General features: G+C 59.4%; 47 protein-coding genes and 1 pseudogene (1 of these 48 running past the window's edge). 33 read left to right on the top strand and 15 right to left on the bottom strand.

Annotation, left to right across the window (positions count from 1 at the left end):
* Positions 1-266, bottom strand: the 5' portion of a protein-coding gene (tsaB, locus tag L888_RS0102645; protein ID WP_005845013.1) for a tRNA (adenosine(37)-N6)-threonylcarbamoyltransferase complex dimerization subunit type 1 TsaB. It extends 427 nt beyond the left edge of the window; only the first 266 of its 693 coding nucleotides appear in the window; its start codon is at positions 264-266; its stop codon lies beyond the left edge, outside the window.
* 136 nt (positions 267-402) lie between these two features.
* Here tsaB and L888_RS0102640 point away from each other — a divergent pair, with 136 nt between their 5' ends.
* The 10 genes from L888_RS0102640 to L888_RS0102595 all read left to right on the top strand — a co-directional run bounded on the left by L888_RS0102640 (position 403) and on the right by L888_RS0102595 (position 10,232).
* Entirely contained in the window at positions 403-1,278 is an 876-nt protein-coding gene (locus tag L888_RS0102640) for a YicC/YloC family endoribonuclease (protein ID WP_027951763.1), read from the top strand.
* A gap of 183 nt (positions 1,279-1,461) precedes the next feature.
* Entirely contained in the window at positions 1,462-2,058 is a 597-nt protein-coding gene (gmk, locus tag L888_RS0102635; RefSeq protein ID WP_027951762.1) for a guanylate kinase, read from the top strand.
* 10 nt (positions 2,059-2,068) lie between these two features.
* Positions 2,069-2,674 carry a nicotinate (nicotinamide) nucleotide adenylyltransferase gene (gene nadD, locus L888_RS0102630; protein ID WP_027951761.1) on the top strand — a complete coding sequence of 202 codons (606 nt, stop codon included), beginning with the start codon at positions 2,069-2,071 and terminating at the stop codon, positions 2,672-2,674.
* An 83-nt stretch (positions 2,675-2,757) separates the two neighbouring features.
* Positions 2,758-4,671: a phosphoethanolamine transferase gene (locus L888_RS0102625; RefSeq protein ID WP_027951760.1), complete on the top strand. Its 1,914-nt coding sequence runs from the start codon at positions 2,758-2,760 to the stop codon at positions 4,669-4,671.
* Between the two features lie 32 nt (positions 4,672-4,703).
* The gene (locus L888_RS0102620) at positions 4,704-5,798 is read left to right on the top strand and encodes an acyltransferase family protein (protein WP_027951759.1); all 1,095 of its coding nucleotides are present in this window, start codon (positions 4,704-4,706) and stop codon (positions 5,796-5,798) included.
* The gene (locus tag L888_RS0102615; RefSeq protein ID WP_027951758.1) at positions 5,795-6,805 is read left to right on the top strand and encodes an acyltransferase family protein; all 1,011 of its coding nucleotides are present in this window, start codon (positions 5,795-5,797) and stop codon (positions 6,803-6,805) included. Before L888_RS0102620 ends, L888_RS0102615 begins: the two co-directional genes overlap by 4 nt.
* Entirely contained in the window at positions 6,802-7,764 is a 963-nt protein-coding gene (locus tag L888_RS0102610; protein ID WP_027951757.1) for a UbiA prenyltransferase family protein, read from the top strand. The genes L888_RS0102615 and L888_RS0102610 overlap by 4 nt, the downstream gene beginning before the upstream one ends.
* 4 nt (positions 7,765-7,768) lie before the next feature.
* Positions 7,769-8,419, top strand: a complete 651-nt coding sequence (locus L888_RS0102605) for an HAD family hydrolase (RefSeq protein ID WP_044248494.1) — start codon at positions 7,769-7,771, stop codon at positions 8,417-8,419.
* A complete protein-coding gene (locus L888_RS0102600; protein WP_027951755.1) occupies positions 8,382-8,795 on the top strand; it encodes a GtrA family protein in 414 nt (137 codons plus the stop codon). The genes L888_RS0102605 and L888_RS0102600 overlap by 38 nt, the downstream gene beginning before the upstream one ends.
* Complete coding sequence (locus tag L888_RS0102595; RefSeq protein WP_027951754.1) at positions 8,796-10,232, top strand: DUF6080 domain-containing protein; 1,437 nt, start codon at positions 8,796-8,798, stop codon at positions 10,230-10,232. It begins immediately after the preceding gene.
* Between the two features lie 21 nt (positions 10,233-10,253).
* On the opposite strand, the gene L888_RS0102590 is transcribed toward L888_RS0102595, so the two are convergent.
* On the bottom strand, positions 10,254-11,282 hold the full coding sequence (locus L888_RS0102590; protein ID WP_027951753.1) for a hypothetical protein: 1,029 nt from the start codon (positions 11,280-11,282) through the stop codon (positions 10,254-10,256).
* 191 nt (positions 11,283-11,473) lie between these two features.
* Between L888_RS0102590 and L888_RS0102585 the strand changes: the two genes are divergently transcribed.
* On the top strand, positions 11,474-12,820 hold the full coding sequence (locus tag L888_RS0102585; RefSeq protein WP_027951752.1) for a DUF6080 domain-containing protein: 1,347 nt from the start codon (positions 11,474-11,476) through the stop codon (positions 12,818-12,820).
* A gap of 1,051 nt (positions 12,821-13,871) precedes the next feature.
* Here the strand turns inward: L888_RS0102585 and L888_RS0102580 are convergent.
* Entirely contained in the window at positions 13,872-15,485 is a 1,614-nt protein-coding gene (locus tag L888_RS0102580) for an RluA family pseudouridine synthase (protein WP_027951751.1), read from the bottom strand.
* Positions 15,486-15,489: 4 nt separating this feature from the next.
* Entirely contained in the window at positions 15,490-16,395 is a 906-nt protein-coding gene (locus tag L888_RS0102575; RefSeq protein ID WP_027951750.1) for an FAD-dependent thymidylate synthase, read from the bottom strand.
* A gap of 98 nt (positions 16,396-16,493) precedes the next feature.
* Between L888_RS0102575 and L888_RS0102570 the strand changes: the two genes are divergently transcribed.
* From L888_RS0102570 to metG, 3 genes are all read left to right on the top strand, one after another.
* Positions 16,494-16,928, top strand: a complete 435-nt coding sequence (locus tag L888_RS0102570) for a Fur family transcriptional regulator (protein WP_005845047.1) — start codon at positions 16,494-16,496, stop codon at positions 16,926-16,928.
* Complete coding sequence (gene mutY / locus L888_RS0102565; RefSeq protein WP_027951749.1) at positions 16,929-17,960, top strand: A/G-specific adenine glycosylase; 1,032 nt, start codon at positions 16,929-16,931, stop codon at positions 17,958-17,960.
* Between the two features lie 114 nt (positions 17,961-18,074).
* On the top strand, positions 18,075-20,150 hold the full coding sequence (gene metG / locus L888_RS0102560; protein ID WP_005845050.1) for a methionine--tRNA ligase: 2,076 nt from the start codon (positions 18,075-18,077) through the stop codon (positions 20,148-20,150).
* Between the two features lie 144 nt (positions 20,151-20,294).
* On the opposite strand, the gene L888_RS0102555 is transcribed toward metG, so the two are convergent.
* The 4 genes from L888_RS0102555 to L888_RS0102540 all read right to left on the bottom strand — a co-directional run bounded on the left by L888_RS0102555 (position 20,295) and on the right by L888_RS0102540 (position 25,768).
* Positions 20,295-20,864 (bottom strand): outer membrane beta-barrel protein, encoded by a 570-nt coding sequence (locus tag L888_RS0102555; RefSeq protein ID WP_027951748.1) that lies wholly within the window; start codon positions 20,862-20,864, stop codon positions 20,295-20,297.
* A 196-nt stretch (positions 20,865-21,060) separates the two neighbouring features.
* Positions 21,061-21,615: an outer membrane beta-barrel protein gene (locus tag L888_RS0102550; RefSeq protein ID WP_005845054.1), complete on the bottom strand. Its 555-nt coding sequence runs from the start codon at positions 21,613-21,615 to the stop codon at positions 21,061-21,063.
* A 79-nt stretch (positions 21,616-21,694) separates the two neighbouring features.
* On the bottom strand, positions 21,695-25,252 hold the full coding sequence (locus tag L888_RS0102545; RefSeq protein WP_027951747.1) for a DEAD/DEAH box helicase: 3,558 nt from the start codon (positions 25,250-25,252) through the stop codon (positions 21,695-21,697).
* Positions 25,253-25,261: 9 nt separating this feature from the next.
* Positions 25,262-25,768, bottom strand: a complete 507-nt coding sequence (locus L888_RS0102540) for a methylated-DNA--[protein]-cysteine S-methyltransferase (protein WP_027951746.1) — start codon at positions 25,766-25,768, stop codon at positions 25,262-25,264.
* A 150-nt stretch (positions 25,769-25,918) separates the two neighbouring features.
* Here L888_RS0102540 and L888_RS0102535 point away from each other — a divergent pair, with 150 nt between their 5' ends.
* Complete coding sequence (locus L888_RS0102535) at positions 25,919-26,386, top strand: nucleoside deaminase (RefSeq protein ID WP_005845060.1); 468 nt, start codon at positions 25,919-25,921, stop codon at positions 26,384-26,386.
* A 419-nt stretch (positions 26,387-26,805) separates the two neighbouring features.
* Here the strand turns inward: L888_RS0102535 and L888_RS0102530 are convergent, their stop codons facing one another.
* On the bottom strand, positions 26,806-27,828 hold the full coding sequence (locus tag L888_RS0102530) for a YqiA/YcfP family alpha/beta fold hydrolase (protein WP_027951745.1): 1,023 nt from the start codon (positions 27,826-27,828) through the stop codon (positions 26,806-26,808).
* A 154-nt stretch (positions 27,829-27,982) separates the two neighbouring features.
* Here L888_RS0102530 and L888_RS0102525 point away from each other — a divergent pair, with 154 nt between their 5' ends.
* Genes L888_RS0102525 through L888_RS0102515 form a run of 3 tightly spaced genes read left to right on the top strand, consistent with a single transcriptional unit; the run spans position 27,983 to position 30,624 of the window.
* Positions 27,983-28,711: an IspD/TarI family cytidylyltransferase gene (locus L888_RS0102525; RefSeq protein WP_005845063.1), complete on the top strand. Its 729-nt coding sequence runs from the start codon at positions 27,983-27,985 to the stop codon at positions 28,709-28,711.
* Between the two features lie 12 nt (positions 28,712-28,723).
* Positions 28,724-29,782 carry an NAD-dependent epimerase/dehydratase family protein gene (locus L888_RS0102520; protein WP_027951744.1) on the top strand — a complete coding sequence of 353 codons (1,059 nt, stop codon included), beginning with the start codon at positions 28,724-28,726 and terminating at the stop codon, positions 29,780-29,782.
* On the top strand, positions 29,779-30,624 hold the full coding sequence (locus tag L888_RS0102515; RefSeq protein ID WP_027951743.1) for a LicD family protein: 846 nt from the start codon (positions 29,779-29,781) through the stop codon (positions 30,622-30,624). The genes L888_RS0102520 and L888_RS0102515 overlap by 4 nt, the downstream gene beginning before the upstream one ends.
* Before the next feature lie 179 nt (positions 30,625-30,803).
* On the opposite strand, the gene L888_RS0102510 is transcribed toward L888_RS0102515, so the two are convergent.
* Complete coding sequence (locus L888_RS0102510) at positions 30,804-31,358, bottom strand: hypothetical protein (protein WP_027951742.1); 555 nt, start codon at positions 31,356-31,358, stop codon at positions 30,804-30,806.
* A gap of 185 nt (positions 31,359-31,543) precedes the next feature.
* Between L888_RS0102510 and L888_RS0102505 the strand changes: the two genes are divergently transcribed.
* The 3 genes from L888_RS0102505 to L888_RS0102495 all read left to right on the top strand — a co-directional run bounded on the left by L888_RS0102505 (position 31,544) and on the right by L888_RS0102495 (position 35,780).
* Positions 31,544-32,092, top strand: coding sequence for a protein-disulfide reductase DsbD domain-containing protein (locus L888_RS0102505; RefSeq protein WP_245594802.1), 549 nt, complete (start codon positions 31,544-31,546; stop codon positions 32,090-32,092).
* A gap of 221 nt (positions 32,093-32,313) precedes the next feature.
* Complete coding sequence (locus tag L888_RS0102500; protein WP_027951740.1) at positions 32,314-34,428, top strand: protein-disulfide reductase DsbD family protein; 2,115 nt, start codon at positions 32,314-32,316, stop codon at positions 34,426-34,428.
* A 56-nt stretch (positions 34,429-34,484) separates the two neighbouring features.
* Positions 34,485-35,780: an L-cysteine desulfidase family protein gene (locus tag L888_RS0102495; RefSeq protein ID WP_005845069.1), complete on the top strand. Its 1,296-nt coding sequence runs from the start codon at positions 34,485-34,487 to the stop codon at positions 35,778-35,780.
* A 159-nt stretch (positions 35,781-35,939) separates the two neighbouring features.
* Here the strand turns inward: L888_RS0102495 and ribD are convergent, their stop codons facing one another.
* On the bottom strand, positions 35,940-36,926 hold the full coding sequence (gene ribD, locus L888_RS0102490; protein WP_027951739.1) for a bifunctional diaminohydroxyphosphoribosylaminopyrimidine deaminase/5-amino-6-(5-phosphoribosylamino)uracil reductase RibD: 987 nt from the start codon (positions 36,924-36,926) through the stop codon (positions 35,940-35,942).
* A gap of 197 nt (positions 36,927-37,123) precedes the next feature.
* Between ribD and prmC the strand changes: the two genes are divergently transcribed.
* The 9 genes from prmC to L888_RS0102445 all read left to right on the top strand — a co-directional run bounded on the left by prmC (position 37,124) and on the right by L888_RS0102445 (position 44,321).
* Complete coding sequence (prmC, locus tag L888_RS0102485) at positions 37,124-38,017, top strand: peptide chain release factor N(5)-glutamine methyltransferase (RefSeq protein ID WP_044248467.1); 894 nt, start codon at positions 37,124-37,126, stop codon at positions 38,015-38,017.
* A 12-nt stretch (positions 38,018-38,029) separates the two neighbouring features.
* Positions 38,030-38,518: a regulatory protein RecX gene (locus L888_RS0102480; protein WP_027951737.1), complete on the top strand. Its 489-nt coding sequence runs from the start codon at positions 38,030-38,032 to the stop codon at positions 38,516-38,518.
* Positions 38,508-39,215 carry a ComF family protein gene (locus L888_RS0102475; RefSeq protein WP_027951736.1) on the top strand — a complete coding sequence of 236 codons (708 nt, stop codon included), beginning with the start codon at positions 38,508-38,510 and terminating at the stop codon, positions 39,213-39,215. Before L888_RS0102480 ends, L888_RS0102475 begins: the two co-directional genes overlap by 11 nt.
* Before the next feature lie 233 nt (positions 39,216-39,448).
* Entirely contained in the window at positions 39,449-40,081 is a 633-nt protein-coding gene (gene pyrE, locus L888_RS0102470; protein ID WP_005845075.1) for an orotate phosphoribosyltransferase, read from the top strand.
* A 194-nt stretch (positions 40,082-40,275) separates the two neighbouring features.
* Positions 40,276-40,686: a polyketide cyclase gene (locus tag L888_RS0102465; protein ID WP_027951735.1), complete on the top strand. Its 411-nt coding sequence runs from the start codon at positions 40,276-40,278 to the stop codon at positions 40,684-40,686.
* Positions 40,687-40,857: 171 nt separating this feature from the next.
* Positions 40,858-42,207, top strand: coding sequence for an argininosuccinate lyase (argH, locus tag L888_RS0102460; RefSeq protein ID WP_027951734.1), 1,350 nt, complete (start codon positions 40,858-40,860; stop codon positions 42,205-42,207).
* A complete protein-coding gene (locus L888_RS0102455) occupies positions 42,204-42,761 on the top strand; it encodes a hypothetical protein (RefSeq protein WP_027951733.1) in 558 nt (185 codons plus the stop codon). The genes argH and L888_RS0102455 overlap by 4 nt, the downstream gene beginning before the upstream one ends.
* Positions 42,762-43,444: 683 nt before the next feature.
* Positions 43,445-43,912, top strand: coding sequence for a transcription elongation factor GreA (greA, locus tag L888_RS0102450; RefSeq protein WP_005845081.1), 468 nt, complete (start codon positions 43,445-43,447; stop codon positions 43,910-43,912).
* A gap of 16 nt (positions 43,913-43,928) precedes the next feature.
* Positions 43,929-44,321, top strand: a complete 393-nt coding sequence (locus L888_RS0102445; protein ID WP_005845082.1) for an HIT family protein — start codon at positions 43,929-43,931, stop codon at positions 44,319-44,321.
* Here L888_RS0102445 and L888_RS0102440 read toward each other — a convergent pair.
* The gene (locus L888_RS0102440; RefSeq protein ID WP_027951732.1) at positions 44,314-45,402 is read right to left on the bottom strand and encodes a mannose-1-phosphate guanylyltransferase; all 1,089 of its coding nucleotides are present in this window, start codon (positions 45,400-45,402) and stop codon (positions 44,314-44,316) included. The two genes, L888_RS0102445 and L888_RS0102440, sit on opposite strands and share 8 nt — an antisense overlap.
* Positions 45,403-45,572: 170 nt before the next feature.
* Between L888_RS0102440 and L888_RS0102435 the strand changes: the two genes are divergently transcribed.
* Together L888_RS0102435 and L888_RS0102430 are read left to right on the top strand one after the other, a co-directional pair.
* Positions 45,573-46,391 (top strand): pyridoxamine kinase, encoded by an 819-nt coding sequence (locus L888_RS0102435; RefSeq protein ID WP_005845085.1) that lies wholly within the window; start codon positions 45,573-45,575, stop codon positions 46,389-46,391.
* Between the two features lie 33 nt (positions 46,392-46,424).
* On the top strand, positions 46,425-48,086 hold the full coding sequence (locus tag L888_RS0102430) for a putative transporter (RefSeq protein WP_027951731.1): 1,662 nt from the start codon (positions 46,425-46,427) through the stop codon (positions 48,084-48,086).
* A 695-nt stretch (positions 48,087-48,781) separates the two neighbouring features.
* On the opposite strand, the gene L888_RS15050 is transcribed toward L888_RS0102430, so the two are convergent.
* The 3 genes and pseudogenes from L888_RS15050 to L888_RS0102420 all read right to left on the bottom strand — a co-directional run.
* Entirely contained in the window at positions 48,782-52,984 is a 4,203-nt protein-coding gene (locus L888_RS15050; protein ID WP_245594801.1) for a hypothetical protein, read from the bottom strand.
* The gene (locus tag L888_RS15045) at positions 52,947-55,673 is read right to left on the bottom strand and encodes a hypothetical protein (protein ID WP_075261831.1); all 2,727 of its coding nucleotides are present in this window, start codon (positions 55,671-55,673) and stop codon (positions 52,947-52,949) included. Before L888_RS15045 ends, L888_RS15050 begins: the two co-directional genes overlap by 38 nt.
* A 23-nt stretch (positions 55,674-55,696) precedes the next feature.
* Positions 55,697-57,340 (bottom strand): annotated as a pseudogene (locus tag L888_RS0102420) (hypothetical protein); the annotation flags it as partial.
* 182 nt (positions 57,341-57,522) lie between these two features.
* Between L888_RS0102420 and L888_RS14385 the strand changes: the two are divergent.
* Positions 57,523-57,671: helix-turn-helix domain-containing protein (locus L888_RS14385; RefSeq protein WP_156924973.1), on the top strand; the 149-nt coding region annotated here is incomplete at its 3' end.

The following is a 57,671-nucleotide window of genomic DNA, read 5'->3' as shown; positions in this document are numbered from 1 at the left end:
ACGTCGCGGCCATAGCACACGCCCTTGGCCATCGACACGCCGATGCGCAGCCCCGTGTACGAACCCGGGCCGCAGCTCACAGCCACTGCGTCGAGCGGTATGGCGTGGTTGTCGGCAAACGAAAGGGCCTCGTCCACGAACGTGCCCAGCCGCTCGGCATGGTTGGGGCCGGTGTGGTCTTCTTGCTGAAAGATACATCCGCCATCCTCGCTGACGGCCACGGAGCACACGTCGGTGCTCGTCTCAATACTCAATATGCACGACATTGTCAATGAGTGGTTTTATGGATTCTACGGCGTGATGCTTCTGCGATTACCCCGTCAATCATCTTAATTAAGTGCAAATTTACTCTTTTTCCCGCCATTTTTTGTACTTTTGCAGAAATTTAACTTGAATCGGATCATGATACAATCGATGACGGGCTACGGCAAGGCCGTGGTGGCTTACAAGGACAAAAAAATCCATGTGGAAATCAAATCGCTGAACAGCAAGGCCCTCGACCTCTCGACACGCGTGGCTCCCCTCTACCGCGAAAAAGAGATGGAGATACGCCAGAAGCTGGCCGCCGTGCTGGTTCGGGGCAAGGTGGACTTCTCCATCTGGACGGAAAAGGAGTCCGTGGTCGACGCCACGCCCATCAATGCCTCCCTTGTCGAGAACTATTACGAGCAGATCAGGCAGCTCTCCGAGCGCACGGGCATCCCCGCGCCGACCGACTGGTATGCCACGCTGCTGCGCTTGCCCGACGTGCTGGCCCGCACCGAGACCGAGCAGCTCGACGACGAAGAGTGGCTGGCGGCCGGCCAGGCCATCGACCAGGCACTCGGCGAGCTCACGGCCTTCCGCCGCCAGGAGGGCGCCGCCCTGGAGCGCAAGTTCCACGAAAAGGTGGACAACATCGAGGCCCTGCTGCGCAGCATCGAGCCCTTCGAGCAGGGACGGGTGGCCAAAATACGCGAGAGCATCGTCAAAGGACTGGAACAGATACCCGAAGCCGACTACAACAAGAACCGCCTGGAGCAGGAACTCATCTACTATATCGAGAAACTCGACATCAACGAGGAGAAGCAACGGCTGGCCAACCACCTGAAATACTTCCGCCAGACCATGGCCGAAGACCAGCCCAACGGCAAGAAACTGGGCTTCATCGCCCAGGAGATGGGCCGCGAAATCAACACCACCGGCTCCAAAAGCAACCAAGCCGAGATGCAGAACATCGTGGTGAGGATGAAAGACGAGCTGGAGCAGATCAAGGAGCAAGTGCTCAACGCCCTCTAAGCCGCGCCGCCACCCGGCCGCCGTGCCGCCGTCATGGCCCCGCGAAAACGGTGCAGACGCCGTGCGATTACGCCGTTTTCGCCTCGCCTTTGCGCCGCAATCGCGCGGCGTTTGCGGCGTGGACGCGACGCCCTTTCCCCACAGCCGCCGCCACACGCCCCCACAAACCCTGAAAGCATACCCATGCAAGACAACACGCAAACCCCACAGACAGGCCGCCTCATCATCTTCAGCGCACCCAGCGGAAGCGGCAAAAGCACCATCGTGAACTATCTGATGAAGGAGCATCCCGAGCTGCGCCTCACCTTTTCCATATCGTGCACCAGCCGCACCCCACGCGGAACGGAACGCCATGGCGTGGAATACTTCTTCCTCTCGCCCGAAGAATTCAGGGCCAGGATAGCCGCCGGCGAGTTCCTGGAGTACGAGGAAGTGTACCCCGGCCGCTTCTACGGCACGCTGAAAAGCCAGGTGGAGAGCCAGGCGGCAGCCGGCCAGAACGTGGTGTTCGACGTGGACGTGAAAGGCGGCTGCACCATCAAGCAATACTATGGAGACCGCGCCCTGAGCGTGTTCATCCAGCCCCCGTCGGTCGAGGCCCTGCGCCAACGCCTCGTGGGACGGGCCACCGATGCGCCCGAAGTGATAGAGCAGCGGCTGGCCAAGGCCGAATATGAACTGACGTTTGCCCCGCGCTTCGACCGCGTCATCGTCAACGACAACCTGACCCAGGCCGAGGACGAGGCCTGGCGACTGGTTTCCGGATTCCTCAACCTCTAATCCCCTGCCCATGGCCGTGCCGCCATCCTCTCCCCGCCAACGCATCGGCATCTTCGGCGGCAGCTTCAATCCGCTGCACTGCGGCCACATCCGGCTGGCCCGCCAGCTGCTGCAGCTGGCCGCGCTCGACGAGATTTGGTTCGTGGTGTCGCCGCTCAACCCCCTCAAGGAGGCGGCCACCGACCTGCTGGCCGACGACCTGCGTCTGCTCATGACGCGCCAGGCGCTGGCCCGCGAGCCCCGGCTTCGGGCCTCCGACTACGAGTTCCGGCTGCCCAAGCCCTCGTACATGTGGAACACGCTGGCCCATCTTCAGGCCGAGTGGCCGGGGCGGGAGTTCGTGCTTGTCATCGGGGCCGACAATTGGCTGGCCTTTGACCGCTGGGCCCGCGCCGACTATATTCTGGCCCACCACGAGGTGGCCGTGTACCCACGCCCCGGCTACCCGGTGGACTGCACCGCGCTGCCGCCGGGCGTACACCTGCTCGACACCGACCTTTACCACGTGAGCAGCACCGACATCCGCCGCCGCGTGCAGGCCGGGCTGTCGGTGGAGGGACTGGTACCCGAGTCCATCCGCATGCTCGTGGAGCAATACTATCGCACGGACGAATAACTTTTTGCGCTGTTTTTGTCGCCCGAACCTTTGCCTTTTACCCTTTTTGTACTATATTTGCAGTTGTGATTAGCAATAGATTCATGCGGGTGCCGGGGCGCATCCCCCACCTCCTGCTCCGCCCCATAGCGGCCAACGGCGTGTTCTTCGTCACGATGTACGTGCTCGGTGTGGCGTGCGCGTTGCTCACGCTGCCCCGCCGGCAAGGCGCCGCGCTCTACGAAAACCTGTTCGTGGAGCTGTTCCTCGACGTCTATCTGGCCTGCACGGTGCTGGCCGTGCTGCCCCGGCGCGTGCGGCTGTGGGCCCGGCGGCTGGCCTATGTGGCGCTCTACGGCGTGGCCGTTGTCGATGTTTACTGCTTCTGGAAGTTCGATTCCACGCTCACTCCGTCCATGCTTTTGCTCGTGAGCGAGACCGACAGCCGCGAGGCCGGCGAGTTCCTGCGCTCCTATCTCTCGCCCGACGTGCTGTTCTCTCCGCTGGGCTGGCTGTTCCTGCTCATGGCGGTGCACGCGGCATGGACGCTGCGCCGCCGCCTCTTCCGCCTGTTGGGCTACCGCCGCCGCATCCTGCTGCGAGCCCGTCTGGAGCGGCTCGAGGCGCGGGGGCGGTCGTGGCGGCTGCAACTGGGCACCGCCGTGGGCGTGGCTGCACTGCTTGCGGCGGGTGCCGTGTGCAGCTGGAACAACAAGGTGCAGATGACGCGGCTCATGACGGCCAGCACCATCGGCCACGTGGAGCACCTGCTCACCGAACACGACCACGGCGTGTTCTACCTGCCCATCTACAGGCTGGCCTTCAGCGTCTACAGCAATGCGCTGGCCTCGCAACAGGTAGACCGCTGCATCGCCGCCGCCCAAACCGTGCGCGTGGACTCCTGCTCCTACCGCTCGCCCAACATCGTTCTCATCATCGGCGAGAGCTACGGCAAGGTGCATGCCCAGCTCTACGGCTACCGGCTGCCCACCACCCCGCGCCAGGTGAAACGTGTGCGCAGCGGACTGCTCACGCCGTTCGGCGACGTGGTGACCTGCTGGAACCTCACCAGCTTTGTGTTCAAGAACGTGCTCTCACTCCATGTCGTCGGCGAGAAAGGCGAGTGGTGCGACTACCCGCTCTTCCCCGAACTGTTCCGCAAGGCGGGCTATCGCGTCACTTTCCTCACCAACCAGTTCCTGCCCAAGGCCCAGGAGGCGGTGTATGATTTCTCCGGAGGTTTTTTCCTGAACAACCCCACGCTGAGCGAGGCCCAGTTCGACACGCGCAACACAGAGCTCCATCCCTATGACGACGGGCTGCTGGCCGACTACGACCGCTTCCTCAAGGAGGGCCGCATCAGGCTGGCCAAGGGCGGCCGCAACCGGGCCGGCGCAGCCACAACACAGGGCGACCGCAACCTCATCATCTTCCATCTCATCGGCCAGCACGTGAACTATCGCACGCGCTGCCCCAACGACCGGCGCGTCTTCACGCCCGAGGACTACGAGGAAGCCCGCCCCGAGCTGAACCTCCGCCGCCGGCAAACCATCGCCGACTACGACAATGCCGTGCGCTACAACGACTCCATCGTGGATGCCATCATCCGTCGATTCGAGAACGAGGACGCCGTCGTCATCTACATGCCCGACCATGGAGAGGAGTGCTATGAGCCGGGGCGCAACTTCATTTGCCGCAACCACAGTGCCGCCATTGACTGGCCGTTGGCCCACTATGAGTTCGAGATACCGTTCTGGATCTACTGCTCCCACCGCTACGCCGTGCGCCATCCCGAGGTGTTCAAGGCCATCAAGGACGCCAAGGACAAGCGTTTCATGACCGACGCCCTGCCCCACATGATGGTGTGGCTGGCCGGCATTGCCGCCAAGGATTATAGGCCGGCCTACAACCTGCTCTCGCCCGACTACAACCCGATGCGCCCGCGCATCCTCAAAAATTCGGCCGACTACGACCTGCTGCGCGCCCGCCACGAGGCTGCGCGACGCGACAGAAAGTAGCCGCCGAACCTGCTTACGACCAACTTTGACGCATGGAATACAGAATCAACCACGAGCTCCTGAGCCGCGCCGAGTGCAACGCGCTGCGCGGTCTGGCCATTTTCGGCATCTTCCTGCACAACTATTGCCACTGGCTGGGGCCCGTGGTGAAAGAGAACGAATACCAGTTTTTCCGGCACAATGCCGCCTGGCTGGACCAGGCATTGACCGCCCCCGACGCACTGCTGCCGCTCCATCTGCTGTCGTTCTTCGGTCACTATGGGGTGCCGGTGTTCCTGTTTCTCAGTGCCTTCGGACTGGAACGCAAGTACGGCGGCCCCGCACCCGCGGCGGCTCCGCTGGCTTTCGTGCGCTATCATTACCTGAAACTCTTCAAGATGATGATAGTGGGCTTCATCTGTTTTGCCATTGTCGATGTGCTCACGCCCGGCCGCTGGCACTACAGCGTGGTGCAGATCGTGGCTCAATTGGCCATGCTCAACAACCTGTTGCCCGAGCCCGACCGTAACATCTGGCCGGGGCCCTACTGGTTTTTCGGGCTCATGCTCCAGCTCTACATCGTCTACCGGCTGCTGCTCCACCGCCGCCACTGGGGCTGGACAGTGGGGCTTATGCTGGCGTGCACGGCTGCGCAGCTGCTCTTCGACCCCGAGGGCGAGGCGCTCAATCGCTACCGTTACAACTTCATGGGCGGCATGCTGCCTTTCGGCATGGGGCTGCTCTTTGCACGTTATGGCGAGCGCGTCATACTGTTGAGGCTGAATGCAGGGGCCCTGCTCATGTCGGCGGTCATCACTTCTTTCTTTATCTACGGGCTGAGCGGCAGTTTCTGGGGCTGGGTTTTGGTGCCCGCCCTGGTGTGTTATGCCAGTGTCTACGTGGTGAAGTTCGTCGGCAGCGTGCGTCTGGGCGGCCTATCGGCCCGTCTGCTGTGGGTATTGGAGTGGATGGGCAGCCTCTCGGCGGCCCTCTTTGTCATCCATCCCGTGCTGCGCAAGCTGTTCATTCCCATCTCAAGGGGCGGCGACGTCTATGTGGGTCTGCTGCTCTACGTCATCACTTCACTGGGTGCCGCGTGGCTCATCCGCGAGCTGATGAAGAAGATTCCGAACCCCCACCTGTCATGAAACACGCCATTCCCGACATCGAACTGGCCAACATCAGCCGCTATCGAGGCGAGCTTATGGGGGCGGCCATGCTGTTCATCATCCTGTTCCACGTGGCCTTGCCCCGATGGGATGCCTTTTACGGGCTGCGTCGCATGGGCAACATCGGGGTCGACATCTTCCTCTTCCTCAGTGGTGTGGGCCTCTGGTTCTCGTGGGTGAAACGGCCCGACGTGCGCCGATTCTTCCGTCGCCGCTACCTGCGCATCTATCCGGCGTGGCTCATCATTGCCTGTCTCTACTACATTCCGCGCTTCCACGGCGGCAGTGTCATGGCGTGGATCGACCTCGTGGGCGACATCGCCATCAACTGGGACTTCTGGATTCGCGACGAGCTTACGTTCTGGTACATTCCCGCCACCATGATGCTCTACCTCCTGGCACCGCCTTATATGGAGCTCATCCGCCACCACCCGGTGTACCGCTGGCTGCCCGTGGTAATGGTAATGTGGTGCATTCTGGTGGAGTGGGTCACACCAATCCACCACGCCGTGGGCCATTTGGAGATCTTTTGGAGCCGTGTTCCCATCTTCTTCATCGGCATCAACATGGGCGAGATGGTGCGCACCCGGCAGAAAGTAGACGGCACCGGGGTGTGGATGATACTGCTGATCTTCGTCATGGGACTGGCTTCCAGCATCTTCCTGGAGCAGGTTCGGCACGGCCAGTTCCCGCTCTTCATCGAGCGCATGCTCTACATTCCGCTCACGGTGACGGCCATCCTGCTGCTCAACCGCGTGTTCCGCCGCACCCCGGCAGGCTTCAACCGTGCTTTCAGACTGGTGGGCGCGCTGAGCCTGGAGTGCTATCTCGTCCACATTCACTTCGTTCTCGACTACATCCCCAAGGGCTGGACCTACTGGCCTACGTTCGTTGTTTGTCTGGCCGTGACGCTGCCATTGGCCTGGCTGCTGGCCAAGGTGGCCGGCTGGCTGTCGGCCCGAATCGATCAATTGATACCCGAATGAAGAATCTCCTACGCCTTATCCGGCCCGCTCAATGGATGAAGAATTTCTTCGTCTTCGGCCCTCTCGTCTTCGGCGGAGCCCTGTTTCGCGGCGACGCCCTGCTGTCGGGGGCCGTCGTTTTTCTGGCTTTCAGCCTTGCTGCATCGAGCATTTACTGCTTCAACGACATTCACGACGTGGCCGACGACCGGCGGCACCCCGAGAAATGCCACCGCCCCATCGCCTCGGGAGCCGTCTCCATCGGCCGGGCCTACGCGCTCATGGCCTTGCTCTTCGCGGCTTCCATGGCCCTGTGCCTGCTGTTGGGCACGTGCCAGATGGCCCCGGAGGACACCGCACTGCTTGCTCAAAGCGCAACGTTCAATGTTCAATGCTCAATGTTCAGAGCCCCAAGTTCCGCATTCAGAATCCTTGCGGTGATCCTGTTCTATTGGTTGCTCAACCTGGCCTACTGCGCCAAGCTCAAGCAATATGCCATCATCGACGTGTGCATTGTGGCTTTCGGGTTCGTGCTGCGCCTGTTGGCCGGGGGCCTGGCAACGGGCATCGCACTAAGCAAATGGATAGTGCTCATGACGTTTCTGGTCACTCTCTTCATGAGTTTTGCCAAGCGGCGCGACGACGTGCTGCGCATGGAGGCCACCGGTGAAGCCCCCCGAAAGAACACCATACACTACAACACCACCTTCATCAACCAGGCCATTACCATCACGGCAGCCGTCACACTGGTGTGTTACATCATGTACACGGTGAGCCCCGAGGTCATTGCCCAGCTGCACAACGACTATCTTTACCTCACGAGCGTGTTGGTATTGGTGGGTCTGCTGCGCTATATCCAGATTGCCGTAGTGGAGAAAAAGAGTGGCAATCCTACCCAGGTGATCCTCCGCGACCGGTTCATCCAGCTCGTGGGACTGGTTTGGCTGCTGGCGTTCCTGATGATAATCTATGTGCTCTGACGACATGACGACCCCTCACCACCCCATAACGGCCGGACAAAGCCCGGCGGCAACCGAACGCAAGAGGCTGTATGCCTTCGACTTCGACGGCACGCTCACCACCCGCGACACGCTGCTCGCCTTCATTCGCCACGTCCGGGGCCTACCCGCCCTGCTGGGCGGACTGCTGCTCCACGCCCCGCTGCTGGTGCTGATGAAGCTGAAACTCTACTCCAACAGCCGGGCCAAGCAACGCCTCTTCTCTTTCTACTTCAGGGGAATGCCGCTCGAAGCCTTCGATGCCTGCTGCCGGAGCTTTGCCCACGACTCGGCCCACCTGCTGCGGCCACAGGGCCTTGCGGCCATGGACCGCGCCTTGGCCGAGGGTGCCGAGGTGCTCATTGTGAGTGCAAGCATCGACAATTGGGTGGCCCCGTTCTTCCTGCCGCACCGCCAGGTGCGTGTGCTCGGCACGCAGGTCGAGGTTGCCGGCGGCCGTCTCACCGGCCACTTCGCCTCCCCCAACTGCTACGGGGCGGAAAAGGTGAGGCGTGTGGAGGCCGCGCTCAGCGGGCCGCGCTCACACTATTTCATCACCGCCTTTGGCGACAGCCGGGGCGACCGCGAACTGTTAGCCTATGCAGACCAAGGATATTACAAGCCGTTTCGCCCCTGAACGACGGCAGCAGCTGGGCGAAGTGCTGCGCTTCGGCATCGTGGGGGCCGTGGCCACGCTGATACAATATGGTGTCTACCTGCTGCTGTTGCGGTGGGCAGCCGCCGGCGTGGCCAACACTTTGGGCTACGCCGTCAGCTTCCTGTTCAACTTTTATGCCAGCACCCGCTTCACGTTCCACGTCAAGGCCAATGCCCGGCGCGGCGCGGGCTTCGCGCTGAGCCACCTTGTCAACTACCTGTTGCAGATGGGCACGCTGGCCCTTTTCCTCTGGCTGGGCGTGCCCAGACAGCTGGCACCCATCCCCATGTTCGGTATCTGCGTGCCCGTCAACTTCCTGCTGGTGCGCTTTTTCCTCAAACAACACAGCTCCTGAATGCCTTACCTCTCCCTCTTCAAGATACGCCGCGACGAACGGTGGACGGCTCTTGCGGCCCTCGTCTACACCATCACGCTCAACGTTCTCGTCATTGCGCGCTATGCAGACCGGTTTATGACTCCAGCCGACAACTACCACCGGCTTTTCGTGCGCACGTTCCACATCTCGGGATTCGACCCCCTCACCTATGCCGTGGTGTCCAACTGGGACACGGAATACAACATCTACCGCCATCCGTTGCTGGCTTTCTTCATGTACATTCCCAACCAAATCAACCAAGGCCTCATGCTGCTCACGGGCTGCAACTGCGCCCAACTGGTGGTGGGAGCCCTGCTGGTGGCGTGCAGTTTCTATGCGTTTGTCTTCCTTTGCCGCATCTTCCACGAGGTGGTGGGCGTGACGCAGCCAGACGCCTGGCTACTCGGCGGCCTCACGTTTTCGTTTGCCTATGTCATGGTGGCCGTGTCGGTGCCCGACCATTTCGCACTCTCGATGTTCATGCTGGTGCTCACCCTCTACCTGACCGGGCGCAAGATGCAGCACGGGCGGCCCATGCGCGTCTGGCAAACGCTGCTGCTCTTCACGCTCACGGCCGGCATCTCGCTCAACAACGGCATCAAGACATTCATGGCCTGCTGGGCTGCCAACGGCCGCCGTTTCTGGCGGCCGGCCCACCTGCTGCTGGTCGTCGCCTTGCCGTCGGCCCTGCTTTGGGGCGTGGCCCGACTGGAATGGCACCATTTTGAGCGGCCCAAATACATCACCCGACAGGAAATCCGTGCCCGCAACGAGCAGATACGGCGCGACAAGACGGCACGCGCTTTCCGCGATACCACGCGTCTGCGCGACACCGCCGCCATCCATCGGGCCATCGACCGACTGCTGGCCGCGAAAGCCCAAGCCCGTCAAGCCCGCGAAAACCACAAGCCTTGGAAAGCCCATGTGGGCCGTCCCATCGCCCAAGGAGAGTTCTCACAGTGGACTGACATCACCACGCCGCGGTGGCCGTCGGTGGTCGAAAACCTCTTCGGAGAGGCGTTGCAGCTGCACCAAGACCATCTGCTCGAAGACGACCTGTCCACCCGTCCCGTCATCGTGACCTATCGCTATGCCCTCAACTACGTGGTCGAGGCCCTGCTCGTACTGCTCTTTCTGGCGGGCGTCTGGTGCGGACGACGCAGCCGTTTCCTCTGGCTGGCCCTCGGTTTCTTCCTTTTCGACATGTTCATCCACGTGGTGCTGGGCTTCGGTCTCAACGAGGTTTACATCATGTCGCCCCACTGGCTCTTCGTGCTCACCATAGCCATGGCCTACTTGTTCAGGGCACTTCGCCGCTCGCCAAGGCTGCACACGGCCGCCCGCCTGACGGTGCTCACGCTGGCTCTCTTCCTCCTGGCGTGGAATGGCTGGCTCTACACAGAGTACCTCTGGTAGGGGCACGCCCCCGAAACTCCCCTACCGATGCCGTTCCCGGCCCGTCCACTTGCCCACCCGCCGGGCCAGCGCGCGGCCGATGGCGGCAAAGTTGGCGTAGCGAAGATTCAGCATTAATTCTTCCATTGAGCGGCTCACCTTGAGCCAAGGATGGTTCCAGCCCTGTGCGCGATAGAAGTGTTCCTTGTAGTCCACGTACTCCATGACATACCGCGGATGGCGCAACGGGAAGTCGGTTTCGAGCCGCCGCATGGTGAAGATGCGGCGTAGGCGGCGCGGCATGGTCTTCAACGCCGAGAAATGAGTGGAGTCGGCGGTGGCCCCCACGTTGTTAATCATGTTGCGGGTAGGCGTCACAGCCAGTCCGTTGCCCATGAGCAGGGCCGCCCAGAAGATGCTCTCGAAGAAAGGTTTGCCGCTCGCAGCATGGTCGGCACACATGCGCATGAAGTCGCGCCGGTAGCCCCTTGCCCTGACGAGCGAGGCCAGCTGGCGGCGGTTGAAGTCGTCGCGCATGAAGCCATACTGCTCGTCCCACTGCTCCACCACCCGTCGCCACGAGGCCCATCCCCAGATGGAAAACACCGAGGTAAAGAAGTAATCGTAGGGCACGCCGGGCGTCACCTCGTCGGTATTGAAGCCTGCCACCATCGCCACGCGCGGGTCGTGCTCGTAGCGATCGAGCATTTCCTTGCAAAAAGGAAAGAACGATTGCGCGGGCACCACGTCGTCCTCGAGCACCATCACCTTGTCGGCCAGCGAGAAAGCCCACGTATGCGACAGGTAGCCCGACGGGTCGCAGCCGCGGTTTTGCGTCTGATAGTTGCGCACCACGTCGCATTCCCAGTCGATGTTCTCTTCGGCCACGATCTGCCGGCACGCCTCCACGCCGGGCAGGTCGCGCTCGTCACGCGGCCCGTCCTGGTAGAGAAACAGCCGCGAGGGGCGGGCTTTCCTCACCTCGTCGAACACCAGCCGGAACGTCTCCGGACGGTTGAAGAAGAGCATCAGCACCGCAATGTCTGTCTTGTAGGGTTGTTTTGTCATCATTCGTCCTTGAGTTCTATGGCATGGTTCCGCCGTTGCCGCTGTCTGCCACAGCCGGAACACGCCCTTGCAAAGATAGGTGAATTATTCGGAAAACCGCGCTTTTCAGTACCTAAAGGCAGTTCCCTTTCGCCTTTTTTTCGTATTTTTGCGGGCACAAACCAAGGTTCAACACACCACTTGAAACCATTCTCATGACCCATCCACTGCATATTTTCAAAATCAAACGGGAGGAACGGTGGCTGGCCCTCGTGGCCCTGCTGTTCTTTGTGGGACTCAACGCCCTGCTCATCGGCAGCCACTGGGAGGCCTACACCCAGGGAGCGCCGGGCGGATTCTGGTCGCTCTTCACGCGCAGGTTCACCATGTCGGGCTACGACTGCTGGTCGTGGATCACCGTGTCGGGGCTTCGCATCCACTTCATCACCATCCGCCACCCGCTCTATCTCTCGTTTCTCTACCCCATGTACCTGCTCAACCACTGGCTCATGACCGAGACAGGCGTCAACTTTGCGGTGTTCATGATAGGGGCAGTGCTGGTTTTCTCGGCCGTCTACACGGCCATCTTCATGTACCGTATCTTCCGCGAACTCCTGTCGGTGCCGCGCAATGATGCCCTGCTGCTCACGGCCCTGCTCTTCTCTTTCGGCCATGTCATGGTGCCGGCCATGGTGCCCGACCATTTCGTCATCTCGCTCATGCTGCTCACCATGACGGCCTACATCGCCGGCAAGAAGCTGATGACGGGTCGGCTGATGCTGTGGTGGCAGTCGGCCCTGCTGCTGTTTTTCACCGCGGGCATCGCGGCCTCCAACGGCGTGAAGACGCTGCTGGCCGACCTTTTTGTGAACAGCCGCCGCGTGTTCAGGCCCCGGTTCGTCCTGCTGGGCACGGTCATGCCGCTGGCGTTGCTGCTGGGCATCCAGCAGTATCAGGTGGAGGCTTTCGAGGTGCCACAGGCCGAAGCCATCGCCCAGATGGAAAAAAAGAGCGCCAAGACCATGGACGCCAAGCAGAAAAAAGAGATTGCCGACCACCGCCGCTGGAAGCAAACGCACGACATGAAAGCGGCCGGCACGGGGGTGGCAAGCCTCATGGACTTCTCCACGCCACGGCTGCCCATCCTCGTCGAGGACTATTTCGGCGAGTCTATCCTGCTGCACCGCGGCCACGCGCTGGAGGATGTGCTGCGCACGCGACCCAGCATCGTGCGCTACCACTCGTGGTGGTGCTACGCCGTGGAGGCGTTCATGGTGGCGCTGCTCGTGGGTGGCCTGTGGCTGGGGCGGCGGCACCGGCTGGTGCAGATGCTGTTCTGCTGGTTCTGTTTCGACGTTCTGCTCAACCTCGTCCTTGGCTTTGCCGTGAACGAAATCTATATCATGGCCTCGGGATGGCTGTTCACCCTCCCCATCGCCGCCTCGTTCGTGTTGCAGCGCATGCGGGGAAAGTGGCATCTCCTGGCGCAGGCGGTCCTGGTCTTTGTGGTGGCCCTGCTCCTCGGACACAACCTCACGCTCATCGTCCAACACCTGTATTGAGACGGCTCCGCCTGCGCTTTTTAGACAGAATAATGGGTGGGTTTAGACAGAACAACATATCTTACAGATGGCTCGCGCGGTGGGAAAAAGACATAGTAACAAAAGAACATATCAGCTCACACGGTATTTTTTAGACATAGTAACAAAAGAACATATTGGCTGCGCGAAGAAAGGGCTCACGCAGAGGCGCGGAGAAAAGGAGGCTGCGCGGGGATTTTTAAATCTGAACTTAAGGTCATCAAATGGATGGCCGGTGATTAAAGGTATTGACGTAGGGGCCGGCCTCCGTGCCGGCCCGCCCGTTTGGAACAAACGTTATATGCAATACGAAATGCCCACATACCGTTGGCATGCCATGGCGACACCGTGCACCCACAACCATTGTGCCACATTCTATCAACCATTGTACCGCATTTTCACAACCATGGCACACTGCACCCACAATCTTTACACTGCATTTTCACAACCATGATACCGCATACTTGTAACCATGACACCGTGCACCTGCAACAGAAAGGCCGTAAACGCTTTGCGTTTACGGCCTTTTTGCATCGTGATAACGGTGTAAACGAGATGCGACGACGGCGCAAACACAACGCGTTTACGCCGTGACGATTTTGCCCCGACCGAGGGATGCCACAAAGATTGGGTTTCATTCGTCATGGCATGGCCCCGTCGTGGCGCATGCACAACCGCATTTTCACGCATCCTACCACCGTGAACGTTTGTCCCAAACGTGCGGGCTGGCACGGAGCCCAGCCCCTATGCCAAAACCTTTAATCACCGGCCATCCATTCGTTTTCCCCAAATTCAGATTTGAAAATCCCCGCGCAACCTCCTTGTCCTCGCGCCTTTGCGTGAGCCCTTTCTTCGCGCAGCCTCCTTGTCTCTGTGCCTCTGCGTGAGCCCATTCATCGCGCAGCCAATATGTTCTTTTGTTACTATGTCTAAAAAATACCGTGTGAGCTGATATGTTCTTTTGTTACTATGTCTTTCTCCCACCGCGCGAGCCATCTGTAAGATATGTTGTTCTGTCTAAAGATACCCTGTCTTAGAAAGGGACGGGGGAGGTGAAGGTCATCTGTCGGCCCGTCTGCGGATGGCGGAAAGAGAGGGTCTGGGCATGCAGGTGCAGCCGGTCGGCTCGCTGTCCGTAGAGGGCATCGCCCACGATGGGATTGTCGAGACCCTGTCGGTGGGCGCAGTGCACGCGCAGCTGGTGGGTGCGCCCCGTGTGCGGATAGAGGGCCACACGGCGGCCATCTATCCGCTCAAAGCGCGTCTCCGCCGGGCGGCCGTGCAGCCAATCCACCATCTGTCGGGGCCGGTCGGCCAGGTCGGGACGCAGGGGCAAGGCTATCGAGCCACGCCCTACAGCCAGCGGACGCACCAGCTCGGCCACGTAACGCTTGGACACCTCGCGCCGCAGGAACTGCCGTTGCAAGTCCAGATAAGCCTCCATGGTGAGAGCCACCACCATCAGTCCGCTCGTGTCCATGTCCAGTCTGTGGACGATGAGCGGCCCCTCGGCGGCGGGATAGCGGCGGCGCAAGAGGCCCAGCACGCTCTCGCGCCCGTTCTTTCCCGACACGGAGAGCATGCCCGCGGGCTTGTCCACCACGCAAATCCAGTCGTCCTCGTAGACCGTCGGCAGTGTGTGAGCCGAGGGTTGCTCCAGCGGGTTGGAGGCCACGTCCATGCCCCGCAGCATCCACGGCAGCAGGGGCTTGCACTTGCCGTTGCACGCCGGATAGCACTGCAGGTGGTGGCGCACCTCACCCCGCGGACTCTCGCCCCACCAGAACATCGCCATGCTCACCGGCCGCAGCCCGTGGCTGAAGGCATAGTGTAGCAGCCGCGGCTCGCAGCACTCGCCCGCCCCGCCGGGTGGCTCCAGCCGATGGTCGGCAAAGATGTCGACCAGGTTGCGCCGCTCGCCCCGCGCATTGCACATCACGAAGTGGCGGAAGAGCCACGTCTGCAGGGCGTCGCTGCGCTGGCGCCGCAGCCGTTTAAGGGTCTGGATGCGCTCCGCTTTCTGCCGTTCGCCGGCCTCGAACGCCTCGCGCAGGGCCCGCTGCCCCAGCTTCCAACGGTGCAGCTCGGCATTCTCGAACTGCCGGCGGCGGATGTAGGCCTCGTCGGTCTCACCCTGCCGCCGCTCCTTGTCGGCGGGAGGGCGCGGCGCAACGGCCGTCCCGTCCCATGGCCGAGGGCGGGGCAGCTGCGCCAACTGCCGGCCGAGCTCCACGATTGCGGCCTCCTCGCGCTTGAAATAGCCGTCGGGCTGCAGATAATCGAACACGGCCGGCACGAAGTCCGGCCAGTCGCTGCGCCCGCCTATCTGCCCGCTGTAGCCGGCGAGAAACTGATAACGGGGCGGCGCAGGGCCGGCGGCAGGTGAGGAAGCGGGAGCCAGACAAGGCGTTTCGACTATCAACACGCCAAACATCTTGCCGCGGGCAATCTCCGCCTGGAAAGCCGACGAGGGCGGCCGGGAGGAGAAACACTGCGACACCGAGCCGTCGAGCCAGGCCGTGAGCACGTTCATGGCCCCGCGGCAAAGCGCATCGAGGGTATAATAAAAAGGATTGTTGAACCGCAGCGGCGGCTCAACCGTTAGGTTCAAGGGGTGCAGCAGACCGGCAGGAACGCGCGCATCCATCGGCTTAGAGCAGTCCCAGCCGCACAAACTCCTCCATGAGGGGCTGCGCCAGCACCTTTGCATCAGGATGGGGAGCGCCGGTGGTGCCCAGGGCGCGCAGGTCGAAGAAGTGGCGCCAGTCGGCCACGAAGGCGGTGTGCACCAGTTCGGTGTTGGTGTCGAGCGGCAGCACGGCACGTGCCTCCTGCGGCTTTCGGCCCGCGGCCATCAGGTTCATGTAGGCCCGTTCGGCGGCCAGATTGGCAAATTGCCAGTTCTCCAGGTCGGTGGCCGTGCCGTCCATCACGCGGCCGAAGAGCGTGGCGAGCGTGCCGGCATCCGCGGCGGGTTCGGGGGCGGCGGCCACATCGGCCACCCACGTAGGCAGGTTCACGGTGATTTCGTTGCCAAACTTGTCCTTGGCATAGTTGCAATAGCGCGTGGACTGCTCGGCCATGGAGTTGGCACGGTGGCGGTTGAACTCGCGGGTGGTGCTTATCTGGGTGGTGAAGTGCACGGTGACGCGCCGCTCGTGGTGCGGTGTGGGCCCGGCAAGCAGGTCGAGGTCGGCCATCCATCCGTTCTCAGCCAGCACGCGCAGATTGGTCGTCACGTAGGCCGTGCCCGCCACGTCGTTCACCCAAGAGAACTTGTTGCGGCGGTAACGCTCGGCAGGGGGCAGGTCGGCGGCAGGGCCGGCGGCCCCGGCAGGACGGCCGGCCGAGGGACAGGCAAGGTACACCGTGCCGTGCTCGAGCATGGCCGTGTGGTCGCTCTTGACCATCCGCTCGACAAAGGGACGGGCCGAATCGGCCGTGCAGTGGTCTTCGCTTTTGTAACAAACGCGGCCCGCCCGCTCTATCTGGCGGTATATTCCGTCGAGTCCCGGCTGTTGGAGCCATATCTCAAAGGAGGGTTTCTGTATCTTCATGGACTGTTGGCTGTGGTTGGTTATCTGCTGCAAAGATAGCGATTTTAACGCGACGGCATGGCGAAAAACGCGGAATAATTGCTATTTTTGCAACTGTAATGGATGAATCGACCTGCGTAAAACTGCTCCAACAGCACGGCGTCAAGCCCACGAGCAACCGTATCGTGGTGGCCAAAGCCTTGGCCGCCGCCCCCCGTCCGGCATCGCTCTCCGACCTGGAGACGGCCATACTGACTATCGACAAGAGCGGCATCTTCCGCTCGCTGATGCTCTTTCGCGAACACCATCTGGTGCACGCGCTGGACGACGGCGAGGGCGGGGTGAGGTATGAACTGTGTCTAAGCCACGACGAAGACGGCGACGACGACGACACGCACGTCCACTTTTATTGCAGGAGCTGCCACCGGCTCTTCTGCCTTTACGACACGCCCGTGCCGCCGGTGACCGTGCCCGAGGGCTACACTGCGGCCACGGCCAACTACGTGGTCAAGGGGCTCTGCCCCGAATGCACGCGGAAAGGGGGAGGCAGATAGATGCCCACGCCCGACCTTGCCAGCACGCTGCTCGAGTGGTATGCCGAGCATGGGCGCGACTTGCCCTGGCGGCACACCCGCGACCCGTATGCCATCTGGCTCAGTGAAGTGATTCTTCAGCAGACGCGCATCAGTCAGGGACAGGCCTACTGGGAGCGGTTCATGGCCCGCTATCCCACCGTAGCCGATCTGGCAGCAGCCTCGGAGGACGACGTGCTGCGCCTGTGGCAAGGGCTGGGCTACTACAGCCGCGCCCGCAACCTGCACCACGCCGCCCGCCAAGTGGCGGCCTTGGGCCGCTTTCCCGACACGCTCGACACCATCAGGCAGCTGAAAGGCGTGGGCGACTACACCGCCGCCGCCATTGCCTCGCTGGCTTTCGGGCTGCAGGTCGCCGTGGTCGACGGCAACGTCTACCGCGTGCTGGCACGCGTCCACGGCCTCGACACGCCCATCAACTCCACGGAGGGCAAGCACCTGTTCCAGGCCATGGCCGACCAGCTCATCGTGGGACACGAGGCGGGAGCCGTGAACCAGGCCCTCATGGACTTCGGCGCCATCCAGTGTACACCCAAGTCGCCCAACTGCCTGCTCTGCCCGTTGGCAGAGCGATGCGCGGCCCTGCGGCAGGGCCGCACCGAGGAATTGCCCGTCAAACTCAAGACCGTCAAGGTAGCCACCCGCCGCCTAAGCTACGTCTATATACGCTGCGAGGGCCACACAGCCATCCGTCAACGCGGCGCGGGCGACATCTGGCAGGGGCTGTGGGAGCCGCTGCTCGTCGAGGATGCACCCCTGCCCCGTCTGGACGGCAGGCTCACCCTGCTGCGCCAAGGCGTGAAGCACGTGCTCACCCACCGCATTCTTCTGGCCGACTTCTACCTGCTCGACACCGATGTGCGCCCCACGCTGCCCCCCGGCTACCGCTGGATTGCCGAGGCCGACATCGAACGCTACGCCCTGCCGCGGCTGGTGGAACTGCTGCTCGAAGCCGTTGCCGGACACACGGCCGGCTGTGGCAAGACGGCGTGACACCCGCCGCCCTGACACCGAAAAAGGCGGAATGGGCCGAAGTTCATGGGGCTTTTTATAGCCCGTTAGCAGATTAATTTGTAATTTTGTACGCAAATTACAAATTACATTCAGATGCAAAACAACAAGTTCAAGCGGACCACGGTCACCGCTGCACTGCCTTATGCCAACGGCGGCGTGCACATAGGGCACCTCGCCGGCGTATATGTACCGGCCGACATTTACGTGCGCTACCTCCGGCTCAAGAAGCAGGAGGTGGTGTTTGTAGGCGGTTCCGACGAGCACGGCGTGCCCATTACCATCCGTGCCAAAAAGGAGGGGCTCACGCCGCAAGACGTGTGCGACCGCTACCACAAGCTGATAAAGGACTCGTTCGAGGAGTTCGGCATCTCGTTTGACGTGTACAGCCGCACCACCTCGAAGACGCACCATCAGTTTGCCTCCGACTTCTTCAGGAAGCTATACAACGACGGCAAGCTCGTGGAAAAGGACACCGAGCAGCTCTACGACGAGGAAGCCCACCAGTTTCTGGCCGACCGTTACGTCATGGGCACCTGCCCCCACTGCGGCAATCCCAATGCCTACGGCGACCAGTGCGAGCGGTGCGGCAGCGACTTGAGCCCCATGGAGCTCATCGAGCCCCACTCCACCATCAGCGGAGCGAAGCCTGTGGTGCGGCAGACCAAGAACTGGTACCTGCCCTTGAACAACTATCAGGAGTGGCTCAGACAGTGGATTCTCGACGGCCACAAGGAGTGGCGCTCCAACGTCTACGGCCAGTGCAAGAGCTGGCTCGACATGGATCTGCAGCCCCGCGCCATGACGCGCGATCTGGACTGGGGCATCCCTGTGCCCGTGAAAGGGGCTGAAGGCAAGGTGCTCTACGTGTGGTTCGACGCGCCGATTGGCTATATTTCCAATACCAAGGAGCTCTGCGACCGCGAGCCCGAACGCTGGGGCACATGGCAAAAATGGTGGCAGGACGAGGAGACGCGCTTGGTGCACTTCATCGGCAAGGACAACATCGTGTTCCATTGCCTCATCTTCCCCACCATGCTCAAGGCCCACGGCAGCTACATCCTGCCCGACAACGTGCCGGCAAACGAGTTTCTCAATCTGGAGAACGACAAGATTTCGACCTCGCGCAACTGGGCCGTCTGGCTGCATGAATACCTCCGCGACTTCCCCGGCAAGCAGGATGTGCTGCGCTATGTGCTCACGGCCAACGCCCCGGAAACCAAGGACAACAATTACACCTGGAGGGATTTTCAAGAGCGCAACAATTCCGAACTGGTAGCGATCTACGGCAACTTCGTGAATCGCGCCCTGCAACTCACCTGGAAATACTGGGACGGCGTGGTGCCGGCCTGCGGCGAACTGCTGGATGTGGACCGTCAGGCTGTCGCCGAGTTCAAGGATGTGAAGGAAAAAGTGGAGCAGTATCTCGATGCCTTCAAGTTCCGCGAGGCCCAGAAAGAGGCCATGAACCTGGCCCGTATCGGCAATCGGTACATCACCGAATGCGAGCCCTGGAAAGTGTGGAAAACCGATTCCAAGCGCGTGGAAACCATTCTGAACATCTCGTTGCAGCTGGTGGCCAACCTGGCCATAGCCTTTGAACCGTTCCTGCCTTTCAGCAGCCGCGACCTGCGTGGCATGATTGGCATGACACGTTTCGACTGGGCCGAGCTGGGCAGCACCGAACTGCTCAAGGCCGGCAACCGGCTGGGCAAGCCGCATCTGCTCTTTGAAAAGATCGAGGACGAGGCCATCCAGGCTCAGCTCGACAAGCTGGAGGCCACGCGCCAAACCAACGAACAGGCCCAGGCCGCACTGGATTACAAGGCTGCGCCCATCAAGGCCGACATCCCGTTCGACGATTTCGAGAAGCTCGACATCCGTGTGGGGCACGTCAAGGACTGCCAAAAGGTGAAGAAAAGCAACAAGCTTTTGCAGTTCACCATCGACGACGGGTCGGGACAGGACCGTACCATCCTCTCGGGTATCGCCAAGTTTTACGAGCCCGAACAGCTGGTGGGCAAGGACGTGCTCTTCGTGGCCAACTTTGCTCCACGCAAGATAATGGGCATCGAAAGCCAGGGCATGATTCTCTCCGCCCTCAATTTCGACGGGTCGCTGGCCGTCACCACGACGCTCGGCGAGGTGAAACCCGGCTCCCAGGTGGGCTGACCACACCTTATATATAAGGAGACTCCCCGGAAGAATGAAGTGCATTCTTTCAGGGAGTCTTTGGTATCGGCACCGGGCCGGCACGTGCATGACGTGCGGACGACACATACATGACGTGTGTCCGGCACGCGCTTCGCGCATGGATTACAGGTCGAACTTGTAGCCAAGCGTAATCTGGAACACGCTGTTCTTCGCGTCGCCAGACTTGAAAGCGTCGGCCACACCGAAGTTGTAACGGCCGTCAAGCACGAAGTTGTTGTACTCATACGACAGCCCCACGGGGATGGCCAGGTCTACAGTCTTGGCAATTGAGTTGTCCTTGTCTACGCAAAAGCCGGGCTGCACGCCAAGTTTCACGGCCATTCCCTTGAGTACATACACGTTGGCCAGGATGGGCACGTTGATGTAACTCAGGTTGAGTTTCACGTCGCCGGTCTTTACCTTGCCCACGAAAGGCAGGTCGACGCTGATTCCGCTCCACTTGGCACCCTGCATAGAATAGAATGCACCGGCGGTGATGCTGAAGATGTCGGTGGCCTGATACTCGAATTCGGCACCGGCGGCAAGGCCTACTTTGGCATCGGCGTGGGCGTTGGTCAGGCTGGAAATGGTCATGCCCACTTGGGGTTTCAATGACAATGTACCGACCTCGTGCTGAGCATAGCCAGCCAAGGAGGAAAGCATCACAACTGCTGAAAGGATAATCTTTTTCATGTTCACTATGTTTAAATGGTTAAAATAATCATTCATTTGATCGTCTTCTCTTGCTGCCGGGCGTATCAAGATCGGTTTCCGGTCTGCATCCGACAAGTGCAAAAGTAAAAGAATTCTTAAAAAGGCCATAGGGAGATTCCCCTAAAAACAGGGGGAATATCCCTATGGTAAAGTAGCGTCACCGCCTCGGGGCGGTTTAGAAGTTGTAGTAAAGGCCGAACTGCACGTTGTTGCCGTTCACGTCGAAGCCGAAAGCGTGGGTGTTGTTGTTGTCTCCTTCGGGGTTCATTTCCTCGTAGCCCAGGAAGCCTACCTTGCCCACGAACGTAAAATGCTTGCTCAGATTCACGGCCACGCCCGGCTGAACGCCCACGTTGAAAGCGGTGAAGTCCACGTGATTAGCCTCTCCAGACGCGAAACCGAGGCCCATGTCGAGGAACACGTTCACCATTTTCGAGTGATAGAAAGTCCAGCGGGCATAGGGCGAAATCTCGAAAGCCTTGACGTCATTCGCGTTGGACAACTTGTTGTTGAGCATGGAAAAAGTGCCTTTCCGATAGCCAATCGTCGTGCCAATTGCCCAAGAATTGTTCAGGTTGTAGCCAATCTCGGGCAAGAACTTGAACGAAGTTTCGTCGTCACCGCCCTGCGAACCAATGCTGGCTATGCCGACAGTTCCACCTAAATACACCTGTGCCTGAGCACAAACAGCCATCATGGCGATGACCAAAGTCATGAATAACTTTTTCATTTCCTTACTTGTTTTTAATTCTCTTTGGCTCTTTCAAGTCGTGACAAAGTTATAAAAAAAGCGGTACAACAGCCGTTTATTAATCTTTTTTTACCTTTTTCTCGGCATTTTCTTGACTTATATAGCCTCCGCGAGCCCGAATATAGTCCATGAGCTGGCTGAAAAGGGGCGATGCCGCCAGCGTCCGGGCATTGCCCGTGAGCAGCAATTGTTTGCGGGCGCGGGTAAGGGCGACGTTGAGTTTGCGGTCGATAAGGCGGCCGTCCTCATAGAAGCTGTTGGCCGTGAGAAAGCCCAACTGCCAGCGTTGCTGGATAGTAAACGAGTAGATAATGACGTCGCGCTGCGACCCTTGGTAGCGTTCCACGGTGTCAATGCTTACTTGTTCCAGTCCGGGCAAGCCCAGAAGCTCGATCTCCTGACGTATCATGGCGATCTGGTTGCGGTAGGGAACGATGACACCCACGGTCTTGTCGGGCTCGAAACGACTGCCATAAAACCGGCGGATGCGCCGTAGCAGCGAAGCCACAAGGCGGGCCTCGGCGGCATTCACCTTGTCGGAGAGGTCAGGCTGGCGGCAGTCTTCCGAGGCAAAGAAGAGCAGACGATGCCGTTTGAGCAGCTCGTCCACGCGATCCTGGGCGGGCAAGGCATAGCCAAGTTCTGTCTCTTGCTGGTGACGCAGGGGTACGGGAACCAGCCGTTCGGCAAAGTAGAACGTCTCTCCAGGGAACTCTGCGATGGCGGGGTGCATGCGTCCTTGTCGGCGCAACGTGCCGATGAAATCGGTGCGGTCGGCCGCCTGTTCCTGGCGGATGAGGCGCTCGAAGAGGCTGTTCTTGCAGTTGGTGAGCCCGATGGCCTGCAGTTCGGGCTCGGTCACGCGGGCTTCCTCGTCGTTCTGCTGCACCACGGCGGGCAGTTGCTTGTAGTCACCGATGAGGATAAACTTGTCGATGTTGCACGTAGGCCCGCCGCCCATCGCCGCAGCAGCACCGTCTGCCGGGGAGACGGTGGGGCGGTGGCTGGCCAGCAAACCGATGATGGAAGGCTCGAGAATCTGTGAACTCTCGTCGACAATGGCTAGCGAGAAGTGCTTCAAGCTGAAGATGAAAGGCCGTGACTGGAGCATCGACGTGGTGGAGACGACGACACGCGTGCGCAGCAACCGCCCGCGCATGTCGTCGAGCCGGGGACTTTCGCCCACGATGTTGGAGACAAGATAGGGCGCATAGGCCGGTGCACAGCTCAGTTCATGGCCCAGCCGAATGAAGCCAATGCCCGCCTCAACAAGCATGCCGCAGATTTCATCGACGGCACGGTTGGTATAAGAAAGCAGCAGAATGGAGGAATTTGGAGATGCGGCCAAGGCCTCTTCCACCAAATACCGCAGGGCCCTGCTGGTCTTTCCAGTGCCCGGCGGCCCCACGAGCAGGAAGAAATCGCGGGCCTGTTTGGCCCGCAGAAGCAGCGGGTCGAGCTCGGCATCATAGCTGCGTGACAGGGTGACTGTCTTGTCACAACGCGGCACACGCTGCCCCAACAGCAGGGCTTTGCGGTCGGGTGTGGAGGTAACCAGCTCGTAAATGGCCTGTATGGCAGCACTGCCACCCGCATCGCTGCTGCCGTGTTCGATACACCACGCGAACGGCTTTCCCTGTGCAGCCTCGCCCGCCACCCATCCGCCGTAGGGCAAATGGTCGAAAATGGCCGCATTTTGCTGGCCGTCGGCCAGCTTCACCGTGAGGCTGTCGGTGTGAATTTCAGCCAACCCGCCCTTGAAGAGCAGGGCTCGACGCACGTCGGGCTCCTGGTCTTCGGGGTAGGCGTAGAGGTAAACCATGTCGCCCCGACGGAAGTTGGGCAGGAAGTCCTCCCCCTGATGGGGCACCGACAACGTGATGAGGTCGTAGCCGCCATAGCTTTCCGGCCCCGTGCTTTTCTCCTTATTTATAATATGCAGACCGGTGTAGATGTTGCCGGTCTCCTTTTTTTCGGCCAAGGGCATGTTCCAGAGGTTGGCCGTGCAACTACCTACGCCTCCGGCCACACCCACCTTTGCCATCAGGTTTTCGCGCACGGCGAAACGCAGCATCCGGCAGAAGTAGGCGCGTTCCAGCCCCCGCAGCCCCTGTAGCGGGCGTAGCACCTCGTCAAGCTGCGGCCGCAGATACTGGTCGTAGAAGAATCCTTGCATGCCCTCGGTGTTGAGTTCCTGGGACGTGAGCCGGGGCAACAAGCGGGCGGGGCCGTCATGAGCCAGCTCGAACTCCAGGGCCACGGCCTCGTTGCGAAAGCGAATGGCCTCGTAGACCAGCCGCATCAGGTTGGCCACATCGAGCAAACCGCCGGGCAACGGATACCGGGAATAGAGCAGACGGATGTGTGTTTCCGACCGGTGGAAGTTGTAATAGAGGATGCCATAATAGAGCAGCACCTGCACGTAGTGCTTCTCCACAGCCCGCGACCCATGCCGGTTGTTGAGCCCACGCTCCACAAAAAGATTGCGCCCCGACTTCTGCTCCACGAGCAGCTGCAGGTCGGTGGTCATGAGATCCACGCGTCCTTGGATGCCCAGTTTCTCACAGATGAACGACGGTTCCAGGATGGCCCTGTCCAGACGGAACTCTTGTCGCAACGCCTCCACGACGTGCTGCAGGTTGGTTGTCTGCGTAGCGGCATCCTGTTTGAACCGTTCACCGTCAAAGTCGGGGCACGTGCTGTACTCCATTGCCCTCTCCCGAAAGCTGTTCATCAGCGTGCGGGCCGGCGAGAAAGAGGGCTGGTTGATGATGTCGTCGAGTGCGCTTCCAGCAAAGTTTCCCAGCAAAATGGGCTGGCTGTTGGCCTTGGAACGCATGCGGCTGACGAGATAAAGCAACGGGTGGTGCCCGTAGTCCTCGAAACAACTGGCAATGGTGCTGATGTCGATCAGGCAGTCGGGCTCCACCACGATGAGGCGCGGCGTGAGCGTGCGCCCCTCGGCGTGGCAGCCAAGCAGGCCCAGCTGCATGCCCTCGCGCAGCAAACCGGCCAAATAGCCCATGCGCGCATACTGTGTCTCCTCGGTATATCGCACCTCGTAGAGGGGCTGCCCGTCGGCCGTGTCCCCGGTCTCCGGGTCCTCGTCGATGACCACCCGAATCACGTTTTCATCCCACGAGCGCACGATGGCCCGCCTGTCGGGCGTATTGGCCCGCGGCCGACGCTCGGCTTCCGGGTGGTTGCTGGACAGGGCATCCGTGAGTGCTGAGGGCACGGCCACACGGTAGACGCGTCCCACGAGCGTGGCCAATGCGTGCATGTCGTAGCGCAGCTGTTCGGGCGTCAGCGGCCGGCTGTGGTTGGAGTCACGGCGCATCTGCCGAATGGCATTGGCCTCCGGGGCGGGGATATGGAGCATGCGGACGAGCGTCTCCACCTGAGCATTGAGGTCGCCAAAGCCATACCGCGTGTGCTTGAGCCCCTCGGCACACACCTGCACCAGCGTCTCGTGCATCAGTCGGTTGGCCACTGCCGGATGCCGGGCGTGGATGTCGGGCAGCGAGGCTACCGTGTCCATCAGCTCACGGGCCACTCCGTCCGCGGCGATGCTGGCGGCGGGGCGGGCCGATATGTCTGTCAACCGATTGTCCATCACCCCCGTTTACTGCCGGTCGGCCAGTCTGGTCCGCTCCCATGCAATGAGTTTCTGCTTGAGTTCGCGCCCCCAATGGTATTCGCCCGTGGTGCCGTCGCTGTGCACCACCCGGTGGCAGGGCACAAGCATAGCCACAGGATTCCGGGCCACGGCCGAGGCCACGGCGCGCACGCCGCGGGGATTGCCCACGCGATCGGCTATCTCCTGATAGCTGGCCGTCTGGCCAAAGGGAATGCGCATCACCTCCTGCCACACCACCTTTTGGAAGTCGGTGCCCCACAGATCGAGCTTCAACGCATGGTCGTAACCCTCAAAGATGACGCGCTCCACGGTGTGAGCCATGGTGTCGCTCTGCGTGGTGGGCGTGTATTCGCCCCATCGCCGAGCCAGCTCATGAATGGTTTCCATGCGGTTGTGGTCGAGAAACTGCAGGTCGCAGATGCCGTCCCATGTGCGGGCCACGATAAGCTCGCCGAAAGGACTGTCGGTAAATCCGTATTCAATCTTGGTCATGTCTTGATGTTCTGCTGGGTGTTGTAGCGTTGCAAAGATAGGCAATAAACGGCGAAAAAGCCCGTCCAGGTGCAAAAAGTTGGGGCCTTTACGGTGCTTTCTTCGGGATTTTGCTTATCTTTGATGCCCTATCCATTAAATCGAAACACGATGAACCAGGAAGAACTGATGCGCAGGGCCATTGCCTTGAGCGAAAAGAGTGTGCGCCAAGGGGGCGGTCCCTTTGGTGCTGTGATTGCCCGCGAGGGCGTGGTGGTGGCCGAAGCCTCCAACAGTGTCACGCTGGACCACGACCCTACGGCCCATGCCGAGGTGAATGCCATCCGTGCAGCCTGCACGCGGCTACGCTCCTTTGACCTCTCGGGCTGCGAAATCTATTGCTCGTGCGAGCCCTGCCCCATGTGCCTGGGGGCTATCTACTGGGCCCGGCTCGACCGCATTTACTATGCCAACGACCGTAAGGCGGCCGCCGGCATCGGCTTCGACGATGACTTCATCTATGAGGAAATAGGGCGTCCGCTGGCCCAGCGCCACTGCCCCATCCAGCCCCTGCTGCCCGAAGAGGGCCGTCGGGCATTTGACCTGTGGCGAGACAAAGGAGACAAAACCCGGTATTAAGCCATGTGGCGCGCGGTGGAGTTAGACAGAATAATGGGTGGTTTTAGATAGAGTAACGGTGGTTTTTAGACAGAGTTACGGTGGATTTTAGACAGAACAACATATTAAACATATGGCTGGCGCGGTGGGTTTTAGCTGTTACAACGGACTTTGAATGTGGTGTGGGGGGATATTGGCGTAGGGGCTGGCCCCTACGCCAATATCCGTTTAGCCCACAAAATCAACACATCAATATATCATTACCCCCAAAAATATGGCGCACCCTACCTGTTATTCTGTTACTATGTCTAAAAAATACCGCGCCAGCCAATATGTTATTCTGTTACTATGTCTAAAACCCACCGCGCCAGCCATATGTTTAATATGTTGTTATGTCTAAAACCCACCGTTGTTCTGTCTAACTCCCACTGTTGCCCTGTCTAACTCTCGGCTGGTTTGAGACGGCTGTAGAACGTGATGATGTCTTCCCATGTCTTGAACTCGTCAGAGCCGAAGGCGATGCCCGTGCCCATGAAACCCGTGTCGGGGGCCGTGTCGATGAAGTAGTCGCCATAGAGCAGCCGCTTCTGGTTGGTATAAATCACGCGGTCGTGGGCCGGTGTGGAGAGGTACTGCTCCACCCACGAGGCCGTGTCGGCGAGGTCGGCATGGGCATTGGTGGGCGCCGGGGCCACGACATACACCTCGTAGCTCTCCACCAACAAGGCAAAAGCCTTGGCCAGACTCGACTTGGGTTTGCCGTAGCCGTCGGCTAGCGTACTGCTGTCAATGTAGACGATGGGCCGCTCGCGGCCCTCCTGCCGGTCGTCTATCCAGCGGATGACAGGCACCACACCATTCATGAACGAGCGGTCGTCCATGCGGTGGCCGCCGTGGAAACGGGCTGCCTGGGGGTAGTGACGGCGGTAGAGGGCATAGGTATCCACCACGTCGTCCTCGTCGCCGAAGAGCCCCCACACGCGCCGTTGCTCGGCGGCGCGCGCCTCGGGCCCCATGGCCTCCAGCGCGTTGAAGCACTGTTCGGTCATTTCCCGATACTCCTTCTCCAGTGCCTTGGTCACCAAGAACCCCGTCTCGCCGTCCCGACGCGGGTTCTGCCACAGCTGCTTGCCCGTCATGCCGTGGTCTTTCATGGTCTGCCCCATCTCGAAAGCGGGGTTCACACAGATGCGGTCGTAGCCGTAGAGCATCTCAGTGTACATGCCGCCCATCGACGTGCCGAGGATGAGCCGGGGCTTCAGCTCGTCCACCTTGCGGCGCAACAAGTCCATGGCCTCGGCCGGATGGATCGGCAGATCGAACGCCTCCACACGGGCCTGGGGAAAGGTTTGCCGGATGCGCGCCACCGTGCCCGAGGCTGCAGACGACCCGAATCCGTGGTTGTAGAGAATGATCTTGCCCGCCATGAGGTCGGGAAACTGCTTGACATAAGGATTCTCCATATTGTGTTTCGTTAGCTTTTACGGTGCAAAGTTAGCCCTTTTTCGGCAGAATTACACCTGTTTGCTTGCGTGCGCCCGATATTTTTCCTACTTTTGCGAGGGCTGGCCGGCGGTTGTCCGCGGGGCGGCCACAGATTAATCGAAACACGAGCTTATGAACATCGCCATCATCATTGCCGGCGGGTCCGGCCACCGCATGGGGCAGGACATCCCCAAGCAGTTTATCAATGTCTTCGATAAACCCATCCTGATCTACACCCTCGAGGGCTTCCAGCGCCACCCGCAAGTGGACGCCATCGAGGTGGTTTGCCTCGAAGGCTGGGAGCGTGTGCTCTGGGCCTACGCCCGGCAGTTCAACATTGACAAGCTGAAATGGGTGGTGCCCGGCGGCGACAGCGGGCAGGAGTCGATACGAAACGGCGTGTACCGGCTGGAGGGCGTGTGCTCGCCGGACGACACCATCATCATTCACGACGGCATTCGGCCCATGGTAGACGACTCGGTGCTCACCGACGTGATACTCAAAGCACAGAAATATGGCAACGCCGTGACCAGTCTGCCCTACAACGAGCAGATATTCATCGTGGACCCCGAAGACGACAGCACCACCACGAAATACATCCCGCGCGAGACACTGCGCCGCGTCAGCACACCCCAAGCCTACCGCTTCCAGCTGCTCGACGAGAAGTATCACGAGGCCTTTGCCCGCGGCATCGGCATCCGCGGCAGCGCCTACACCAACACCATGATGGTGGAGCTGGGCGTGCGGCTGCACTTTGCCGCCGGCAGCGACAAGAACATCAAGCTCACCACCAAGGACGACCTCGAGATGTTCAAAGGCTATCTTGCCAAGGAGAGCCGCCATTCCGACTGGCTGAAATAACTCCCCGCCACCATGACAGCACGTAGCAGACAGCACCCCCTCTACCAGGAAGACCTGGCCCATATCCTCGCCACCGCGGGCATCGAACGGCTTCGGGGCACCCACATTCTCCTCACCGGGGCCACCGGCCTCATCGGCACACAGCTTGTCGACGCCCTGATGCGCTACAACGCGCAGGGGGCCGCCATCCGCATCACGGCCGCCGGACGCAGCCGTCAGCGCGCCGCCGAGCGGCTGGGCGAGACCCTGGACAGCCCGCTGTTCACCTTTGTGGAACAGGGGGCCGACCGGCCTTTCGCGCCCGACCTCGCACCCGACTACATCATTCCGCTGGCCAGCCACACCCATCCGCTGGCCTACAGCCAGCAGCCCGTAGAGACCATGCTGCTCAATCTGGACGGTGCACGCCACGCGTTGGAGCTGGCCCGGCGCAGCCATGCCACCGTGCTCTACCCCAGCACGGTCGAGATATACGGCAACGCCCGCGGGGCCGACATGTTCACCGAAGACTATACCGGCCAGCTGAATCTGGCCACAAGCCGGGCGTGCTACACCGAGTCGAAGCGGGCTTGCGAGGCTCTTTGCCAGTCGTATGCGGCCCAGTATGGGGTGCCAGTGCGCATTGCCCGCCTGAGCCGCGTGTTCGGCCCGTCGGTGCTGCCCACTGACAGCAAGGCCTCGTCGCAGTTCATTTGGAAAGCGTTGCACGGCGAGGACATCGTGCTCAAGAGCGAGGGCACGCAGTTTTTCTCCTATACTTATGTGGCCGATGCCGTCTCGGCCCTGCTCCACGTGATGCTCCACGGCGAGGATGCACGGGCCTACAACATTGCCAGCGAGGCCTGCAACGTACACCTGCGCGACTTTGCGCAGGCCTGTGCCCGCGCTGCCGGCACGCGTGTGGTGTTCGACCTGCCCACGGAGACCGAGCGGCGCGGCTTCTCCGTGGCCTCTACGGCCATTCTGGACAACAGCCGTCTCAAGGCTATCGGCTGGCGACCGCACTACGCCTTCGGCGAGGCCGTGGAGCGCACGCTCGAGATTCTGAAAACCGACACCCCGCAGCCATGACCCCAACCTACCTCGATGCCTACAAGGCGCAGCAGCTGCGCTCCTGCCAACTGAAGCAGCTGGAGATACTGAAAACCGTAGACAGCATCTGCCGCGCGCACCACATCGACTACTGGCTCGATGGCGGCACCCTGCTGGGAGCCGTGCGCCACGGAGGCTTCATTCCGTGGGACGACGACATCGACATTGCCATGCGCCGCGACGACCTGCCCCGTTTCGAGGCCGCGGCCGCCCGCGAGCTGCCCGCCCACCTGCAGCTCCAGCTGCCGGGAGCCGAGCACACCAAGGAGCCCATCATCAAGATACGCGACCTCAACTCGTTCTACGTCGAGGCAAGCGACGACTTTTCCATGGGTTATCAAAAGGGGTTGTACGTCGACGTCTTCCCCATGGTGCCCTATCCCTCGGCCCCGCGCGGCATGGTGAGACGCATCACGCGCGAGCTCTCGCGCAGCTACTCCATCCTGCACCACCGCCACTACTACTCGTGGCGGGCCGTAGCCGAGCTGTTTTGGTTCGGCGCCAAGCATGCCCTGCTGCGTGCCGCCTGGGCCGCCGTGTGCACCACGCACCGCAAGGACGTGTTCTTCAGCAACACGCTGGTCAACAACGGCTACGGCATCATGCACCGGCGCGACAGCATTTTCCCCGTGAAGGACATCACGTTCGAGGGCCACACGTTTCTCGGCCCGGCCAATCCCGACGCCTACCTGCGCGACCTTTTCCACGACTACATGGAGATTCCGCCCGTGGAAAAGCGCAAAATCCACTCCGTCTTCATGGTTGCCGAGCTCGTGCCGACGGCTCCCACAACCGGCAAAGACGCCGGCACGCAGCCCTAACCCTTTGCGGCCGGCCGACGGCCGTGCCGCCATCGCCAGACCATGACGGCGCAAACGCAAGCCGACAACGGCGTAAACGCCGCGCGTTTACGCCGTCTTCACGATGCCGTTGCGGCGCAATCGCGCGGCCGGAAACGGGGCGCCGCCGGGCAGTGAGAAGTTTGCCGCCGCCGCTTGGCTTAGAAACTCCATCCCAAACTCAGGTAAGGATAGACAACGGCAGCGCGATCCACGCCGTGCTCGCTCCGCCCCAACGGGTCGCGCCGGCCCAGGGCCGCGGCCGGGTTAAGGCCCGTACGGAGCATGAGGCCGCGGGCGGGCTGGTAGCGATAGCCCAGGTCCAGAAAGCCGAAAGTGCCCGAACGGTCGTGTTCCACCTGCCGCCCGGCGGGGTCGTGATACTTGCAGGTGTAGAGTCCGTAGCTCACCCCCACGCCTATCTCTGCATGGTGCCGCCCACGGCCCACCAGATAGTTCACGGCAACGGGGAAGCTCCAGCCCCTCGTGGCCTCGGGATTGGAATCGAAGAAGTCCTGCGAACGGGAGCGGGTATAGGCCAATCCCACCCGTCCGCCCCAGCGCGTGCGGCTGCTGAAACGGCTGTCGTAATGGATTCCAAACGTGGTCGATGCCCCGAACAGCTCGGCAAACACGCCCTGCGCTCCCTGCGCATGCGCAACGGGAGCGGCCATCAGGCAGACGGCCCACACCCCAAAGACTCTGAAACGCTTCATCCTTGCATATTGATGGTTACACCCCGATAACGTCAAAACGTGTCAACCCCCCCATGCCCTCCTGCCGCCCGCAACAGGACGAGGGCATCTTTTGCGTCCAAAACCGCGGCAAAGAAAGAACCGAAAGTTTTTGGACGGGCCGAAAGAAAACTATAACTTTGCAACAACATATCACTCACGGACTCATGAAAAAGATTGCAACCCTGGCGTTGTCCATGGCGTTCGCCATGCTCGCCCACGCACAGACGGCCGGCCCCGTGCGTTTCACGTCGCAGCTCGTCACCCACGACGACGCCCAAGCCGAGATAGTCTTCACCGGCGCCATGGCCCCGGGCTGGCACGTCTACTCCACCGACCTGGGCAGCGAAGGGCCCATCCAGGCCTCGTTCAACGTGAACAAGCTGAACGGCGTGGAGCTCGTGGGCAAGCTCACGGCCGACGGCCACGAGATCAACAAGTTCGACAAGCTGTTCGGCATGCAGCTGCGCTACTTTGAAAACAGCGTGCGCTTCGTGCAGAAAGTGCGCTTCACCAAGCCCTCGTACACCATCGACGCCTATCTGGAATACGGTGCATGCAACGACCAGAACTGCATGCCGCCCGCCCAGGCCGACATCAAGCGGCAGGGCACGGTCCCCAAGATCTACGCCCCGACAGCCACAACCCGCACCGCCGGCAAGAAGCCCGCAGCCCGGCCACGCACCGCCACGACCACGGCCCGCAGCCGCCGCTGATGGCCGCACACGCGCAACCCTCGCCCAACGGGATGTGCCCCCAAGGGTGCACCCCGTTGGGCGTATCAGTTAAAAACCGTCAATTATCGTCATGGGCTGTAGCCTTTTTCGACGGCCGGACGTACTGATAATGAAAAAGACCGCCACGCACTGCAGCCACGACCCGGCCGCGTGAGGTCGGAGACCCACATATATAATAAGGTATAGACAAGGAAAAACCAATGAAAAAAGCAATGACCCTGGCCCTGCTGATGCTCGTCACCGTGCTGGCCCACGCACAAATGCTCGACCCCGTGAAGTTTTCTTCGCAGCTCAAGACCGGCAACACGGCCGAAGGCGAGATTGTCTTCACCGGCAAAATAGACAAGGGGTGGCACGTCTACTCCACCGGCTTGGGTGCCGACGGCCCTATCTCGGCCACGTTCAACGTGAACAAGCTGGACGGCGTGGAGCTCGTGGGGCGGCTCACGCCCAAGGGCCACGAAATCAAGAGCTATGACAAGCTCTTCGAGATGACCCTGCGCTACTTTGAAAATAGCGTGCAATTCGTGCAGAAAGTGCGCTTCACCAAGCCCTCGTACACCATCGACGCCTATCTGGAATACGGTGCCTGCAACGACCAGAACTGTCTGCCGCCCACCAGCGTCGACCTGAAAGCGAGCGGCAAGAGCCCCGCCGTGGCCGCCGCAGCTAAGGGTGCGCCGGACGCTGCCCCGCAGACCCAGGGCCAAGCCGCCCTGCAGGCCGGCGCCGGCCCCGCCCATGCTGCCGCCGCTGCCGCCGCTGCCGCCATGGCCCCAGGCGATGCCGACTCGCTGGCCCGTCTCCGGGCCGACTCCGCAGCCCAAGTGACGGCTGCAACCGCCGGCAATCTCTCGGCAGCCGACAAGGATGCCCTGTGGCGGCCGGTGGTGAAGCAGCTGCAACAGTTCGGCGGCACCGGCGACATTGCCAACCAGTCGGTGCTCTACATCTTCCTCATGGGCCTGGTGGGCGGTCTGCTTGCACTGGTGATGCCCTGCATCTGGCCCATCATTCCCATGACGGTGAGCTTCTTCCTGAAGCGGTCCAAGGACGACAGGAAGCGGGGTGTGCGCGATGCCATGACCTACGGCATCGCCATTGTGGTCATCTATCTGGGCCTCGGCATCGGCGTGACGGCCGTCTTCGGGCCCAGTACGCTCAACTCGTTGTCCACCAATGCCGTGTTCAACATCTTCCTGTTCCTGCTGCTTGTGGTGTTTGCCGTGAGCTTCTTCGGCTGGTTCGAAATAAAACTGCCCGACAGTTGGGCTAACAAAGTAGACACCAAGGCCAGCAACACCACGGGGCTGCTCTCCATCTTCCTCATGGCTTTCACGCTGGTGCTCGTGTCGTTCTCCTGCACAGCGCCCATCATCGGACTGCTGCTGGTGCAGACCGTTACGTCGGGCAACTGGCTCGCCCCGGCCGTAGGCATGCTGGGATTTGCCCTTGCACTGGCCGTGCCGTTCACGCTCTTCGCCATGTTCCCCACGCTGATGAAGAAGAGTCCGAAGAGTGGTGCATGGATGACGCAGATAAAAGTGGTACTCGGTTTCGTGGAGTTGGCCTTCGCTTTGAAGTTCTTCAGCGTGGCCGATCTGGCCTACGGCTGGCACCTCTTGGACCGCGAGGTGTTCCTTTCGCTCTGGATTGTCATCTTCCTGGCCTTGGGTTGGTACCTCATTGGCTGGCTCAAGTTCCCCGAAGACCAGATTGGAGGCGACCTCCATAAGCCCATGCCCGTGCCCGCCATCATGCTGGGCCTGTGCTCCCTGGCCTTTGCCATCTACATGGTTCCCGGCCTCTGGGGTGCGCCGTGCAAGGCCGTTTCGGCCTTCGCCCCGCCCATGAACACGCAGGATTTCAACCTCAACACCAAGACCGTCGAGGCCAAATACACCAACTACGAGGAGGGCATGGCGGCTGCAAAAGCCCAGGGCAAGCCCGTGCTCATCGACTTTACGGGCTTCGGCTGCGTGAACTGCCGCAAGATGGAAGCCGCTGTTTGGACCGACCCGCAGGTGTCGGCCAAGCTCGAAAAGGACTATGTGCTCATCTCGCTCTACGTGGACGACAAGACGCCGCTGCCCCAGCCCATGCAGGTGGAGGCCAACGGACAGACGCGAACGCTGCGCACCGTGGGCGACAAGTGGAGCTATTTGCAGAGCCACAAGTTCGGCGCCAACGCCCAACCGTTCTATGTTGCCCTGGACAACGAGGGCAACCCGCTGACCGGTTCGTTCAGCTACAAGGAGGATGTGCCGGCCTATCTCGACTTCCTGAACAAGGGACTGGACAACTATGCCAAGTAACTCCGAGCCCCGCCACCCGGTGCGCCGCAGCCCGGCGGCGGCAAAAACAAGACGAAATGATTGAAAAAGAGACCCGCGCGCGCATCATTGCGCTCATCAACAAGGAGGTGGTGCCCGCCGTGGGCTGCACCGAACCCATGGCCGTGGCCCTGTGCACGGCCCGCGCCACCGAGAACCTGGGCCGCCGGCCGGAGAAGATAACCGCCCTGCTCAGCGCCAACATCCTGAAGAATGCCATGGGCGTGGGCATCCCCGGAACGGGCATGATAGGGCTGCCCATCGCCATTGCGCTGGGCGCGCTCATCGGAAAGAGCGAGTATCAGCTGGAAGTAATCAAGGATCTCACGCCCGAATCGCTCGAGGAGGGCAAGGGCTTTCTCGGCGATGGAAACCGCATCGACATCAAGCTCAAGGAGAATATCAGCGAGAAACTCTACATTGAGATCTGCTGTCAGGCCGGCGACGACTGCGCCACGGCCGTCATCGCCGCGGGCCATACCAACTTTGTCTACGAGGAACGCAACGGCAACGTGCTGCTCGACAAGCGGCAGTGCCTCGGCGGCAACGGCAATGAGGAGGGCGACATTCAGCTGGACATGAAGACCGTTTGGGAGTTTGCCACCACGGCTCCGGTGGGCGAAATAGACTTCATTCTGAAGACACGCGACTACAATCTCCGGGCCGCCGAGGAGAGCAAAAAGGGAAACTATGGGCACTGTCTGGGCAAGACCATCGACCGTCCGCTGAGTCATGGCATCTTCGGCAAGACCATTTTCTCGCACATCATCTCGCAAACGGCACTGGCTTGCGACGCTCGTATGGGCGGGGCCATGATTCCGGTGATGTCCAATTCGGGCTCGGGCAACCAGGGAATCTGCGCCACAAACCCCGTGGCCGTCTATGCGCAGGAGAACGAGAACACCGAGGAGGAGCTCGTTCGGGCCCTCACACTCTCGCACCTCACGGCCATCTACATCAAGCAGAGCCTGGGCAAACTCAGCGCACTCTGCGGTTGCGTGGTGGCCAGCATCGGGTCGAGCTGCGGCATTGTCTACCTCATGGGGGGCGATTACACCCGTGTGTGCCATGCCGTGAAGAACATGATTGCCAACCTCACAGGCATGATTTGCGACGGGGCCAAGCCCAGTTGCTCCATCAAAATCTGCTCGGGCGTGTCGTCTGCACTGCTCTCGGCTCTACTAAGCATGGAAGGAGAGCACGTGACGGCCGCCGAGGGCATCATCGACCAGGACGTGGACCGCAGCATCCGAAACCTGACAAGCATCGGCAAGGAGGCCATGACCAGCACCGACGACATGGTGCTCAGCATCATGACAAGCAAGGGATGCTGACCCTCGGGCCCTTTCATGTCTTCCCGCTCGGGGAAGATGTCATTCTCTTTCCATATCACTTGAAAAGCCGGATAGACCTGAAGTCTGTCCGGCTTTGCCTTAATAGGAGCGGGCGTGGTGGGTGGTGGATTCGGTGGATTCCCGTTATCGGGCTGGAGGCTACCCCTTGTCGGGCCGCTCGTAGCGGCAGATGCGGTTGCCGTCGAACGTCTGCACGTCGGCCAACCGGGCTTGGGCCGGCACCCGGGGGGCGGGCACACTGCCGTCGATGACCCATGGTGCGGTCTCCACGCGTATCTCGTCCCAGAGCCCGCGGTCGATAAACGCCTGCAGCGTGCGGGCTCCTCCCTCCACCAACAGACTCTGGCAGCGGTCGTTGTAGAGCTGCTGCAGGGCCTCGTCAATGCCTGCACAGGCCTCGAAGCCCTCGGGCACGCCGTCCGGCTGATGGGTGAGCACCATGCGCCGGGGGGCGGGCCCGCTCCAGTGGCGCACGTCGAGGCGCGGGCGGTCGGCCTCCAACGTGCCCCGACCAACGAGGATAGCATCGCAGTCGGCCCGCAGCCGGTGGACAAGCTGCCGGGTGAACGGCGTGGAAACAGCCAGAGGGCGGCCTCCGGCAGCGGCCATGAAGCCATTGGCCGTCTGGGCCCACTTGAGCAGAATATAGGGTCGGCGGCGGGTGTTCACCGTGATGAACCGCCGGTTCAAGGCCAGACACTCCTGCTCCAGAACGCCTACAGTCACCTCGATGCCCGCCTCGCGGATGCGCCGCACACCGCGTCCCCGCACCTCGGCAAAGGGGTCTATGCACCCGCATACCACGCGGCACACTCCCTTTTTGACGATGAGATCGGCACACGGCGGCGTTTTGCCCCAGTGCGAACACGGCTCCAGACTCACGTAAACCGTGGCTCCGGGCAGCAGCTGCTCGTCCTCGGGGCGCACGCTGGCAAAGGCATTCACCTCGGCATGGGCCCCGCCACAGCACAGGTGGTAGCCCTCGCCGATAATCCGTCCGTCGGCACTCACAATCACTGCACCCACCATCGGGTTGGGTTTGACGTGCTGCCGGCCGTTGCGCGCCAGCTGCAAACAGCGGCGCATATAGCGTTCGTCTATGGCTTTCTGCGGTTCTACATCCATATTTCTGGTTCTCAACGTTGGTTCTTGAGCGTTTTTACACTCCCTCCCAAGGCTGCAAAGTTAGAACTTTTATCTTGAAAGGCCCCGCTTTTTCCCTTTGAATCCTTTGCCGTCTTCCAAAAACTCGTTAAATTTGCAAGGATGCAAACCTTGGACTGCAAGGAGAAAAGCAAAGGACTGCAAGGAGCAAAGCAAGGATGAACCAAGATAAAAACCAGACGGAACAAGGGCCGAAGCGTTCTTATCAGACGCTTTGGCGGAGGCTGTTGCCCCGGTACGACGAGGCCGAAGCCAAGGCCATCGTGCGGCTGGTGCTCGACGAAGGCTTCGGCTTGACCATGGCCGACATCTGCTGCGGCAAGGTGGAGGAGCTGCCGGCGGCCGAACAAGAGCGGCTGCAGAACATCATGACGCGGCTCGGGCAGGGCGAACCGGTGCAGTATGTGCTGGGCCGTGCCGACTTCTGCGGCCGTCCGTTCCATGTGGGGCCCGGCGTACTCATCCCCCGTCCGGAGACCGAAGCGTTGTGCCGCAAGATTGTTTCGGACCACAACCGCCCCTACTGCGCCCTGCAACCGCCCGTCCCATTGCAGGTGCTCGACGTGGGCACGGGTAGCGGCTGCATTGCCGTGACACTGGCTCTCGACCTTTACCATGCGGCCGTGACGGCCTGGGACGTCTCGCCCGACGCGCTGCTCACGGCCCGTGACAATGCCCACCGCCTCGGCGCAAAGGTCAATCTGGAGTGGCAGGACGCGCTGCAGCCGCCCGCCGACACGGCCCGTTGGGACATCATTGTGTCCAATCCACCTTACATTGCCGAGCAGGAACGCCGCGAAATGTCGCCCCACGTGGTCGGCCACGAGCCCTCGCTGGCCCTCTTTGTGCCCGACGACGACCCGCTGCGCTTCTATCGCGCCATCGCCTCCTACGCCCGAAACGCCCTGCGCACCGGCGGAACACTCTACTTTGAAATCAATCCCCGCTACGCCACGGAGCTCCAGACACTCCTCGGCCAACTGGGCTTCGGCCACGTGCAACTGCTCGACGACGACTTCGGCAAGCAGCGGTTCTGCACCGCCGGCCGATAAATCCTCACGCTTATGACCATGACCGAAGACAAGGCCCTCGCCTCATTGGCCTCCCTCTGCTCCAAGGGGGAGCACTGTACAGGCGAACTCGACGACAAGATGCGCCGCTGGGGGCTCGACGAGGAGGCGCGCCAACGCGTGCTCGGCTACCTCGTCGGGCATCAGTTTGTCGACGACGCGCGCTACTGCCACGCGTTCATCAACGACAAAGTGAAGTACAACGGCTGGGGCTCGCGCAAGATTTCGCAGGCCCTGTGGGCCAAGCACGTGGCGGAAGAAGTGTATGCCCCCATCCTCGACAGCGTTCCCGACGAGGACTATCTCTGCGTCCTGCGCCCGCTGCTCCGCGGCAAATGGCCCACCATCAAGGGCAGAAGCGACTACGAGCGCAGCATGAAACTCATCAAATTTGCCATGGGACGGGGCTTCGACCTGCGTCTCATCAGGCGGTGCATTGACGAAATGGGAGAAGAAGCGGAGGCTCCCGACGATGATTTCTAAGCTGTTCGGCCGATTGACCGACCTCATTGCGCCACGCAGCTGCGCCGTCTGCGGCTACCGGCTGGCCCCCGGAGAGCGCGTGGTCTGCACGCCCTGCAACCTGCATCTGCCGCGCACCGACCATCTGGCACGCCCCTACGACAACGAGATGGCCAAGACTTTCTGGGGCCGCATCCGCCACATGGAGAAAGCGGCAGCCCTCATTTACCACGAGGCCGGCTCGCAAGCCTCCAATCCCATCTACGCATTGAAGTATCATCATCGGCCCGAACTGGGCACGATGCTGGGACGCATGCTCGGCCAGGAGATGGCCGAAAGCGGCTTTTGGGCCGACATCGACCTCATCGTTCCCGTGCCGCTCAGCCCCGACCGCCGGCGGGAGCGCGGCTACAACCAGAGCGAACGCATCGCCCTCGGGCTGTCCGAGGTGTGCGGCAAGCCCGTGCTCACCGACGTGCTGACGCGCCGCGACTTCCGCGGCAGCCAGACCACCAAGGGCCGATGGGAGCGCAACGCCAATGTAGCGGAGGCTTTCGCACTGCGCAACGCCAACAAAATCAAGGGCGCCCACCTGCTGCTTGTCGATGATATAGTAACCACCGGGGCCACCATCTGCGCCTGCGCCGCCGAGCTGGAGCGCGTCGAGGGCGTGCGCATCAGCGTGGCCGCCCTGGGCTTCGTAGACCCAAGGCGATAACCCGACCCTTTCAAAACGGCAGAAAGACCCTTTTAAAACAACAGCCCCACCCATCCGAAACGGCAGAAAGACCCCTCCAAGCCGAAGCCCCCACCCCTCCAAGCCTGGGACTTCACCGTGCCGTCAAATCGCCCCTTTTGCCGATTTTCGGGCGACAAATACGCCGTTTTGCTTGCCGTTGTCGTGATTTTGCGCTAACTTTGCGGCAAATAAACGCGCTAACAACGACAATTATGGACAACTTCAAGAAAGCATTTGCCAAACGTCTGCTGGACATCAAGGCCATCAAGTTGCAGCCGAACGACCCCTTTACCTGGGCCTCGGGCTGGAAATCACCTTTCTATTGCGACAACCGCAAGACGCTTTCCTACCCCGATCTGCGCAGTATGGTCAAGGCGGGACTCGTCCATGCCGTCCTCGAACACTTCCCCGAGGCCACGGCCGTAGCCGGTGTTGCCACCGGCGCCATCGCCCAGGGCGCCCTCGTGGCCGACGCGCTGGCACTGCCTTTCTGCTATGTCCGCTCCAAGCCCAAGGACCACGGCATGGGCAATCTCATCGAAGGCACACTGCCCGCAGGGGCCAAAGTGGTGGTGGTTGAGGACTTGATCTCCACCGGCGGCAGCTCGCTCAAGGCCGTAGAAGCCCTGCGACAGGCCGGCTTCGAGGTGGTGGGCATGGTGGCCAGCTACACTTACGGCTTCCCCGTGGCCGCCCAGGCTTTCGACGAGGCCCGGGTGAAGCTCGTCACGCTGACCGACTATGAGCACGTCGTGGCCCAAGCCGAAAAGACCGGCTATATCACCAATCAGGACATCGCAACGCTTCACGAATGGCGCAAGGACCCGGCCAACTGGAAGAAATAGCTTTCCCCAGCCCCTCCAAAAGCCTCCCCAAGCACCTCCAAAGGCGGGGATAAAGGGGCCCTCCAAGAGCCTCAACAGTCCCCTCCAAAGGAGGGAATGCGGGGCCATACCCGATAAATACCATTACACAGAAACGACTTTTTGCGCGGTTCTTTCCTTTGAAAGCGCGCGAGAGCTGTCTCCTTAAAACACTTATGACCACCATCGAAAGTACCATCCGGCAGATTGACTACCCCCAACAGTCGGTCTACGACATGCTGAGCGACCTCAGCAACATTGACAAAGTGAGGGACAAGCTCCCCGAAGACAAGGTGAAAGACCTCACGTTCGACGCCGACAGCATCTCCATCTCCACCCCCATGGGGGCCGTGAAGCTCGTCGTCGTAGACCGCGAAGCGCCCAAGACCATCAAGTTTGAGACGCGGGAGAGCCCCCTACCTTTCAATTTCTGGATACAAATACTCCCTGTAGACGAGTCGACAAGCAAGATGAAGCTCACCATCAAGGCCGATCTCAACCCCTTTATCAGCGGCATGGTGAAGAAACCGCTGCAGGAAGGCATCGAGAAAATCGCCGACGCGCTGCAGATGATACACTATGTTTGATTCATTTTAAGGAGTTAGGGAGTTAAATTCAAGGAGTTATGTAGTTAAGGAGTTAGGGAGTTAAGACAAATGTCAGGCGTTCCCCATGCACTCTTTTGACAAAACATTTGTCTTAACTCCCTAACTCCTTAACTCCATAACTCCTTACCCACACATCAATTCACAGCAACCATGGCCACCAAACTTTGGGAAAAAAACTTCCAAGTCAACGCAGAGATTGAGCGGTTCACCGTGGGCCGCGACCGCGAGATGGACCTCTACCTCGCCAAATACGACGTGCTGGGCTCCATGGCCCACATCACCATGCTGCAGTCCATCGGGCTCTTGGAGCGCGACGAGCTGCTGCAACTACTGCAAGCCCTGCGCCACATCTACCGCAGTTGCGAGCAGGGGCAGTTCGTTATCGAGGAGGGCGTGGAAGACGTGCACTCCCAAGTGGAGCTGATGCTCACCCGAAAGCTCAGCGATATGGGCAAGAAGATACACTCGGGACGGTCGCGCAACGACCAGGTTCTGGTGGATCTGAAGCTCTTTACACGCCGCCAGCTCATGGAGATTACCGAGGGCGTGAAGCTGCTCTTCGACGAGCTCGTCCAGAAAAGCGACCTCTACAAGGACGTGCTCATGCCCGGCTACACCCACCTGCAAATAGCCATGCCCTCCAGTTTCGGCCTCTGGTTCGGCGCCTACGCCGAGAGCCTGGCCGACGACATGCTCTTTCTCCAGGCGGCCTACCGCCTCACCAACCGCAATCCCCTGGGCTCGGCGGCCGGCTATGGCTCGTCGTTCTCCCTCGACCGCACGCTCACCACGCAGCTGTTGGGCTTCGACTCGATGGACTACAACGTGGTCTACGCCCAGATGGGACGCGGCAAAATGGAGCGCAACGTGGCCTTTGCCCTGGCCTCGGTGGCCGGCACACTGGCCAAGCTGGCGTTCGACGCCTGCCTCTTCAACTCGCAGAACTTCGGGTTCGTGCGGCTGCCCAAGGAGTGCACCACGGGCTCGAGCATCATGCCCCACAAGAAAAACCCCGACGTTTTCGAGCTTATCCGCGCCAAGAGCAACAAGCTGCAGGGCCTGCCCCAACAGGTCATGCTCATCATGAACAACCTGCCCACGGGCTACTTCCGCGACCTGCAGGTCATCAAGGAAATCTTCCTGCCCGCCTTCGACGAGCTGAAAGACTGTCTGCGGATGACCGCCTACATCATCAACAAAATGGAGGTGAACGAGCACATTCTCGACAATCCGATGTACGACCCGATGTTCTCCGTCGAGGCGGTGAACCGTCTGGCCGCCGCCGGCATGCCGTTCCGCGACGCCTACAAACAGGTGGGACTCGACATCGAGGCCGGCACCTTCAAGGCCGACAAGCACATCCACCACACCCACGAGGGCTCCATCGGCAACCTGTGCAACGACCGCATACGCGCGCTCATGGACAGCACGCTGGCCGAATTCCACTTCGACCGCGTGGCCGCCGCCGAGCAGGCCCTGCTGAATCCTCCCCGCCCATGACCGCCAGAAACCTCACATTCGGACTCGTGCTGGCCCTTGCGGCCCTGCCGTGTGCCTGTGGCGACACGCAGGATCTGTACAGCAACAGCTACTGCCGCCTCTACTTCGACAATGCTCGGCACAACGACGCCACCCTGGCCGGCGGCATGACGCCCGGCTCGGGCGTCTTTGTCACCATCAGCACGTCGGGCAAACAGTTTGTCTTCGAGAGCAACCAAGGCCTCAACAGCCGCGTCACGATGACGGCCCTCGACGAGCGACGGGGCTTCGTGCTGGGCATGAACGGCGGCATCATCGTGGGCTACGGCAACTCGGCCGACGGCACTTTCTATGCCTACGACCGCGAATGCCCCAACTGTTTCGACCCGAACGCCCTGCCCGTGCGCAGCCACAAGGTCGAGGTGGGCGAGTTCGGCATCGCCGTCTGCCACACGTGCCACCGCCGGTACGACCTGAACAACGGCGGCATCGTCAGTGAGGGCGAGGCCGGCAAGAAGCTGACGCGCTACCGGGCCAGCACCACCGGCCCCTACGGCAGGCTCAACGTGGGGTAGCCCGCCGGCTCCCGGCCACGCCCCCGCCGCCCTGCGGCTGCACGGCCGCCCGGCACAGCCCCTGCGGCAACGGCGCAATCGCGATGCGGCAACGGCGTAATCGCGGCATGAAAACGGCGTAAACGCAACGCGAAAACGCCGCAATCGCGACGCGATTGTCCCGTCATCGTCCTGCGGCAAAATGCACTTTGAAACAAGAACTGCGGTTGGCATGCAGGGAGGCACCCCGTGCGGGGCCGCCCGCCGGGCCCTGCCCTTGCAGGCACAGGCCGTATGCCCCTACGGTTTGGGCACCGTTCGGGGCCTCGACGCACGCCCCGTGCCGTTCGGTTCTTCAGCTCGGAAAGGGTACAAAAAAGGGGGCTCCGCCGAGTCCCCAACCTTTGTTAACCTTAAATCTAATACTATGAAAAACACAAACCAAAAATAAACAAATCTCCAACTCAATGCAAATCTAAGGCGAAAATAAAATGCAGAAAGCGCAAATTCTTGATCTTCGTCAAGCGAAAAACAAAAATATTAGGCCATTTGCTTGTGTCTGTCGAAATTAATGCCTACCTTTGCACCGATACACGACAACAGACAGACTTTAGAAAGCAGCGTTCCGACATTCGCAATCATGTCGGAACGCTGCTTTCTAAAGTCTCCGTTTGGAAACGCATAAACAATTTAAAGAGATAACTATGGCTTATATGTCACAAGAGGGCTACGACAAACTCGTGGCCCAGCTCCACCAAATGGAAGCTATCGAGCGCCCCAAAGCGTCGGCGGCCATCGCCGAGGCGGCCGACAAGGGCGACTTGAGCGAGAACTCAGAGTACGACGCTGCCAAGGAGGCACAGGCGCATCTGGAGAACAAAATCAACGAACTGAAGAAGACCATTGCCCTTGCCAAGATCGTGGACATGTCGCGACTCTCCACCGACGAGGTGCAAATCATGTCGAAAGTAGAGATGACAAACCTCACCACAAAGAAGAAAATGACCTACACTGTGGTGAGCGAGAGCGAGGCAAACCTCAAGGAAGGCAAGATCTCCATCCACACTCCCATTGCCCAAGGACTGCTGAACAAGAAAGTGGGCGACGTGGTAGAGGTGAAGGTTCCGCGCGGAACGCTCAAGCTGCAAATAGACAAGATTACCATTGAATAGGAAAACCAACTGCCTTATGCCTACCCTTTTCAGTAAGATTGCCGCTGGCGAGATACCCAGCTACAAGTGCGCCGAGGACGAACGCTTCTATGCTTTCCTCGACATCAACCCTGTGGTGAAGGGCCACACACTGGTGGTGCCCCGCAAGGAAGTGGACTATATCTTCGACATGGCCGACGAAGACCTGGCCGCCTTTGAGCTCTTTGCCAAACGCGTGGCACGGGCCATCCGCACGGCTTTCCCTTGCAAGAAAGTGGCGCAGGTGGTGCTCGGGCTCGAAGTGAACCATGCCCACATCCACCTCATGCCCATCAACACCGAGGGCGACGTGGACTTCAAGAAGCACGTAACGCTCAGCGAAGACGAGATGAAAGAGACGGCAGCCAAGATTCGGGAAGCGTTCAAATGAACGCTTCCCCCATTTTGAGCTGAACTTCGTTCACATACTTGCGTATCAGAGCCGAAGAATCTTCCTTGCGGCAGATGAGAAGCACGTTGTCCTTCTCGGCCACGATGAAGCCTTCGAGCCCGTTGATAACACCAAGCCGCCCCTTGGGCAGCTTGATGACATTGTTGCGGCTGTTGTCAACAATGACTTCTGAATTGATGACGACGTTGCCCTCGACCGTGCGCGGCATGGCCTCGTAGATGCCATGCCAGGTTCCCAGGTCGGCCCAGCCGAAGTCACACTTCATCACGCACACGCCCTCGGCATTGTCGAGCACGCCCGCCTCCAGCGAAATGTTGGGGTAGAGCGTGAAGTGTTCCTGCATGTAGGCTTCCTCTTGTTCCACCGTGGCATCCTTGTTGATTCTTTCGAGTTCGCGCAGCACGGGGGGCAGGATGTGCGAAAAGCTCTCACGCAGGTGGACGACGCTGGAGAGGAAGAGGCCCGTGTTCCAGAGGAACTCGCCGCTTTCCATGAACGTTCGGGCAAACTCGCGGTCGGGTTTCTCGGTGAAAGTCTTCACTTGGTAGACATCTTGCTCCAGCATTTCGGCTTTCTGAATATAGCCATAGCCCGGCTCGGGCCGCGTGGGGCTCACCCCCATGGTGAGAAAAGTCTCGTGTGTGCCCACAAAGTTGAGGCCGTCGAGCACGTTCTGCCGGAATGCCTCCTCGTTCATCACCAGCTGGTCAGACGGCACGGCAATGATGCGCGCCTCGGGACAGAGGCGCGAAATGCGGTAGTTGGCCCAGGCTATGCTGGGAGCTGTGTTGCGATGGATGGGCTCGGCCATGATGCGCGAACGGGGCACCTCGGGCAGTTGTTCCATGACCAGAGGCAGATACTGGCTGTTGGTGTTGATGAATATATGGTCGGACGGCAGGATGCGCGCCATGCGGTCGTAGGTTTGCTGAAGCTGCGTGCGCCCCGTTCCGAAGAAATCGATGAACTGTTTGGGGAAATTCTCGCGGCTGCAAGGCCACAGGCGACGCCCCTTGCCCCCGGCAAGTATCAGGCAGAAGTTGTTGTTGTTGTTGCTCATCTTGGCTAAAGCATAGATTTAAAATCATGAACTAAATTACGACAATAAAACGATACAACCATGCTTTCGGCCGCTTTTTTGGCTTATTTTTTCAATAACCAACCTTTTTTGTCTTTTTACTTTTCCACCTTTCGGCTTTTTACTAACTTTGCAACCGATTTGACGACATCATGAGCAAGAAGCAAATACTCCTCATCAACGACATGGCGGGTTACGGCAAGGTGGCCACGGCAGCCATGCTGCCCATTCTCTCCTACATGGGGCACCCCACCTACAATCTGCCTACGGCGCTGGTATCCAACACGCTGGACTATGGAAAGTTCAACATTCTCGACACCACCGACTACATCACCGGCGTGTTTCCCGTGTGGAAAGGGCTGGGCTTCCGCTTCGACGCCATCGCCACGGGATTCATTGCTTCCGAGCGTCAGGCCCTCGTGGTGTCGGCCTACTGCCGTGAACAGGCCCTCGGCGGCACCACCATCTTCGTGGATCCCATCATGGGCGACGAGGGCAAGCTCTACAACGGGGTGACCCCCGCCACCATCGGAAGCATGAAAGAGATGATTGCCGTGGCCGATTTGATCTTCCCCAACTACACGGAGGCCTGCTATCTCACCGGCGCCGGCTACCGTCCCGACGGCATCACGATGGAGGAGACTCGGGCACTGCTCGACAAGCTCACGGCCATCGGCGCCAAGTCGGCCCTCATCACGTCGATTCCGGTCGACAGGCAGCCCAGCGTGGTGGGCTACAACCACAAGAGCGGACAGTATTTCATGCTGCCCTATACCGAAATTCCCGTCCACTTCCCCGGCACGGGCGACATCTTCTCGGCCGTGCTCATCGGCCATCTGCTCAACGGCGAGGGGCTGCGACGCTCCACACGCGAGGCCATGAACGCCGTGTCGCGGCTCATCGAGTGCAACAAGGACAACGCCGACAAGAACCGCGGCATCCCCTTGGAGAACTACCTCCACCTTATTTAATCACCCCCACTCCACACCTTACCTCTGCATCCCATGGATTGGCTGTCCTCCCTCTTCAGTGTCCACTCGTCCGTACAGACGGTGATCATCATTTCTATGGTCGTTGCGCTTGGCCTCGCCTTGGGCCGCATCAAGGTGATGGGCGTCTCGCTGGGCATTGCTTTCGTGTTCTTCGCCGGCATTCTGGCCGGACATGCAGGCCTGTCGATCGATGCCCGGACGCTCGACTATGTGGAGACGTTCGGCCTGTCGATGTTTGTCTATTGCCTGGGACTGCACGTTGGCCCCAACTTCTTCGGCTCGCTGCGCCACGAAGGCATGGCCCTCAACCTGTGGGGGCTGGCCGTCATCTTGGCGGGCACCCTGCTGGCACTGGTGCTGGTGCCGATAACGGGGGTGGGCGTGGCCGACATGGTGGGGCTACTTTGTGGCGCCACAACCAACACACCCGCCCTGGGTGCCGCCACACAGGCACTGGAACACCTGGGCATTCCCAGCGGACGGGCCGCCCTGGCCACCGCCGTGACCTATCCGCTCGGCGTGGTGGGCGTCATCCTGGCCATGATGCTGATGCGCAAACTGTTTGTGAAGCCCTGCGACCTCAAGGTAAAACCGCTCAGCGACGACGACAATACATACATCGCACAGCTCACGGCCATCAACCCGGCCATCGACGGCAAGACCATTGCACAGATTGCCCAGATGACCCACCTGCACTTCATCATCTCGCGCATCTGGCGCGGAAGCCAGGTCATTGTGCCCGTGGCAGACACCGTGATTCAGGTCAACGACTCCCTGCTCGTGGTGACCACCAAGGAAGACGAGGAGGCCTTGGTGCTGCTCTTCGGCCGCCAGGAAGCCAAGGACTGGAACCGCGACGTGATAGACTGGAACGCCATCGACTCCAATGTGGAGAGCCGTGTCTGTGTGGTGACACGCCGGGGACTCAACGGCAAGCGGCTCGGCGAACTGCGCATGCGCGACATCTGCGGGGTGAATGTGAGCCGCATCATCCGAGGCGACGTCAAGCTGCTGGCCAGCCACGACCTCCGTCTGCAATATGGAGACCGCGTGACCGTGGTGGGCAAGCACAACGATGTGGAGAATGCCGAGCACTTTCTGGGCAACTCCGTGAAGACGCTCGAGGAGCCCAACATCGGCAGTATCTTCCTCGGCATCATCCTGGGCGTGGCCTTAGGCACCATCCCCATCAGTCTGCCCGGCATGGAATCGCCCATCCGGCTGGGCATCGCCGGCGGCCCCATCATCATGGGCATTCTGGTGGGCGCGCTGGGGCCGCGCATGCACTTCATCTCCTACACCACGCGCTCGGCCTCGCTCATGCTGCGCATGTTGGGCCTGTCGCTCTATCTGGCTTGTCTGGGACTGGATGCGGGCAAGGACTTCTTTGCCACCGTCGTGCGCCCCGAGGGCATCGCATGGGTGGGCATTGGCTTCCTCATCACGCTACTGCCCGTCGTCCTTGTGGGCCTCATCGCCCTGAAAACCCGGAAATATGACTTCGGAACCATCTGCGGCATCCTCTGCGGGAGCATGGCCAACCCCATGGCCCTGACCTATGCCAATGACACGCTGCGCGGCGACACGGCCAGCATTTCTTACGCCGCCGTCTATCCCCTCGGCATGTTTGTCCGTGTCGTCATCGTCCAAATCATCATTATGTTTATGGTGTAGCCGGGCACAAACATGACGCAATAATTGCCATTTCTCTTGCGTAGTTCCGATTTTATCGCTATCTTTGCACCCAAATCCAAATCATTGGTATTGATTGCCATAGAGAGACATAACCGTCAGCAGCATTGCTCCCTATACCATAGAGGTGTATGTGCAGCACAGGAAAAGCCCACTTTTCCTGTAAATTTGTTGTCGGCCGCACAAGAGAAAACAACTTTTCGTGCAAATTTATTGTCGAATTGTTTGGTAGTTCCAAATAATTTGCTACTCTCTCTCTCTCTCTCTCTCTCTCTCTCTCTCTCTCTCTCTCTCTCTCTCTCTCTCAAGCCACTGGCGTAACCTCTCTCTAAAACATACACGCGTACGCGCGCGAGGCGAACCACGCGCAACCCCAATAGGCAAAGGACTCCCCGGAGTTTCCTTTGCCCAACTTTTCGTGCCCTTTTTGCAGCCGGGCGAAAACGGAAATAAGCAGCTTTTAAGCACTCAAAAAGCAAGTTATATAATCCGCAAAACGAAATGTTCGTGCCATTCAGAACGAAGCGTTCTATTTCGTAAAACGAAACGTACCTAAGTGTCTCTTTATTTTTCTCTAAAAAATCGACCGGCTTCGCCGGTATACCAATATTAGAACGGCGTTGGAATAATCCTCCAACGCCGTTCTTTCGCTTTGTCGCTTCGCTCCCGCCTTACGTTTACGCTTTCTCGCTGATCGACTTATACACAGCAACGCTCTGCGCTTTCACGATTCGACCGCGGAAGGCCAGACGCGAACCGACATACGTGTACGAAGCCGAAGCATCGCTAAACGCATTCGTGTACGAGACACCGCAGCTCGGGTACGCGTAGTTGCTGCCACGATAGACAACACGGGACTGTCCACCATTTATCGAATAATAGTCCGAGTAATAGGTGGAGGACGAACCGTTCACATTTCCAACAGGTATGACATCCATATATCTGCCGTGAGCTACTGCCGTTATCCACATACTGTTCGTAGTACCCTTGACCATACGGACTGAGCCATCGGGCATAAAAATACGCCATTTGTAATAATTATTACCGTCATTCGGTAAATCAACGCCATCCATCATATCCCATTTATGCCCGTATATATCCTCATAGCCCAAACAACAGATGTTGTTTACTTGAGTAACCGCGGCACCACCGTACTCGTCAGCACTCTTGTACCAAGCAAACTGATGGACGGCATTGTCCACGAGGCTGTTTGTTACGTTGCCGTTTATGTTCTTCGCTTCTTCATAGCCTATTGTGTCAGTCATGCCCCTTGACGCTGTAACACCCGTTGTACGTGTATTCGTATGCTGTCCTGCTCCGCACTGCTCCTGTGCGTTCAGACGGCCGTACCACGCATAAAACAGGTTGGCAATGCGAGAGTGCATCAGCGCGTCTATCTGCTGCATACCGCGCTGAACGCTGTAATAGTGAAAATCGGTCCATGTCATATTTGCCGTTGTGCTGCCGCCCGTAATGGCTGCACGCAGTTTGGAGCCAATGACGGTCGAGCCCACCACGGCGCACAGGTGCTCATCACTGGGCACCCATTTAGGCTCCATATCCTCTATCCTCTCGCTATTGCTCAGCACGACGCAGTCGAACTCCGCCGTATTGAGGATAGTGAAGTGCAGGTTCACGGCCTTTTCCGGCACATCGGCTATGAGGTACATACCTGCCTCGAACTTGTTGCCGATGGTCGGTACCACGACGGAGCTGATGACCTTGCCCTCCGCATCCACGAACACGGAGCCGATGAGGTTCGTGCCGGGAACGCTTGGGAAGCGTACCCGCTTGAAGCCCTCAACGCCCACCTTGCATACGCTGTATGCGCTGTCGGTGGTATAGGAGCCTGCCAGCGTGTCCTTGCCGCTCATTATCTTCTTGCCGGACAAAAATCCGTTCTGGGCGTTCTTAACCTCTTTTTCCGTCAATACGGTTGCTGCTGGGCTGGCAGGTCTGTGGCTACGGTCGTTGCTGCTGTAGCAGCTGTAATGCCTGCCCTTGAGGTAGTCGTTTATACCCTTGTACCAGAAGAAAGGCTCGTACATCATCCAGTCGCCCTCCGTGCCGTCCAGCTTCGCCTCCGTACCGTCTGCGTACTTGTTGCTGTCGGTATCATCCAAGGGATAATAGATTACCTCACCGTCAAGGTTGGGAACGGCCACGTCCTGACCTGCCATGTTCACGTTGCGCGTCGTGGCTTTCTTGGTAACCTTGGCCAATACTCTGTGCCGCTGCCTCATGATGGCCGAGATATGACCGCTCGGCTTGTAGGGCGTGCTGCTCCGGTAGCCCGTGCCGTTGTCAAGGTTGGTCACATTGACATCATCGGCGATGGAATCGTCGAACTCTATCATCGTGTAGTCCGGTTGCCTGATGTTCAGTTCGGGGAAGTGTGCGCACAGCCTGCCGTACTCTTCCTCCTCCACGTACTTGGTGAGCTGTACCGTGCCGACCAGCGCACAGGTTTCGGTGGCATTGCCGTTGGCGTCCACGCCGCCCATGTCGGCAAACCGCTTCAGCCAAGTGCCGTCGTCGGTCTTGCTGATGCCAGTTACACGCAGACGCTCCACTCCCGTGCAGCGCAGAAGCAGCGTTTCCCAATTGATGTTCGGGCAGCCGTCCACGATGAGCGTCTTCACGCCCGAATAGCTTTCAAGGCTCAGACCGTTCACCGTCAGCTTGCTCAGGTATTCGAGCTTCAGCACGTTCAGCGTGCCGGGAAGCATTGCCGTCGTTATGGGAGCGCCCTTGGCAAAAGCAATGCTCTGCGGCTGTGTGCCTCGCGCGTCGAGATACTCCAGCTTGGTCTGATTGGAGAAGTCAAGTTCCGTGGAAGTGCTGCCGCCTGTCTTGGCCTGCTGCTGATTGCGCAGGTTTACCTTCCGCAGCTGCCGGCAACTGCCGATGTTCAGCCACCATCCCGTGCTGCCGGTTGTACCGGACTGAAGGTTCAGTTCGCGCAGGGCGGTACACTTGCCGAGGTCAAGACCGTTTTTCAGATGGTCGGCTGCATCCGTCATGTCCAGCACCTGCATACGGCTCGCCCCATACACGCGCAGGGGATCATTGACGGTATAGGCACCCGTTATGCGCAATTCCGCTGTCTTTCCAGCGTCCACTATTCCACTGTTGCCAAGGTTAGGACTGTTGTTTGTACCGTAGCCGAAAGCATACACCTCGCCGGCAGTTATCCTCAGCGTATCAGCCGTATCAGCCCCTGTGCGTGCCATATAGAGGTCTATGTTGTCCGAGGTGAAGCTGCTCGTGCCGTATTTTGCGTCGAGCAGGGCAAAGCGGTTTCTCACGAAGTAGGTCAGGAACGCCTTGTTGTTGCCCTGAAGGGCGTAGATGAACGGCCATTTCTTGCCGTAGGTGTCCACCATTGCCGGACGGATATATTTCAGATAGCCGCTCTTGTTGTAAGCCCTGTCGCTCCAGTTGCCCATCTGCTTCACGGTGAGCATGGACAGCACACGCTCCGGAGTCATCTTCGTCCGGTAGTTGGCCGCGCAGCGTTTCAGGTCATCGCCGAGGTTTGCCAGCACGAGGTTCCAAAGCCAGCTCTCCCTGCCCTCGAAGGCGTACTTGCTCGCCTCCGCGTCCCAAGTGTCGCGGTCAAGTGTGTAGTCGTAGGCAAGGAAGCAGTCGTTGCGCTTGCCGTCCTGCGTATCGCCGTCATAATAGGTGATGTACCATATCTTGCCGTCCCACGTGCGCAGCAGCATGTTCTTGGCACGCTGGTCCACACTGGCGTGGTAGTCCGTATGTATGTAGTATGTCAGCAGGAAGTCCTTATCAAAATACTGACTTATCTCAGACACGAACTTCTCACTCCTGAATGTAGAGAGAGCACCTGCCTTTGCGCCTTCGGGAACGCAAGCCCTTATCCACCCGAACAGACGTTTCAGGGCTGACTGCTGTGCTTCCGACAGTCCTGCCCACTTCACATCGTCGGGGAAATTGGTTTCCAAGCCGGCATCAAAGTTTGCCACAAGGTCCTCGTCGCTCTCGCTCTGGAACAGGCAAGCCTTTTCCCCATTGTTCAGCGTTTCCAAAGTCAGGGGACATTCAGGGGAGAATCCGTCCACGCCCTCCATACCGAACAACCTGCCGCTCTTTGACTTCTCATTGTTGAAGTTGTACTGCCCGAAATAGGTACTCTCGCCGTCTGCCGTTTCCGCGCTGAACACGTCGATGGGGAAGCCGTCGATGGCCGTACGCACCGCTACAGCGTTGAGGCTCTTGCCGCCCTGCTCGTACTGGTACCGCTGCGGGGGTGTCAGCAGAACCAGTTCCTTCATCACCTCATTGAACAGCTTGGCACCGCCAGTGTTCAGGCTCATTGACGAGTCGGAATAGTCGCTTTTCATACAGTAGAGGTTCATCGCTATGGCACCGGGGCGCATCCTGTACTTCCCACCCTCGACAGTCAGTCCATTCACCTCAAGGCTGAGGTTCGCACCGCCCTTGCTGAAATAGATACGGATATTCTTGCTCGGATACTTGGTGGAACTGGTACCCTGAATACGAATGTAGCAGTCGCGTAGGATGAAGTCATATTCCTTGCCGAACGGACTGTAGAAATAAACGTCGGCAATGAAGTCCGTCTTCTTGTTGTTGGTCTGATTTACCTCGTCAAGGCCGCCCTTGCGCACGATGCGCATCACGCCCTTGCCTTTGGCACGCAGTTTGTCTATATCGACATCCCCCGTCTCGCCGATGATGTCGTTCTCTTCCCATATACGCATCATGCCATCCGTACTGCCCGCATCGACCATGCGATTTTCCAACACCTCGTCATCGGTAAGGGGACGGTTGTAGATGCGTATGTTCCTCATCTCAAGGTCGGCAGCCTCGCTTGTTAGGGTAATGCCCACAGGGTTGTCCTGACGGAAGTAGTAGCTGCCGTCGTAGATGTCCGCCCCGGCTGCCGTTCACGTACAGTTCCATAAGCCGTCCTTCCGTCCGCTTGCCGATGACGAAGGCAACCTTCAGCCATTCTTCCGGGGCGAATTTCGTGCCGATCTTTATCTCACGGCTTGCATCTGCGCCTTCCTCATTGACGTAATGAAGGATGGTTCCTGTCTTGATACTTGCCTCCACTGAGGTTACGCTCAGTCCCTTGCCGCTGGCCATACAGCTGATGACCTCCGCGGTACGGTCCATCACGTTGGTTACCTTGAACTCCATCTCGATGGTCATGCCGTTCGCACCTGCGTCTTCCCTGAACAGCTCATAGCCGATGACGGCCTTCGCACCGTTGGAGAGTTTCAGGCTGTCGCCCGTCCAGCCGTTACTCGACCAGTCGAAGCCCTCGAATGCCGTTTTAACGCCGTTCGACTCCCATTTTGCAGGATCGCTCTCACCATTGCTCCTGCCGGCAGGACTCAGTCGTACCTGCAAGCCATAGGAAGCCTCGCTAATGTCGATTCCGCTCTCTTCCACGTCAATGTAGAGGGAATAGGTGGCTGCGCCTGTCGTGAGTGTCATCGTCTGTCGTCCCTTCTCAGTAAACCGGTTCTGGTAGGTCTGCATCGTTCTCGGCACGCTTACGGTCTGGAGAAGCGTGTCGTTCCGTCTTACTGAAACGGTGGCCGGGGTCTGGCTGGGGTCATAGACAACGAACCTGAACTCGCACGACTCGTATTGCCCCACGCTGATAACCGGCTTCAGATATTCCCCTGCCGTCTGTATTCTGCCGTCTGGGTGGGTAATCATCAGCCCGATGAACGGCGAGTTGCCCCCTGCTTTCAGGAAGTCGAAATAGATACTCTCACTCTTCAGGGTCAGTGTGTCAGCCTCCATTTCAGCAACCATCTGCACGGTATGCCGCCCGACGGACAGACCGCTCATTGACAGGTTGAAGCTGCCGTTGGTTGTGCCGCTGCGCGTTATGGTTTCGGTATTGCGCTGCGTACCGTCCACATAGAGGAACACAGTCTTGGTACCGCTGCCGCTCACGGAGAAAGGGACGCTCACCATTTCCGAACTGCTGTATCCTCCGGAAGACAGTCCCGATGCAAGGTTGTAACCCGTGGAGAGGGACAGGGTAACGGATTTTACTGGTACGTAGCACTGTTTACGCTGCGCCTTGCCTGTTGTCGGGTCAGTAGTCGTGGCTATCACGTAGATGTCGTTCGTACCCAGTAGCAGGTATTTGGTCAAATCAAGGGTATAGGTTCCTTTGCCCGTTTCTTTCACTGTCTCGTTATATGTCGTGGTGGCACCGCGCTTGACCATTATCTGTATCGCCGCCTTCTGTCCCGTACTTTCCCCATCTGTATTCCTGTGGTCATAGGTATAGGTCAGCTTCACCACATCACCTTCCTTGATGGTGGTCTTGCCCACACCGGCTGTCAGCACTATCTTCGTCGCGCTGCTGTCGCCACCACCTCCACCACCGCCGGCAGGAATGTCCGCTGAGGCTATCTCTGCACCGCTTTTGTTCGTAAGAGCGAGGCGTACCGTATTCGCATCGTCACTCAATTCTGCCGTCATTCCGAAAACGGTACCTGCCTCCACTTCACTGAGTTTGGTGGCCACGGCCTTGTTCTGGACAGGATTGGAACTGTCTGCATCGAGGCTCTCGTCCACATCGATATTGTCTATCGTGAGGCTCACGTTGCCCTCCGCATCGGCAGTCTGCTTCCTGCCGTTCACCGTCAGACTCTTTATCGTGCCTGCGCCACCGAAGTCCTCCCAGCTGGCTTCCTGCGCCCAACTGTCGATATTCGTGCCGATGAATTGCTTCGTGCGCCATTTCCCCTGACTTTCCTCAAAGGTGATGCAGCAACCTCTGACACGCTTCTTTTCCTCCACAGCCTTGATAGCAGTCGCCAATGTATAATATCCCGTTTCAAGGGGATAAGCTGATGTTACATTAATGGTATTACCGCCACCGCTGCCGGTGATTTCCGTCAACTCATCGTCTGTTCCGTTCCACGCATAGATTACGGAGCCCAGCAGGTAGAGCTTGTTCTTGCGTATCTCCTTTCTGTTCTCGGTGAGGTAAAGGTCTGCATTCTTCCAGTTATTATAATACTTATTTCCGTTTTTACCTGCGAAGATTTTTTTTGCCGTAACATAGTACACGCCCGTTACTTCCAGAACGCTGAGTGTCTCAATGGTCGCATCGGTAAGAATCCCGTCAAAGCGCACCGTCGCACCATTCAGGGCTTGCACGGCCACGCCTTCAAACTGTTCGATGACCCGCTGTGCCGAAGTCCTGACCTGTTCGAGTTCCCCTGTGGCCCTGCCCGCTGCCTGCGCTGCCTCTTGTGCCTCCTGTGCTTTTGTCGCGGCATTGGCGGCAGCCTGTACCGCGTTTGTCGCAGCGGTATCTGCCGCTTGCTTGGCAGCCTGTGCCTGTGCTGCCGCATCGGAGGCTGGCTTGCCCAGCAGACTTATCGGAGCCGTTACCAGTTCTTCGCCACGCATTGCAGGGAGTGTCTTCACACCATCGAGGCTTGATACCTCCTGTAGTTCATTTACTCCCTGACTCTCACTCTTTATCTGAGAAATAATATCCCGCTTCAGATCCTGTTTTTCTTGTTCTGTCAGTGCCATGTCATTATGATTTATATTTGTTGCTAATTCTGTCTGTTGATTATTCTCGCAGTATATTGAGTACTGAAACCATCTATCTGTGCAGTACGCTCTGGATCATACACCAGCAGCAGTTCCACAGTATCTCCTTGTCCCATTGTCATATCCCCCCACTGTTCATCATTCCAAGTAGTAAGCAGCGGATAGTCCTCTTTGTCCCAAGGTGTCTCCTGCTTGCTGTTCTTGTTCTTGTTGCGCCCGAATATCACGAAGTCTCCTGCTCCCAAGTCAGAAGAAACAGTCAGCCGGAAGGCAAATGGAGTATCCTGTCCTATACCCAGAGTTGAACGCATTGCCGGAAGACGGGGCAGGGCTATGCCAGCATTGCTCACGGCACAGACCACAATCAGGCGGTTACTGTCCTTTATCTCCACATCATAGATTGTATTGGCTTTGTCCACCTTCACCTTATCAAAGCGGAATCCGTCCACGAATCCATTCAGTGCACCGCTTCCTTTCCCTGCGAAGGCGAAGTTGCCGCTCATGGAATTCTCTATGTCGAAGATGATGCCATATTTAGGTAGAAAACCCCATTTCTTGCCGTTGCTGTCAGTATAGTCTGTTGCCGTGTCAACAAGCCTTGTGAGCATAGGCTGTCCAAGACTATGCCACGTTCCGAAAATCGCCTGTCGGTCTTTGGCGTTGAAGCCTATCATCGTGTCATACAGGAACAAACCATCCCTGTCATCCACAACTTTGTAGCTACCGTCCGGCTGCAATACACGGCTTGACACACCAATATGGTTTCCACTGATGGCAAAGCCACCAATGTATCCTGTCTCGGCATTGACCTCGCCATCGAACTTTCCGTTCTTTGCCTCAATACTGCCGTCGGGGAGTATCCTGAAATTCCTGTTTGCCGTTACCAGTCCCTCCAGCTTGATATTGTCGGCAAGCAGCTTGATGACGGTCCTCGTGTGTCCTTCGGCATCGGTCTCTTCCACCGCTACACCGATGAGTGCCAGTTTCCCGTCGGGCCCTTGTGCATAGATACCGCTACCTTCAGCCTTTACCATGATGCCACTCTCGGCAAGCACACGACCGTCCTTATCGAAATTCTGTGCTGCTATTTTTACGAGTTTCTCGCTTTGCTCGAACAGTGTCCTGTACTTGTAGGTCAGGCTCTCTATCTTGTCCGTGCTCAAGATGAGCATGTAGAGGTAGATGTCACCCGTAAAGCTCAGCTTGAAGTCGCCCGTGCCGTTCCAAAGCCCGTTGCAGGTGTACTGCTTGTAGCCGTTGGTAGGTACAAGTTCTTCCTCTACCTCCAGCGAGTTGAAGTTCTCAAAGCCTGTCTTATCGACATTCTCAAACCTCACCTTCAGCGTACCCTCTCTTGCGCAGCGGTAGAAGAAGCTCAGGTATACGGGCAGGGCTTCCTTCTTGCCGTTGCTATTCGTGTTCATAGGTGGCACGCTCTTCAGGCTGGCGTTCTTCTGTGTGATGTACTTGTTCCTGATACGCACCACGACACGCCCGTCATCTTTCGTAACGCTGGCACCGTCGCCTTTCTTCGTGAGCACCTTGTCGTTGGCCCATATCCATTTGTTGCCCACCAGCCAGAACACCGTCTCGTTCTCGGTCAGCCACTTGGACAGCCCCTCGTCAAAGCTCGGATTGTTCAGATAGTGGAAAAGCCACTCTACTTTGACCCCTTTGGCCAAACAGGATTGCTCACCTTGGCCATAATATGATTGACCCTTTTGGCCAAAATAACATTAACCACTTAGTACAAGTGTCGTTAGAGTTTTTTTATGTAGATTTGGGAACCCGAGTCCTGGTGTAAGGGGTAATAATAAAATCTATGCAAATGAACAAGAGAATCAAGAACATTTTAAGATGTTATGCGGCAGGGATGGGTATCAAGGAAACGGCATCCACATTCCATACTTCCCGTAACACTGTCCGCAAGTATGTCCGTCTGTTCCTTTCAAGTGAGAAAAGCATCGATCAGCTTCT

The sequence above is a fragment of the Hallella seregens ATCC 51272 genome (assembly GCF_000518545.1).
GTDB lineage: Bacteria > Bacteroidota > Bacteroidia > Bacteroidales > Bacteroidaceae > Prevotella > Prevotella seregens.
Note: the sequence above shows the minus strand (reverse complement) of the source record. Positions and strands in the feature narration are given on the sequence as shown.

Excerpts from the sequence above, each read along its gene's own strand:
- L888_RS0102640 (WP_027951763.1), top strand. The coding sequence starts at position 403 with ATGATACAATCGATGACGGGCTACGGCAAGGCCGTGGTGGCTTACAAG.
- gmk (WP_027951762.1), top strand. The coding sequence starts at position 1,462 with ATGCAAGACAACACGCAAACCCCACAGACAGGCCGCCTCATCATCTTC.
- nadD (WP_027951761.1), top strand. The coding sequence starts at position 2,069 with ATGGCCGTGCCGCCATCCTCTCCCCGCCAACGCATCGGCATCTTCGGC.
- L888_RS0102625 (WP_027951760.1), top strand. The coding sequence starts at position 2,758 with ATGCGGGTGCCGGGGCGCATCCCCCACCTCCTGCTCCGCCCCATAGCG.
- L888_RS0102620 (WP_027951759.1), top strand. The coding sequence starts at position 4,704 with ATGGAATACAGAATCAACCACGAGCTCCTGAGCCGCGCCGAGTGCAAC.
- L888_RS0102615 (WP_027951758.1), top strand. The coding sequence starts at position 5,795 with ATGAAACACGCCATTCCCGACATCGAACTGGCCAACATCAGCCGCTAT.
- L888_RS0102610 (WP_027951757.1), top strand. The coding sequence starts at position 6,802 with ATGAAGAATCTCCTACGCCTTATCCGGCCCGCTCAATGGATGAAGAAT.
- L888_RS0102605 (WP_044248494.1), top strand. The coding sequence starts at position 7,769 with ATGACGACCCCTCACCACCCCATAACGGCCGGACAAAGCCCGGCGGCA.
- L888_RS0102600 (WP_027951755.1), top strand. The coding sequence starts at position 8,382 with ATGCAGACCAAGGATATTACAAGCCGTTTCGCCCCTGAACGACGGCAG.
- L888_RS0102595 (WP_027951754.1), top strand. The coding sequence starts at position 8,796 with ATGCCTTACCTCTCCCTCTTCAAGATACGCCGCGACGAACGGTGGACG.
- L888_RS0102590 (WP_027951753.1), bottom strand. The coding sequence starts at position 11,282 with ATGATGACAAAACAACCCTACAAGACAGACATTGCGGTGCTGATGCTC.
- L888_RS0102585 (WP_027951752.1), top strand. The coding sequence starts at position 11,474 with ATGACCCATCCACTGCATATTTTCAAAATCAAACGGGAGGAACGGTGG.
- L888_RS0102580 (WP_027951751.1), bottom strand. The coding sequence starts at position 15,485 with ATGGATGCGCGCGTTCCTGCCGGTCTGCTGCACCCCTTGAACCTAACG.
- L888_RS0102575 (WP_027951750.1), bottom strand. The coding sequence starts at position 16,395 with ATGAAGATACAGAAACCCTCCTTTGAGATATGGCTCCAACAGCCGGGA.
- L888_RS0102570 (WP_005845047.1), top strand. The coding sequence starts at position 16,494 with ATGGATGAATCGACCTGCGTAAAACTGCTCCAACAGCACGGCGTCAAG.
- mutY (WP_027951749.1), top strand. The coding sequence starts at position 16,929 with ATGCCCACGCCCGACCTTGCCAGCACGCTGCTCGAGTGGTATGCCGAG.
- metG (WP_005845050.1), top strand. The coding sequence starts at position 18,075 with ATGCAAAACAACAAGTTCAAGCGGACCACGGTCACCGCTGCACTGCCT.
- L888_RS0102555 (WP_027951748.1), bottom strand. The coding sequence starts at position 20,864 with ATGAAAAAGATTATCCTTTCAGCAGTTGTGATGCTTTCCTCCTTGGCT.
- L888_RS0102550 (WP_005845054.1), bottom strand. The coding sequence starts at position 21,615 with ATGAAAAAGTTATTCATGACTTTGGTCATCGCCATGATGGCTGTTTGT.
- L888_RS0102545 (WP_027951747.1), bottom strand. The coding sequence starts at position 25,252 with ATGGACAATCGGTTGACAGACATATCGGCCCGCCCCGCCGCCAGCATC.
- L888_RS0102540 (WP_027951746.1), bottom strand. The coding sequence starts at position 25,768 with ATGACCAAGATTGAATACGGATTTACCGACAGTCCTTTCGGCGAGCTT.
- L888_RS0102535 (WP_005845060.1), top strand. The coding sequence starts at position 25,919 with ATGAACCAGGAAGAACTGATGCGCAGGGCCATTGCCTTGAGCGAAAAG.
- L888_RS0102530 (WP_027951745.1), bottom strand. The coding sequence starts at position 27,828 with ATGGAGAATCCTTATGTCAAGCAGTTTCCCGACCTCATGGCGGGCAAG.
- L888_RS0102525 (WP_005845063.1), top strand. The coding sequence starts at position 27,983 with ATGAACATCGCCATCATCATTGCCGGCGGGTCCGGCCACCGCATGGGG.
- L888_RS0102520 (WP_027951744.1), top strand. The coding sequence starts at position 28,724 with ATGACAGCACGTAGCAGACAGCACCCCCTCTACCAGGAAGACCTGGCC.
- L888_RS0102515 (WP_027951743.1), top strand. The coding sequence starts at position 29,779 with ATGACCCCAACCTACCTCGATGCCTACAAGGCGCAGCAGCTGCGCTCC.
- L888_RS0102510 (WP_027951742.1), bottom strand. The coding sequence starts at position 31,358 with ATGAAGCGTTTCAGAGTCTTTGGGGTGTGGGCCGTCTGCCTGATGGCC.
- L888_RS0102505 (WP_245594802.1), top strand. The coding sequence starts at position 31,544 with ATGAAAAAGATTGCAACCCTGGCGTTGTCCATGGCGTTCGCCATGCTC.
- L888_RS0102500 (WP_027951740.1), top strand. The coding sequence starts at position 32,314 with ATGAAAAAAGCAATGACCCTGGCCCTGCTGATGCTCGTCACCGTGCTG.
- L888_RS0102495 (WP_005845069.1), top strand. The coding sequence starts at position 34,485 with ATGATTGAAAAAGAGACCCGCGCGCGCATCATTGCGCTCATCAACAAG.
- ribD (WP_027951739.1), bottom strand. The coding sequence starts at position 36,926 with ATGGATGTAGAACCGCAGAAAGCCATAGACGAACGCTATATGCGCCGC.
- prmC (WP_044248467.1), top strand. The coding sequence starts at position 37,124 with ATGAACCAAGATAAAAACCAGACGGAACAAGGGCCGAAGCGTTCTTAT.
- L888_RS0102480 (WP_027951737.1), top strand. The coding sequence starts at position 38,030 with ATGACCATGACCGAAGACAAGGCCCTCGCCTCATTGGCCTCCCTCTGC.
- L888_RS0102475 (WP_027951736.1), top strand. The coding sequence starts at position 38,508 with ATGATTTCTAAGCTGTTCGGCCGATTGACCGACCTCATTGCGCCACGC.
- pyrE (WP_005845075.1), top strand. The coding sequence starts at position 39,449 with ATGGACAACTTCAAGAAAGCATTTGCCAAACGTCTGCTGGACATCAAG.
- L888_RS0102465 (WP_027951735.1), top strand. The coding sequence starts at position 40,276 with ATGACCACCATCGAAAGTACCATCCGGCAGATTGACTACCCCCAACAG.
- argH (WP_027951734.1), top strand. The coding sequence starts at position 40,858 with ATGGCCACCAAACTTTGGGAAAAAAACTTCCAAGTCAACGCAGAGATT.
- L888_RS0102455 (WP_027951733.1), top strand. The coding sequence starts at position 42,204 with ATGACCGCCAGAAACCTCACATTCGGACTCGTGCTGGCCCTTGCGGCC.
- greA (WP_005845081.1), top strand. The coding sequence starts at position 43,445 with ATGGCTTATATGTCACAAGAGGGCTACGACAAACTCGTGGCCCAGCTC.
- L888_RS0102445 (WP_005845082.1), top strand. The coding sequence starts at position 43,929 with ATGCCTACCCTTTTCAGTAAGATTGCCGCTGGCGAGATACCCAGCTAC.
- L888_RS0102440 (WP_027951732.1), bottom strand. The coding sequence starts at position 45,402 with ATGAGCAACAACAACAACAACTTCTGCCTGATACTTGCCGGGGGCAAG.
- L888_RS0102435 (WP_005845085.1), top strand. The coding sequence starts at position 45,573 with ATGAGCAAGAAGCAAATACTCCTCATCAACGACATGGCGGGTTACGGC.
- L888_RS0102430 (WP_027951731.1), top strand. The coding sequence starts at position 46,425 with ATGGATTGGCTGTCCTCCCTCTTCAGTGTCCACTCGTCCGTACAGACG.
- L888_RS15045 (WP_075261831.1), bottom strand. The coding sequence starts at position 55,673 with ATGGCACTGACAGAACAAGAAAAACAGGATCTGAAGCGGGATATTATT.